The organism is Gordonia paraffinivorans (assembly GCF_900683595.1).
Taxonomy (GTDB): Bacteria; Actinomycetota; Actinomycetes; order Mycobacteriales; family Mycobacteriaceae; genus Gordonia; species Gordonia paraffinivorans.
In genome coordinates this window covers 1-57,671 of record NZ_CAACYD010000005.1, presented here as the reverse complement: position 1 = coordinate 57,671, position 57,671 = coordinate 1, and the positions used below count along the sequence as shown (strand labels likewise).

49 protein-coding genes, 1 tRNA gene, 2 rRNA genes, 5 pseudogenes and 1 other annotated feature (1 of these 58 running past the window's edge) are annotated in these 57,671 nt (G+C 66.8%); of the genes and pseudogenes, 17 read left to right on the top strand and 40 right to left on the bottom strand.

The window, feature by feature from the left end:
- Together E1P53_RS02495 and E1P53_RS02490 are read left to right on the top strand one after the other, a co-directional pair.
- A protein-coding gene (locus E1P53_RS02495; RefSeq protein WP_131733367.1) for an oxygenase MpaB family protein crosses the window boundary here: on the top strand, positions 1-426 show its end. 864 nt of this gene lie to the left of the window's left edge; the window shows 426 of its 1,290 coding nt (coding positions 865-1,290); its start codon lies off the left edge, out of view; the stop codon is at positions 424-426.
- A gap of 80 nt (positions 427-506) precedes the next feature.
- A complete protein-coding gene (locus E1P53_RS02490; RefSeq protein WP_131733366.1) occupies positions 507-1,559 on the top strand; it encodes a fused (3R)-hydroxyacyl-ACP dehydratase subunits HadA/HadB in 1,053 nt (350 codons plus the stop codon).
- Between the two features lie 72 nt (positions 1,560-1,631).
- On the opposite strand, the gene E1P53_RS02485 is transcribed toward E1P53_RS02490, so the two are convergent.
- From E1P53_RS02485 to E1P53_RS02475, 3 genes are all read right to left on the bottom strand, one after another.
- Entirely contained in the window at positions 1,632-2,054 is a 423-nt protein-coding gene (locus tag E1P53_RS02485) for a nitroreductase family deazaflavin-dependent oxidoreductase (protein ID WP_131733365.1), read from the bottom strand.
- Between the two features lie 84 nt (positions 2,055-2,138).
- Complete coding sequence (locus E1P53_RS02480) at positions 2,139-3,761, bottom strand: HNH endonuclease signature motif containing protein (protein WP_131733364.1); 1,623 nt, start codon at positions 3,759-3,761, stop codon at positions 2,139-2,141.
- Positions 3,762-4,006: 245 nt separating this feature from the next.
- Positions 4,007-4,369: an Rv2640c family ArsR-like transcriptional regulator gene (locus E1P53_RS02475; protein WP_131733363.1), complete on the bottom strand. Its 363-nt coding sequence runs from the start codon at positions 4,367-4,369 to the stop codon at positions 4,007-4,009.
- Positions 4,370-4,466: 97 nt separating this feature from the next.
- Here E1P53_RS02475 and E1P53_RS02470 point away from each other — a divergent pair, with 97 nt between their 5' ends.
- The gene (locus E1P53_RS02470) at positions 4,467-4,952 is read left to right on the top strand and encodes an ArsI/CadI family heavy metal resistance metalloenzyme (RefSeq protein WP_010844638.1); all 486 of its coding nucleotides are present in this window, start codon (positions 4,467-4,469) and stop codon (positions 4,950-4,952) included.
- A 23-nt stretch (positions 4,953-4,975) separates the two neighbouring features.
- Here the strand turns inward: E1P53_RS02470 and E1P53_RS02465 are convergent, their stop codons facing one another.
- The 5 genes from E1P53_RS02465 to E1P53_RS02445 are packed head-to-tail and all read right to left on the bottom strand — an operon-like array spanning position 4,976 to position 7,988.
- Positions 4,976-5,386 (bottom strand): arsenate-mycothiol transferase ArsC, encoded by a 411-nt coding sequence (locus E1P53_RS02465; protein ID WP_131733362.1) that lies wholly within the window; start codon positions 5,384-5,386, stop codon positions 4,976-4,978.
- Entirely contained in the window at positions 5,383-5,808 is a 426-nt protein-coding gene (locus E1P53_RS02460) for an arsenate reductase ArsC (RefSeq protein ID WP_006902068.1), read from the bottom strand. The genes E1P53_RS02465 and E1P53_RS02460 overlap by 4 nt, the downstream gene beginning before the upstream one ends.
- Positions 5,809-5,849: 41 nt before the next feature.
- On the bottom strand, positions 5,850-6,533 hold the full coding sequence (locus E1P53_RS02455; protein WP_131733361.1) for an arsenate reductase/protein-tyrosine-phosphatase family protein: 684 nt from the start codon (positions 6,531-6,533) through the stop codon (positions 5,850-5,852).
- Entirely contained in the window at positions 6,526-7,629 is a 1,104-nt protein-coding gene (arsB, locus tag E1P53_RS02450; RefSeq protein ID WP_006902066.1) for an ACR3 family arsenite efflux transporter, read from the bottom strand. Before arsB ends, E1P53_RS02455 begins: the two co-directional genes overlap by 8 nt.
- A complete protein-coding gene (locus tag E1P53_RS02445; RefSeq protein ID WP_109239101.1) occupies positions 7,626-7,988 on the bottom strand; it encodes an ArsR/SmtB family transcription factor in 363 nt (120 codons plus the stop codon). The genes arsB and E1P53_RS02445 overlap by 4 nt, the downstream gene beginning before the upstream one ends.
- Positions 7,989-8,123: 135 nt before the next feature.
- On the opposite strand from E1P53_RS02445, the pseudogene E1P53_RS02440 reads away from it, so the two are divergent.
- The 3 genes and pseudogenes from E1P53_RS02440 (at position 8,124) to E1P53_RS02430 (ending at position 10,808) form a co-directional block, all read left to right on the top strand.
- A pseudogene (locus E1P53_RS02440) lies at positions 8,124-9,396 on the top strand (integrase core domain-containing protein).
- A gap of 534 nt (positions 9,397-9,930) precedes the next feature.
- Positions 9,931-10,509 (top strand): recombinase family protein, encoded by a 579-nt coding sequence (locus E1P53_RS02435; protein ID WP_006902063.1) that lies wholly within the window; start codon positions 9,931-9,933, stop codon positions 10,507-10,509.
- Positions 10,506-10,808, top strand: coding sequence for a hypothetical protein (locus tag E1P53_RS02430; RefSeq protein WP_006902062.1), 303 nt, complete (start codon positions 10,506-10,508; stop codon positions 10,806-10,808). The genes E1P53_RS02435 and E1P53_RS02430 overlap by 4 nt, the downstream gene beginning before the upstream one ends.
- A 10-nt stretch (positions 10,809-10,818) precedes the next feature.
- Here the strand turns inward: E1P53_RS02430 and cydC are convergent, their stop codons facing one another.
- Together cydC and E1P53_RS02420 are read right to left on the bottom strand one after the other, a co-directional pair.
- A complete protein-coding gene (gene cydC / locus E1P53_RS02425) occupies positions 10,819-12,519 on the bottom strand; it encodes a thiol reductant ABC exporter subunit CydC (protein WP_131733360.1) in 1,701 nt (566 codons plus the stop codon).
- Positions 12,516-14,189, bottom strand: a complete 1,674-nt coding sequence (locus E1P53_RS02420; RefSeq protein WP_131733359.1) for an ATP-binding cassette domain-containing protein — start codon at positions 14,187-14,189, stop codon at positions 12,516-12,518. The genes cydC and E1P53_RS02420 overlap by 4 nt, the downstream gene beginning before the upstream one ends.
- A gap of 68 nt (positions 14,190-14,257) precedes the next feature.
- Here E1P53_RS02420 and E1P53_RS02415 point away from each other — a divergent pair, with 68 nt between their 5' ends.
- From E1P53_RS02415 to E1P53_RS02400, 4 genes are all read left to right on the top strand, one after another.
- Complete coding sequence (locus tag E1P53_RS02415) at positions 14,258-15,331, top strand: FecCD family ABC transporter permease (protein ID WP_230823675.1); 1,074 nt, start codon at positions 14,258-14,260, stop codon at positions 15,329-15,331.
- Positions 15,328-16,212: an ABC transporter ATP-binding protein gene (locus tag E1P53_RS02410; RefSeq protein WP_131733358.1), complete on the top strand. Its 885-nt coding sequence runs from the start codon at positions 15,328-15,330 to the stop codon at positions 16,210-16,212. Before E1P53_RS02415 ends, E1P53_RS02410 begins: the two co-directional genes overlap by 4 nt.
- Complete coding sequence (locus E1P53_RS02405; protein WP_131733357.1) at positions 16,209-17,141, top strand: ABC transporter substrate-binding protein; 933 nt, start codon at positions 16,209-16,211, stop codon at positions 17,139-17,141. Before E1P53_RS02410 ends, E1P53_RS02405 begins: the two co-directional genes overlap by 4 nt.
- Positions 17,142-17,225: 84 nt before the next feature.
- Positions 17,226-17,510: a cupin domain-containing protein gene (locus tag E1P53_RS02400; protein WP_006902056.1), complete on the top strand. Its 285-nt coding sequence runs from the start codon at positions 17,226-17,228 to the stop codon at positions 17,508-17,510.
- A gap of 343 nt (positions 17,511-17,853) precedes the next feature.
- Here E1P53_RS02400 and E1P53_RS21095 read toward each other — a convergent pair whose 3' ends face one another.
- Positions 17,854-17,976, bottom strand: a complete 123-nt coding sequence (locus E1P53_RS21095; protein WP_371830991.1) for a hypothetical protein — start codon at positions 17,974-17,976, stop codon at positions 17,854-17,856.
- 216 nt (positions 17,977-18,192) lie between these two features.
- Here E1P53_RS21095 and E1P53_RS02390 point away from each other — a divergent pair.
- Positions 18,193-20,066: pseudogene (locus tag E1P53_RS02390) on the top strand (chorismate-binding protein); the annotation flags it as partial.
- Positions 20,067-20,301: 235 nt separating this feature from the next.
- Here the strand turns inward: E1P53_RS02390 and E1P53_RS02385 are convergent.
- The 7 genes from E1P53_RS02385 to E1P53_RS02355 form a co-directional block, all read right to left on the bottom strand.
- Entirely contained in the window at positions 20,302-20,829 is a 528-nt protein-coding gene (locus tag E1P53_RS02385; RefSeq protein WP_131733356.1) for a nuclear transport factor 2 family protein, read from the bottom strand.
- Positions 20,826-21,923, bottom strand: coding sequence for an alpha/beta fold hydrolase (locus E1P53_RS02380; protein ID WP_131733355.1), 1,098 nt, complete (start codon positions 21,921-21,923; stop codon positions 20,826-20,828). The genes E1P53_RS02385 and E1P53_RS02380 overlap by 4 nt, the downstream gene beginning before the upstream one ends.
- A 40-nt stretch (positions 21,924-21,963) precedes the next feature.
- A complete protein-coding gene (locus E1P53_RS02375; RefSeq protein ID WP_131733354.1) occupies positions 21,964-22,650 on the bottom strand; it encodes an LLM class flavin-dependent oxidoreductase in 687 nt (228 codons plus the stop codon).
- An 11-nt stretch (positions 22,651-22,661) separates the two neighbouring features.
- A protein-coding gene (locus tag E1P53_RS02370; RefSeq protein ID WP_131733353.1) for an IS3 family transposase occupies positions 22,662-23,914 on the bottom strand; the annotation gives its coding sequence in 2 pieces (ribosomal slippage) (positions 22,662-23,620 and positions 23,620-23,914; 1,254 coding nt in all).
- Positions 23,499-23,630, bottom strand: a sequence feature (AL1L pseudoknot). Its footprint overlaps the gene before it by 132 nt.
- Positions 23,915-23,935: 21 nt before the next feature.
- Positions 23,936-24,388 (bottom strand): LLM class flavin-dependent oxidoreductase, encoded by a 453-nt coding sequence (locus E1P53_RS02365; RefSeq protein WP_131733352.1) that lies wholly within the window; start codon positions 24,386-24,388, stop codon positions 23,936-23,938.
- Between the two features lie 80 nt (positions 24,389-24,468).
- The gene (ribB, locus tag E1P53_RS02360; RefSeq protein ID WP_131733351.1) at positions 24,469-25,755 is read right to left on the bottom strand and encodes a 3,4-dihydroxy-2-butanone-4-phosphate synthase; all 1,287 of its coding nucleotides are present in this window, start codon (positions 25,753-25,755) and stop codon (positions 24,469-24,471) included.
- Positions 25,752-26,192, bottom strand: a complete 441-nt coding sequence (locus E1P53_RS02355) for a nuclear transport factor 2 family protein (RefSeq protein ID WP_131733350.1) — start codon at positions 26,190-26,192, stop codon at positions 25,752-25,754. The genes ribB and E1P53_RS02355 overlap by 4 nt, the downstream gene beginning before the upstream one ends.
- A gap of 306 nt (positions 26,193-26,498) precedes the next feature.
- Between E1P53_RS02355 and E1P53_RS02350 the strand changes: the two genes are divergently transcribed.
- From E1P53_RS02350 to E1P53_RS02335, 4 genes are all read left to right on the top strand, one after another.
- Positions 26,499-27,368 carry a nuclear transport factor 2 family protein gene (locus E1P53_RS02350; RefSeq protein WP_131733349.1) on the top strand — a complete coding sequence of 290 codons (870 nt, stop codon included), beginning with the start codon at positions 26,499-26,501 and terminating at the stop codon, positions 27,366-27,368.
- Between the two features lie 150 nt (positions 27,369-27,518).
- The gene (locus E1P53_RS02345; RefSeq protein WP_131733348.1) at positions 27,519-28,058 is read left to right on the top strand and encodes a flavin reductase family protein; all 540 of its coding nucleotides are present in this window, start codon (positions 27,519-27,521) and stop codon (positions 28,056-28,058) included.
- A 319-nt stretch (positions 28,059-28,377) separates the two neighbouring features.
- Entirely contained in the window at positions 28,378-29,499 is a 1,122-nt protein-coding gene (locus E1P53_RS02340; protein ID WP_165484388.1) for a PucR family transcriptional regulator, read from the top strand.
- Between the two features lie 247 nt (positions 29,500-29,746).
- A complete protein-coding gene (locus tag E1P53_RS02335) occupies positions 29,747-30,946 on the top strand; it encodes an LLM class flavin-dependent oxidoreductase (protein WP_131733346.1) in 1,200 nt (399 codons plus the stop codon).
- A gap of 385 nt (positions 30,947-31,331) precedes the next feature.
- Here E1P53_RS02335 and E1P53_RS02330 read toward each other — a convergent pair.
- From E1P53_RS02330 to E1P53_RS02320, 3 genes and pseudogenes are all read right to left on the bottom strand, one after another.
- Positions 31,332-31,769, bottom strand: a pseudogene (locus E1P53_RS02330) (transposase); the annotation flags it as partial.
- A 33-nt stretch (positions 31,770-31,802) separates the two neighbouring features.
- Positions 31,803-33,194: an IS256 family transposase gene (locus tag E1P53_RS02325; RefSeq protein ID WP_131733345.1), complete on the bottom strand. Its 1,392-nt coding sequence runs from the start codon at positions 33,192-33,194 to the stop codon at positions 31,803-31,805.
- Positions 33,195-33,249: 55 nt separating this feature from the next.
- Positions 33,250-34,125 (bottom strand): annotated as a pseudogene (locus tag E1P53_RS02320) (IS256 family transposase); the annotation flags it as partial.
- Between the two features lie 148 nt (positions 34,126-34,273).
- Between E1P53_RS02320 and E1P53_RS21030 the strand changes: the two are divergent.
- Both E1P53_RS21030 and E1P53_RS20650 read left to right on the top strand, forming a co-directional pair.
- Positions 34,274-34,459, top strand: a pseudogene (locus E1P53_RS21030) (tyrosine-type recombinase/integrase); the annotation flags it as partial.
- A 58-nt stretch (positions 34,460-34,517) separates the two neighbouring features.
- Entirely contained in the window at positions 34,518-35,039 is a 522-nt protein-coding gene (locus tag E1P53_RS20650) for a hypothetical protein (RefSeq protein ID WP_244941098.1), read from the top strand.
- On the opposite strand, the gene E1P53_RS02305 is transcribed toward E1P53_RS20650, so the two are convergent.
- The 19 genes from E1P53_RS02305 to E1P53_RS02215 form a co-directional block, all read right to left on the bottom strand.
- Positions 35,002-35,078: transfer RNA gene (locus E1P53_RS02305), tRNA-Pro, on the bottom strand. The genes E1P53_RS20650 and E1P53_RS02305 overlap by 38 nt on opposite strands.
- A 204-nt stretch (positions 35,079-35,282) precedes the next feature.
- Entirely contained in the window at positions 35,283-36,722 is a 1,440-nt protein-coding gene (gene der / locus E1P53_RS02300) for a ribosome biogenesis GTPase Der (RefSeq protein ID WP_131733342.1), read from the bottom strand.
- Positions 36,719-37,414 carry a (d)CMP kinase gene (gene cmk / locus E1P53_RS02295; protein ID WP_109239073.1) on the bottom strand — a complete coding sequence of 232 codons (696 nt, stop codon included), beginning with the start codon at positions 37,412-37,414 and terminating at the stop codon, positions 36,719-36,721. Before cmk ends, der begins: the two co-directional genes overlap by 4 nt.
- Positions 37,411-38,346: a pseudouridine synthase gene (locus E1P53_RS02290; RefSeq protein WP_131733341.1), complete on the bottom strand. Its 936-nt coding sequence runs from the start codon at positions 38,344-38,346 to the stop codon at positions 37,411-37,413. Before E1P53_RS02290 ends, cmk begins: the two co-directional genes overlap by 4 nt.
- 36 nt (positions 38,347-38,382) lie before the next feature.
- Positions 38,383-39,045: an SMC-Scp complex subunit ScpB gene (scpB, locus tag E1P53_RS02285; protein ID WP_051997269.1), complete on the bottom strand. Its 663-nt coding sequence runs from the start codon at positions 39,043-39,045 to the stop codon at positions 38,383-38,385.
- A 296-nt stretch (positions 39,046-39,341) separates the two neighbouring features.
- Positions 39,342-40,199, bottom strand: a complete 858-nt coding sequence (locus E1P53_RS02280) for a segregation and condensation protein A (RefSeq protein WP_244941097.1) — start codon at positions 40,197-40,199, stop codon at positions 39,342-39,344.
- 191 nt (positions 40,200-40,390) lie between these two features.
- Entirely contained in the window at positions 40,391-41,311 is a 921-nt protein-coding gene (locus E1P53_RS02275; RefSeq protein WP_131733340.1) for a ParA family protein, read from the bottom strand.
- 189 nt (positions 41,312-41,500) lie between these two features.
- Entirely contained in the window at positions 41,501-42,418 is a 918-nt protein-coding gene (xerD, locus tag E1P53_RS02270) for a site-specific tyrosine recombinase XerD (RefSeq protein ID WP_131733339.1), read from the bottom strand.
- 37 nt (positions 42,419-42,455) lie between these two features.
- Complete coding sequence (locus E1P53_RS02265; RefSeq protein ID WP_131733338.1) at positions 42,456-43,088, bottom strand: NUDIX domain-containing protein; 633 nt, start codon at positions 43,086-43,088, stop codon at positions 42,456-42,458.
- Positions 43,089-43,092: 4 nt separating this feature from the next.
- The gene (gene pyrG / locus E1P53_RS02260) at positions 43,093-44,886 is read right to left on the bottom strand and encodes a CTP synthase (protein WP_006902036.1); all 1,794 of its coding nucleotides are present in this window, start codon (positions 44,884-44,886) and stop codon (positions 43,093-43,095) included.
- 127 nt (positions 44,887-45,013) lie between these two features.
- Positions 45,014-45,949, bottom strand: a complete 936-nt coding sequence (locus tag E1P53_RS02255) for a copper transporter (protein ID WP_006902035.1) — start codon at positions 45,947-45,949, stop codon at positions 45,014-45,016.
- A gap of 3 nt (positions 45,950-45,952) precedes the next feature.
- Positions 45,953-47,140 (bottom strand): putative cytokinetic ring protein SteA, encoded by a 1,188-nt coding sequence (gene steA / locus E1P53_RS02250; RefSeq protein ID WP_006902034.1) that lies wholly within the window; start codon positions 47,138-47,140, stop codon positions 45,953-45,955.
- An 86-nt stretch (positions 47,141-47,226) separates the two neighbouring features.
- A complete protein-coding gene (recN, locus tag E1P53_RS02245) occupies positions 47,227-48,987 on the bottom strand; it encodes a DNA repair protein RecN (protein WP_131733337.1) in 1,761 nt (586 codons plus the stop codon).
- Positions 48,988-48,989: 2 nt separating this feature from the next.
- Positions 48,990-50,018 (bottom strand): NAD kinase, encoded by a 1,029-nt coding sequence (locus tag E1P53_RS02240; RefSeq protein ID WP_006902032.1) that lies wholly within the window; start codon positions 50,016-50,018, stop codon positions 48,990-48,992.
- A 75-nt stretch (positions 50,019-50,093) separates the two neighbouring features.
- Entirely contained in the window at positions 50,094-50,957 is an 864-nt protein-coding gene (locus tag E1P53_RS02235; protein ID WP_131733336.1) for a TlyA family RNA methyltransferase, read from the bottom strand.
- Positions 50,958-50,994: 37 nt separating this feature from the next.
- Positions 50,995-51,273, bottom strand: coding sequence for a hypothetical protein (locus E1P53_RS02230; RefSeq protein ID WP_040527407.1), 279 nt, complete (start codon positions 51,271-51,273; stop codon positions 50,995-50,997).
- An 11-nt stretch (positions 51,274-51,284) separates the two neighbouring features.
- Positions 51,285-53,705, bottom strand: coding sequence for an HAD-IIA family hydrolase (locus E1P53_RS02225; protein WP_181954793.1), 2,421 nt, complete (start codon positions 53,703-53,705; stop codon positions 51,285-51,287).
- A 129-nt stretch (positions 53,706-53,834) separates the two neighbouring features.
- Positions 53,835-53,951: ribosomal RNA gene (rrf, locus tag E1P53_RS02220) — 5S ribosomal RNA — on the bottom strand.
- Positions 53,952-54,063: 112 nt separating this feature from the next.
- Positions 54,064-57,192, bottom strand: a 23S ribosomal RNA gene (locus E1P53_RS02215).
- Positions 57,193-57,671: the final 479 nt, after the last annotated feature.

The window sequence follows — 57,671 nt, the reverse complement described above, 5'->3', positions numbered from 1 at the left end:
TATCCGGAGACCATCGGCGACTCGCTGCGCCTGCTCACCTTCGTCATGTCGACCCGCAGCCAGGACGCGGGCGACGACGGCAAGGAGTTGATCGAGTCCTTCCCCGCCGCCTTCGCCAGCGCGGACGCGAGGGGCCTCGAACGCCTCCGCGGCCGGTACAACGCGATGATGTACGCCGCGTACTCGACGATCTACATGGTGCCCACCACGCGCTTCCGCTATCGCATGCCCAATCCGCTGCCGGGCATCGCGCTGATCGTCCTCCGGTGGCCGCTGATGATGGCCGTCGAAACCCTGCGTCGGGTGTCTCCCGGTTTCCGGCGCTTCCACGAGAGGCTGATGTGTCGGCACCGGGAGAACTGGCACCGATGGCAGTCGTCGGGGCGGCCCGCCGAGTTCGCCCACGGCAAGGGCCTCCGGCGCTGACCGTCGATCCGGGTCAGGTGTGTGACGAGAACCCGACCTCGGGTTTTGCCGGCAGACGGCACCCGATTAGCGTGGACGGAATGACGGAACCCCCGACCATCGCAGAAGCGCCGACCGCCGAGGCACCCGATCTCGAGACCCGCGTCGGCCATTACTACGTTCTCGACGGCGCCTACCAGGTGGGCCGCGAGAAGGTACGTGAGTACGCCCGCGCGGTCCAGGACTACCATCCTGCGCACTGGGAGCCGGAAGCAGCAGCAGCGCTTGGTTATCCGGGAGTGGTCGCACCGCTGACCTTCACGTCGATCCCGGCGATGGTCGCCAACCGTGAATTGTTCGAGTCCGTGATCGTCGGCTACGACACCTACGTTCAGACCGAGCAGGTGTTCGAGCAGCATCGGCCCATCGTCGCCGGGGACGAGCTGGTGACCGACGTCGAACTGTCAAGCGTGCGCAAGGTCGCCGGTCGCGAACTGATCACCGTCACCAACACCCTGACCGACGCGCGGGGTGAGAAAGTGCACACGATGCACACCACCGTCGTCGGCGTGACGGCCGAAGAGGTCGACCCCGAACTCGGCGCGGCGGTGCGCAAGGTGATGATGCACGACGTCAACATCTTCAGCCACGACCCCAACCCGGAACTGTACGAGAAGACGGTCCGCCCGGAGGGTGAGGTCCGCGTCGCCGACGGCGCGGCCCGCGCATCGGGCGCCCGTTCCTTCGACGAGCTGTCGGTGGGCGACGAGCTTCCCGTCCACACCGCGCGGATCTCCCGCGGCGACCTGGTCAACTACGGCGGCGTCGCCGGCGACGCCAACCCCATCCACTGGGATGAGGCCGTCGCCAAGCTCGCGGGCCTTCCCGACGTCATCGCACACGGCATGCTGACGATGGGTCTCGGGGCGGCGTTCGTGTCGTCGTGGACCGGGGATCCGGGTGCGGTGACCCGCTACGCGGTGCGCCTGTCGCAGACCGTGCCGGTGTCTGCCGACGCCGGCGGCGAGATCGAGTTCAGCGGACGCATCAAGTCGCTGGATCCGGAGACCCGCACCGGTGTCGTCATCATCACGGCCAAGTCCGGCGGTCGTAAGGTCTTCGGACTGGCGACGATGAACATTCGGTTCGCCTGAGAATCCCGCCTTCGACATCAGAGCCCCCGACGTTCACGTCGGGGGCTCTGATGCCTGCGGGCTGCAGAAGAATCATTCGAGAACGAACACCGGGATCTCTCGATCGGTCTTGGTCTGGTACTCGGCATACGGCGGGAACGCCTCGACGGCGAGCTTCCACCAGTGGGCCCGCTCCTCACCGCTCACCTCACGTGCGGTCAGCTCTTTGGCCTCCGTGCCGTCCTGGACGGTGACCTGAGGGTTCGCCTTCACGTTGTAGTACCACGCCGGATGCTCGGGGGCGCCGCCCTTGGAGGCGACCATGGCGTACTTGCCGTTCTCCTCCACGCGCATCAGCGGGACATAGCGCTTCTTGCCGGACTTGGCACCCGTGGTGGTGAACAGGACGATGGGGCGTCCCATCACTTCGACACCTTCGGTGGTGCCCTGTTCCAGGATCTTCTCGGTCTGTTCGCGGACCCAGCCCTCGGGGCTCAACTCAGCTTTGGCGGTCATGGTCGGCTCAACAACCCTCAGCCTGCGCCTATTCCCTGCGCCCTCCGTCGAGCTCCCCTCGTCGGCGATACCGCCGACGGCGCCTCAGTTCGGGTAGGCGTGGTCGAGTAGCGCTGCGTAGAGCGCGAGTTCGGCCGGTGTGGCGTTGTGCAGGTCGGTGTAGTGGAACCGTGGTGGGTGTGGCGGATCGTCGGGCGGCCCGGGTTCGGGTTGTCCGTGTTGGTCGGGTGCCCTGCGCTGGTCGGGCTTGTCAGGTGTGGGGTGGATGTTGTTGCGGGTCTCGGTGAGGATGTGTCGGAATCGGTGGCCGATGTCGGGTTTTCGGTTGATCCGTGGGCGTCGGGGTGGTGTGCCGGGTGCGGTGTTGAGTTGCCAGGTGCAGCGCCCGGCGTCGGGTCCGCTGCCGATCATGCGGGTGGTGTAGTCGCCGGGGCGGTTGCCGATCATGTGGTGATGGCGGGTGCAGGCTGGGGCGAGGTTGTCGATGTCGGTGCCACCACCGTCACCCCAGTCGGTATGGGCGTGGTGCATCTCCACACGCGTTGCGGGCACATCGCAACCGGGCGCGGAGCAGGTGTCGCCGCCGGGACGGGCGAAGGACGCCAGGCGTTGTTCCATCGACGCCAGACGCTTGCCGCGTCCGAGATACAGCGGTGCGGCGGTGGCATCGACGAAAATCGCCAGCCACGGCTCCACCCGGCCGGCCATGGAGATCAGGCCCTCGATGTCGATGAGGGTGCCATCGGCGGTGGCCGCCAGCCCGGCCGCACGCTGCAGATCTGCCAGGTCGGCTTTGACGATCAACTGGATGGGCAACCCCCGATGAGTTTTGCCGAGCAACCCGTCGTCGAACACCGCTTGCAGCAGTGCATTGAGGGCGTCGTGCTGTATCTGTGCCGGGGTACGCAGATCCCGTTGCGCAGCGGCTTCCAGCCGCTCGGGGTCGGCGTCCTGGATCGCCCCGGTCGGTGAGTCGGGGTCGTTGGGGTTGTTCATCCCGGGGCGCGCCCACACATCCAAGAACGTCGCCAGGCGTGCGCGCAGTTCTGGGGTGAGGGTGGCGGTGAGTTTCGATGTGCCATCAGCGCGTTGCCGGTTGATCCAGAGCTTGCGGCGTCGTCTGCGGTCCTCGAGGTCGGTCAAGACCCCGTCGGGGTCGAGGTGTGCCAGCAGGCGGGCGCCGGCACGCTCGATCTCCGGTGGTGTCATCCAGGTCGCGTACTCGGCCATCGTCCGTTCGGCAGCAGCCGTCACGTCATGGGCTATTGCGGTGGGGATCTGATCGAGCACGTCCATCACCGCGTGGACGTGATCGGGGCCGACGCGTCCGTCGGCGAATGCTGCAGCCAGTGTCGGGTTTTCGGGTTCGAGGGGTTGGCCGGTGAGGTCGATGAACGTCGCGATGGCCTGCACGCGGGTCCGACGCCGGCCCGGCCGGGTCATCCGCAGCACATCGTGCATGTAGGCCAGGATGTTGCGCCGGCCGGTCTTACGCGGCAGATCGCGGGCGGCGACCTCCACCACCTGCTGATCACCGGCGAACGCCAAACGGTTTCTCGCGCGCTCGGTTTCGGCGGCCACATACTCCACCTGCGCATCGGTCAACGTCGAAAGCTCAGCCCGCTGCAGCGCGGCGCAGAGCCGGTGGATCTCGTCGACGATCGCCACAGCATCACAAGGAGCGTCGACCGATGTTGTCTCGGTCATGACGATCACCCCCACAGTCCGCTGATCGAATGTATGTTCGATTCTACCCCACCCCCGACTTCGCACATGTCATCTCGCAGGACATCGGTGACACTTTCGCATCAAGACATCGGTGACAGTTTGAGGGGTCTAGGTGGTGACACTTTCATTGGTGTCCGCCACGCAACGCTATGTGCGTTGCGTGGCGCGGTTGCCGACGAGGGGGAGCCTGACGCAGGTGCTCAACTGACCGCGCCTGCGACGGTTCAGCAGCACCCTGTGGTGGCGCTGAGAACGCTGCGTAGCGCTTCCAACGACTCTGGCCGTGCGCGGTAGTAGACGTTCACCCCTCGTCGGTCAGGTGCGACCATGCCGGCCTTGCGGAGCTGCCCCAGGTGGTGGCTCGTGGTGGCCTCGGTGAGGCCGACCGCGGTCGCGAGGTCGCAGGTGCAGATTCCGTTCCCGTTGTCGGCGAGCAGGATTGAGACGAGTTTGATCCGGACCGGATCGGCCAGGGCCTTGAGTCGCAGAGCGATTTCTAGGGCGGTGTCGTCATCGAGCGGAGCCGCGGATACCGGTGCGCAGCAGATCGGGGCGCTGATGTCGACCATCGGCAAGGGCTTCGGCATGACCAGATCGTACGCCCCTACTTGACATATGTCGAAAAGGTGGCACCCTGCATGTGTCAGTAGTTCGATATATGTCTCACAGGTGAAGGTGATGGTCATGTCCCGTATGCAGCTCGCGCTCAACGTCGATGATCTCGATACCGCGATCGAGTTCTACTCCAAGCTGTTCAACACCACCCCGGCCAAACGCAAGCCGGGATACGCCAACTTCGCGATCGTCGAGCCGCCCCTGAAACTGGTGCTGCTAGAGAACCCCGGCCAGGGCGGCACGATCAACCACCTCGGCGTCGAGGTCGAATCGAGCGAGAAGGTGCACGCCGAGATCGCCAGGCTGTCCGGGGAGGGCCTATTCACCCAGGAGGAGATCAACTCCACCTGCTGTTTCGCAACGCAGGACAAGGTCTGGGTGACCGGACCGGCGAACGAGAAGTGGGAGGTCTACACCGTGCTCGCCGACTCCGACACGTTCGGGACCAGCCCGAAACTGTTGGAGCAGAACGCCAACGATGACGTCGAGCAGGGTTCGGTGTGCTGCGGTGGCAGCGCCGCCGAACCGGCTGAGGTGCGCACTGCTTGCTGCTGAGGGGTCGTGGCTTGCGCTCTCGCCTACCGCGCGATGCGGTCGGCGAGGGCGCGGATCCGGTTGGTGATGTCGTCGCGGATTAGTCGCATCCGTTCGATACCGTCGATGCCCCGTTCGGAGGGTTCGTCGGTGTTCCACACTTCGAGGGCGACGCCGTCGGGTGGGGTGACGTCGGCGGTGCCGACCACCACGACGAGATCTGCAGTTTGCATCAGTCCGTCGGTGAGTTGCCGCGGCTGATGCCCGTCCACGGTGGCGCCGACTTCGGCGAGCGCCTGGGCGGACAGCTCGTTGACCTGGCCGCCGATTTTCGCGCTGGTGCCGGCCGAGGACGGGGTGATCCGGTCGGTGACTGTCGGTGTGAGGTGTTCGGCCATCACCGATTTGCCGCGGTTGGACACGCACACGAACAGCACCTGCGGTGGTGTGCTCACTGGCCGACCTGCTGGTTAGCGGGGAGCAGTTCGTCGAGGAGGTCCGCGACCAGTGCGCGGATCTGATCGCGGATCGGGCGGACCGCGTCGATGCCTTGGCCGGCGGGGTCGTCGAGGGCCCAGTCGCGGTAGCTGACGCCGGGGAATACTGGGCATGCATCGCCACAGCCCATGGTGATCACCACATCGGAGGATTCGACGGTGTCGGGGGTGAGGACCTTGGGTGACTGTGCCGAGATGTCGATACCGACTTCAGCCATCGCCTCGACCGCGGCTGGATTGATCGAGTCGGCGGGCGCAGATCCGGCGGAGCGGACCTCGACACTGCCCTGGCTGAGCGCGGTGAGGAACCCCGCAGCCATCTGTGAGCGGCCGGCATTGTGGACGCACACGAACAGCACGCTAGGTCGAGAGGAAGACATGAGACACAGTCCCTTTCAGCTGTGGAGGAATGCTCGGAAAGTCACAGATGGTTGGCCGTGAGCTCGGCAAGGAGCTCACGAACCCGGGCGTCAAGGTCATCGCGGATCGCGCGAACCTCGCCAAGTGGACGGCCTTCAGGATCGGAGACCGTCCAATCGAGATACCGCTTGCCGGGATAGATCGGGCACGCGTCGCCGCAGCCCATCGACACCACCACGTCAGCGGCGGCGACCACATCGTCGGTGAGTGGTTTGGGGTACTCGGTACCCAGGTCGACGCCAATTTCTGACATCGCTTCGACGACGGTCGGGTTGATCGAATGAGCCGGCACCAATCCGGCCGAGCGCACATGTACCCGACCTGTGGCGTGGTGGGTCATCAATCCGGCAGCCATCTGCGAGCGGCCGGCGTTCTGCACGCAGATGAACAGGACTTCGGGCACATCCTTGGGTACCGCCCCCTCAGCCTGCGCTAGGGCGCGTAACCGATCGGCAGCGAACCGGCCCGCCAAGGTCGTCAGATGCGCATGCACCCGGGAGGTGCGCCGTAACGCGGTGCAGGACTCGAAAACACAGCGTTCCACCGTCTGTCGAGACACCACCCCCTCGTACTTGGCGGCCAAGTCAGCTGCGGTACGGGCGAGCACGGTATGCGGCATCAGCAGCTCGGGTTGGGCGCGGTGTTCGCCGCGACTCAGCTGTTCGTCCAACACATTCTCAGACATCGCGAACAGGCTCCTTCGACACATCTGGGCTGGAGGCGGTCGTCGGACTGGTGAAGCGTTTCCGCAACGCCAGAGACACATAGACCAGCGCGACGAGGACGGGCACCTCGATGAGTGGGCCGATGACTCCGGCAAGAGCCTGACCGGAGGTCGCACCATAGGTCGCGATCGCAACGGCGATGGCGAGCTCGAAGTTGTTGCCGGCAGCGGTGAACGCCAGCGTGGTGGTCCGTGCGTAACCCAGCCCCATCACGGCGCCGAGGACGAATCCGCCACCCCACATCACCGCGAAGTAGATCAGCAGCGGCAGCGCGATCCGCACGACGTCCCACGGGTGAGAGGTGATCTGCTCCCCCTGCAAGGCGAACAGGATGACGATGGTGAACAGCAGACCGTAGAGGGCCCACGGCCCCAATCGCGGGAGGAACGAGGACTCGTACCATTCGCGGCCTCTGGCCCGTTCACCGATGCGGCGGGTGAGATAGCCGGCAACCAGCGGGATTCCGAGGAAGATCAGCACCGACTTCGCGATCTGCCACGGCGAGGTGTCGATGGTCGTCTGTTCCAGGCCGAGCCATCCGGGTAGCACCGAGAGGTAGAACCAGCCCAGCACGGCGAACATGATCACCTGGAACACCGAGTTCAGTGCGACGAGGACGGCAGCGGCTTCACGGTCGCCGCACGCCAGGTCGTTCCAGATGATGACCATCGCGATACAGCGCGCCAGACCGACGATGATCAGCCCGGTCCGGTACTCCGGTAGGTCGGGGAGCAGAAGCCAGGCCAGCGCGAACATCAACGCGGGTCCGACGATCCAGTTCAGCAGCAGCGATCCCAGCAGCAGGCGACGATCGCCGGTGACCGAGTCGAGTCGGTCGTAGCGCACCTTCGCCAGCACCGGATACATCATGATCAGCAGTCCGAGAGCGATCGGCAGCGAGATGCCGTCGATCTCCACGGCCGCCAGGGCGTCTCCCAGGCCGGGAACGTTGCGGCCCAGCAGCAGGCCGGCGACCATCGCGGCGCCGATCCACACCGGCAGGAATCGGTCCAGCATCGACAGCTTGCCCGCGACCGCGGTGTCGGGGGCGGTCACTGGCCCACCTCACACGAGCGTGTTTCCCCCACGACCGTGGCGAGATCGTCCAGCAGGTCCGACAGTTGCTGCAGCGCTTCAGCGTTCACCCGGTAGTACACCCACGTCGCGCGGCGCTCACTGGTCACCAAGCCCGCTTCGCGCAGCACCTTCAGGTGATGTGAGATCGTCGGCTGCGACAGCTCGAAGGGTCCGGAAATGTCGCACACGCAGGCTTCGCCTCCCGGATGCGCGGCAACCTCCGACAACAACCGCAACCGAACCGGGTCCGCAAGCGCCTTCAACAGTGGGGTGACAGCCCCGGTCTGGTCACCACTGAGGCCGCGGCCCGGTGGCAGCAGAAGATTCTTATTTGACACTCGTCAATATTGACCTACGTCGATGCACGCGACAAGGCGTCGCTTCCGTTTAGCGGGCACGACACGCCCGATGGGCTCCAGCCAAGCCGGCACCCTGGCCTTCGGTTCACACTGCAAGCACTCGACGCTCAGGCGGTGGTAGTTAACGAACCTATCGATCCTGTCGTGCGGCTGGCGATCTCGCAGTGGCCTGATGATGCACCCCGCGGAGCGGTCTCGACATTCTGCGCGAACACGGGATTTCGCGGAAGTCGTTCTACGAGTTGCGTAAACGAGCACGAGCGGATGGGCCGTCGGCGGACCTGGAACCCCGCACCCGCCGCCCGAAGTCGAGCCCGTCAGCGCTCAATGACGAGGTCAAAGCGCAGGCGGTGGCCGTGCGCGCCGCTCTGGAAGCCTCAGGTCTGGATCACGGGCCGATCAGCGTGCACGACAAGATGCAGTCGATGGGGTTGACTCAGGTGCCCTCAACGGCCTCGCTGGCCCGGATCTTCCGCGAAGCCGGTGTCGCTCGCTGTGAGCCAAAGAAGAAGCCCCGCTCGGCGTGGCGGAGGTTCGTCTACCCGGCGCCGAATGCGTGCTGGCAACTCGATGGCACCGAGTACGTCCTGACCGGTGGACGCAGGTGCGTCATCCTGCAGCTCATCGACGATCACTCTCGCTACGCCGTGGGCTCACATGTGGCCGCGGGCGAAACGGCTGAGGCTGCGATCGTCGTGTTCGACAAGGCAGTGACCGCCCACGGAGTACCTCAACGACTCCTCACCGACAATGGGCCCGCGCTCAACCCCTCGCGGCGCGGCCGTCTCGGTCAGCCCATCGAGCACGTCCGCGTGCTCGGGGTGGAAACGATCACCGGCAAGCCCTACAAGCCGACCACGCAGGGAAAGAACGAGCGATTCCATCAGACGTTGTTCCGGTATCTGGACAAGCAGCCATTGGCTGACACCCTGGCCGAGCTGCAGGCCCAGGTTGATGCGTTCGATCACATCTACAACACCCAACGGCCTCACCAGGGCCTGCCAGGGCGCGTCACGCCACTGGCCGCGTGGCAAGCCACACCGAAAGCCCATGCGCCACACCCGATAGCCGGTGGATCACTGTTCAATCGGCCTACATCGCGCCCGCCCGCGCCGCGCCCAACCGCCGATCTACCCGAGGGCGTCCTGGTCAGGACTGTCAGCACTTCCGGCACCATCAGCGTGGACTCAGTCACCTACATGGTCGATGTGGACCACGCCTTCGACCAGGTCCTCGTCGTCGCCGACGACAGCGCGATCTCATCGCGAACACCGATGGAGAGGTCGTAGTCGAACACCCTCGACCCGCTTCCGGAGTTCGCTACGTCGGCAACCGACAACCCCGCGGCCCACGCCCCACGAAGACCAGACCGTCACCGAAGTCCTGACACAGAACTGTCACCGAAGACCCGATACATCACACTCCGACTTCGCACAACTTTCCCACAAGGCGCGTGAGCTCGAAAGCCATTGCGGCACCTGGAGATCCCATCCACACCGGAAAGACTTCGCTCGACAACACCATGCTCATGACGCCCGGAGCGCACCCCGCCGCCGAGCAACCACCACAGCAAGGCCGGGCGGTGACACACACCCAGACGCATACCGGTCCGACGAACCCCGCCACAGTCGGCCCAAGCCGATCGCCCCCCGCCCGGCAGACGACCCGAGCCAGCGCATAGACCCCATCACCCACGCAACCGGGACACACGGCCCCGAGCTGCCGCAGAGTCTCGAAATTCACCGCGCGTCGCAAAACATAACGAGACCCTATTTTGAGACACCAGACGTGATTCGCCTTGCCACCAAACACGACAAACCAACCGAGTCTCGAAACCTATCGGCGCGTCTCGGAACCATTACGAGAGTTTTGAGATAGTGTTCCGATCGTGACAGCAGACGCGACAGGTGGCGCACCGAAGATGGCCCTCGGATACGCGCGGGAGACACCGGGGGCTCATCCCCTCGGACCACAGATCGATGCCCTCACCGAGGCCGGGGTCGATCCCGGACGGATCTACACCGATGCGGCCGACCGGGCACGCACGGCGGACCGCCGTCCGGGGATGACCGCACTCCTCGACTACGCTCGTCCGGGCGACACCACGGTGGTCGTCGGGATGGACAGGCTCGGCCGGAATGTACGGGAGGTCATGGCGGTTGCACGCGAACTCGCGTCTCGCCGTATCGGCCTGCGCTCGTTGCGGGAGGGCATCGACACCGACGATCCGGCAGGCGCCATGATCGTCGGGGTCCTCGCATCGCTGGCCGAACTCGACGACGACACCACCGCCCGCCCGACGCACACACGGTCGCGGACAGGTACGCACTCGCGGCCCGCGTCGAACATCGGCCGCCCGCGAGTGCTCGACGACGACCAGGTTCTGCGGGCCGAGCAGATGCGCGCGGCCGGCGAGTCGGTCTCGCGCATCGCCGAGGCCCTGGGGGTCAGTCGCGCCACGCTCTACCGGACCCTCGCCGAAAGGCGGTCCGTGCGGTGAAGGACCACGGCGAAGACCTCCCCGATCTCGACATCGTGACGCCCTACGGCGTCGTCACCCGACTGCCCACGTCGTTCCCCATCTACGACGCGGAACTCGACGCACATCTCGACGCCGACCTGTTCCAGAAGGGTTTCGAGGACGCCGAGGCCGAACTCTGCGCGCTTCCGCTCCCCTGGCGCATGCGGCTGGCGACCAAGGTCCTCGACAGTCCTCCGGACCCGGACGACGACGAGCCCAGCTACACGCGCGGCTACCGCGCCGCGATGTACGGGTACGTGCGGCACGGCCGCAGATGAGCTGCGCCGCTCAGCACGCGCTCGCGGTGGACTCCTCCACGATCACCTGCCCGTCCCGCACGCGACAGACCATGTCACACCGGTCGAGTGTCGACTCGCGGTGGGTGATCCACAGGACCGTGCGCCCTGCCCATTCGCGGCGTAACCGAGCGACCACCCGGGCCTCGGTGGCGGCGTCGAGCTGACCGGTCCCCTCGTCGACGACGATGACGGCGCCGTCATGGAGGATCGCCCGGGCCAGGGCCAGGCGTTGCCGTTGACCGCCCGACAGGGTCCGGTCGGAGATCGCCGTGTCCAGGCCGTCCGGCATCGCGCGGACGAAGGTGTCGAGATCGACGGCGTGCAGGGCTTCCCACAGGCGCTCGTCGGTCGCCTCCGGGGCGCCGAGTCGGAGGTTGGCGGCGATCGACGTCGGCAGCAGGTAGGGGTCCTGGTCGACGACGGTGACGCGGTCACGGAGAACGTCGACCGGGATGTGTCGCAGATCGTGCCCGTCCCAGAGCACCCGGCCCACAACGGGATCCCAGATCCGGGCGGCGAGCGCGCCGAGCGTGGACTTCCCGCTGCCCGTGGGACCGACGACGCCGACGAACCCGCCCGCGGGCAGCGTCAGGTCCACGCGGTCGAGAACGCGGCGACCGGGTCGACCCGGATGCGCGAATGCCACACCGTCGAAACGGATCTCGGGGGCAGATTCCGGCGGGTGCCAGGCATCGGCCGTCGACGGGCCCGGAGTGTCCGATGTCCCATCGGCGATCTCTCGTATCCGACGCAGTGACGACGTCGTACTGCCGAGGAGCGCGGCGAACGCGTCCACTGCCTCGAGAGCGGGGAAGGTCGCGAACATGACGGCCACCATCGCCGCGATCGTCGCCGCATCGGCGCCACCGGCGTGCGCGGTCACCACCACGGCGGCGAGAGCACCCACCTGACACGCCCTGGTCAGCGCGACCCGGGCCGCCGACCACCTCGCGACCACCCGACGACGGACGGCCAGGTCGCGCTCGACGCGGTCGAGTGTCCGCATCCGTTCCGGGGCAGCGCCGAAGGCACTGATCTCGCGGAGACCCGCGATCGAATCCGCCAGGTGCGCCGACACCGTTCCGAGGTGCGCGACGATCGCCGCCTCGTTGCGTCCCACCCGCCTTCGCCCGACGAACGGAACACCGGCCCCGAGCACCACGACGGACACACCGACAGCAAGCGCGACGCCGGGGTAGCCGATCACGATGAGCCACAGCAGGACTCCCGACGGCATCACCACAGCGGCGATCGCCGGAACCACCGTGTGCGCGAAGAACACCTCGAGTCGGTCGATGTCCCGGGTCACCCGACCCAACAGATCGCCGGTGCGGTGCCGGTAGGTGATCGCGGGCGCGAGCGCCGCCAGCCGGCGGTAGAAGAACACCCGCATCATCGCGAGGACCCGGAAAGCGACCCAGTGCCCGGTGTAATGCTCGAGGTAGTGGAACACTCCCCTGATCGCGGCGAGGGTGAGAACGACCAGCAGGACCGAGACCGCCGACCCCGAACCCGTGGTCACCGCCGACACCGCCGCGTGGGCGGCGTATCCCAGCAATGCCGCCCCGGCAGCCAGTTCCGCGACCCGGCATGCGATGGAGATCAGCAAGGGCCACAGCACAGGTCGGCCGAAGGACAGCAGCCAGCGGGTCTGCGATGCCCGCCCGTCCGGAAGTGGGTGCTCGGTCATCGCCGTACTCTCCTGATCGTCTCGGTTTCACGGTTCATCTCGACGTCGTCCATCACGGACTCGGTCGGGTGTCGGCTCGTACTGCCGATGTCGACGGCGCGGTGGGCAAGTGCGGCCAGGCGCGGCGAGTGCGTCGCGAGAACGACGGTCTTCCGCCCCGCCAGCGAGGCGATCGTCTCCGCGATGAGTTCCTCCGAGCGTGGGTCGACGTGGCTGGTCGCCTCGTCGAGGATCAGCACCGGCGCATCGCGCAGCAGCGCACGGGCCAGCGACAGTCGTTGGGCCTGACCGCCGGACAGGGCCGTTCCGAACTCCCCCACCTCGGTGTCGAGACGTCGGGGCAGTGCGGCGATCTCGTCGGCGAGCCGCGCCCCGCGCAACGCCGTCCACAACTCGGCCTCGGATGCGTCCGGACGGGCCAGCCGGAGGTTGTCGGCAATGGTGCCGGCGAACAGGTGTGTCTGCTGGTGAACGATCGCCACGTGTGCGCGGCCATGAGCCGGCGCACCGCCGAACTCGACGCGTCCCCGATCGGGCACGAGGTCCCCGGCGAGCATGGCGAGCACCGTCGATTTGCCCGAACCCGACGGCCCGGTCAGCGCCACGATCTCGCCGGCACCGACCTGCAGGGTGAAGCCGATCAGCGTCGGTTCACGGTCGGGATAGGCGAAGTCGACGTCGATGACACCGCACGACACCGCGTCCGACCGCGCGGACGCACCCTCGGGCGCCGACTTCTGCGCGGGCTCGGCCGGCAATAATCCCGCGACCTCCATCTCGGCGGCGACGCCGGTCATGCCGATGTAGAAGAACTGGCCGATGTGGTCGAGGGGCTTGGTCAGCAGGACCGCGAGCAGGACGAGTGCGACTGCGCGGGGCGCGTCGAGCTGCCCTGTGGAACCCAGGTGGACCGCCGTGGCCGTTGCGGCTCCGACCAGCCCTCCGTAGACGACGACATCGGTGACGAAGAGGATCGCCTGATTGCCCAGCAGCAGACGCATCACGCTGCGACGCTGGGACTCGCTCGCTGCGGCGAGATGTGCCGCGTGGTCGTCGACCCGCCCGTACAGCGACACCGTGCGCAGACCGCGCAACGCGTCGAGGAACTCTGCGGCGAGCCGCCGCGATCGTTCGCGGTGACGATCCGATGACCGCTGGAACAGGCGCTGGAGGCCGCCGACGACCGGCGGTGCGAGCAGCAGGAGAACGAACAACAATCCGGCGACCCGCCAGCCGATCGTCAATCCGATCACCACGAGAACGACGAGCGGGGTGGTGACCGCGCCGATGATCGTCGCCACGAAACCCCCACGCAGAGCGGCGATCTTGTCGGCTCCGTCGGTCGCGGCGGACACCAGGCGCCCGGCGGCCGGCAACTCCGAACGCGCGACGAGGGTGTCGGCGCCGTAGATGCGCCGCAAGAGTGCGCGGCGGACCGCGACTTCGACGAGGCGAGCCGCCCGGTCGTCGACGAGCGGGATCGATGCGACCGCGACGACGAGCGCGCTGCTCGCCGCTGCCAGGACTCCCCACCGGTTCCCCGACCCCGGGTCGACGACCAGTTCGCCGAGCGCGAGGTAGATGACGCAGGTCATGACGACGCTCCACCAGGCGAGTCCGACGCTCACCACGGTGAGACGTCGAACCCGCCGGTCGATCGGGAAACCCATCGCGACTTCCTTATTGAAAATGATTACTGTTATCGTTTGGACGGATTCGGAGTATACGCACGAAAGGCATGACCGCTGTGGCACCCCCAGAACCCCTCGTCGAGACCCGGGTCTCGACCTCGTCGTCGGTGCGCCCCAGGCGATTTGCGTGGTGGCCGATGGCCGCGGCGGGCGTGTTGCTCGTCGCCGTGATGATCGCCGGCGTCTCCATCGGCCCCGTCACGCTCGGTTGGTGGGAGGTCCTGCACGCACTCGTCGACGCCGACTCGCCGGACTCGCCGCTCGTGCGGGACGTCCGCGCCCCCAGGGTCGTGGTGGCCGGGGTCGTCGGCGCCGCACTCGCGGGTGTGGGTGCGGTGATGCAGGCCGTCTTCCGGAATCCGCTCGCCGACCCCGGCATCACCGGTGTCGCGTCGGGGGCCGCCGTCGGCGCGGTGGCCGTGCTGGTCTCGGGCACAACGGTTCTCGGCAGCGCGTCGGTGCCCCTCGGCGCGTTCGCCGGCGCCGCCGTCGCAGCTCTGTCCCTGTTGCTCGTGGCCCGGATGCGCGCCGACGCGTCCCCCGTGACCTTCGTGCTCGTCGGCATCACCGTCGGCTCGTTCTGCTCGGCGGTGACGGCGGCGCTGGTCGCCAACGCCCCGACCGACTCCGCGGTGCGGTCGGTGATGTTCTGGGTGAACGGCGATCTCACCTCGCGGACGTGGACCGACGTGTGGCTGAGCCTGCCGCCGATCTTGCTCGGCGCCGCGGTCCTCGTCTCCCGGCACCGGGTGCTCGACGCCCTCCTGCTCGGCGAGCCGACCGCGACCAGCATGGGGGTCGACGTGCATCGCGAACAGCTGGTACTCCTGCTCGCCGGAGCGCTGGTGACCGGCGCCGCCGTAGCCGTGACCGGCGTGATCGCGTTCGTCGGACTCGTGGTGCCCCACGCGGTGCGTCTGGTGCTCGGCACCCGACACCGCATCCTGTTGCCCGCGTCGATGCTCAGCGGGGCGATCTTCCTGATCCTCACCGACCTCGCCGCGCGGATGTTGTTCGATCCCGTGGTTCTGCAGACCGGCACGGTCGCGGCACTCGTGGGCTCCCCGGTGTTCGCATGGCTGGTGCTCCGCTCCGGCAGTCACCAGGCAGGCGCCGCATGAGCGCCGTCCTGTCGGTCCGGGACCTCTGCGTCGTCCGCCGATCGCGGGGACGCACTCCGCGCCGCGTCCTCGACGCGATCTGTTTCGACGTCGAGCCCGGCAGTGTCGTCGGCATCGTCGGCCCCAACGGCTCCGGGAAGTCGACGCTGTTGTCGGCGATCGCCGCCGGGCGCACGGTCACGCGCGGTTCGATCCGGTGTCGGGACGTCGAACTGGCGGGAGCACGCCCCCATGTGCGCGCCCGGCACGTCGCCTTCGTGCCCCAGCAGGCCCGACTCGCCTTCGGTCTCACCGTCCGGGAGATCGTCGGGCTCGGAGCTCGCGTGAACGAGACTTCGGAGCGTGCCGACCGGATCGTCGACTCCGCGCTGCGCCAGGCCGGCTGCGCCCACCTGGCCGAGCGGCCCGGCACCGCCCTGTCGGGTGGCGAATGCCAACTCGTCCACATCGCACGCGCCCTGGCCCAATCCGCGCCCGTCCTGGTGATGGACGAGCCGGTGTCCGCTCTCGACCTGGCACACCAGACCGAGGTTCTCGCCCTGGCCCGATCCCACGCCGCGGCCGGCCCGGCCACGGCGACGATCCTCAGCATCCACGACCTCGGTCTGGCAGCCCGCTTCTGCGATCGGCTGATCCTCATGGAGACCGGCCGGATCGCCGCAGTCGGAACCCCGGTGCAGGTCCTCACCCCGGAGCGCATCGAGCAGGTCTACGGCGTCCGGGTCCGGACCGACCACGACCCGGTGACGGGCAGCCTGCGTGTGACCGCCTTCCCGCACGCCGCCACAGTCCTCGATCGCCGGGCCGGCGACAAACCTCTCCTTCCCGCAACGCTTGTGACCCGGGCGACACCGGGCACCCTTCAGAAAGGTCGACGATGAAGACAGCCAATCCCGTTCGGTTCCTCGCCGCCGCGGTCGCGGTCGCCGCGACGCTCACCGCGTGCGGCGGCGAGACCTCGGGAACCCACACCGCAGGAACAGCGAGCGATCAGGCGGCGCCGCAACGGATCGCCGCACTCAGTCCCGACGTGGCCGAGACCGTCGCTGCGCTCGGCGCCGGCGATCGCCTCGTGCTCATCCCCGACACCCAGACGCACCCCTCGCTGACCAATCACCCCGAGGTGATGCGCGCAGTCGGGTCGACCATCGCCGCGCACGGACCCGCCGACCCCGAGCGAATCCTCGCCGCGGACCCCGATATCGCCATCGTCACACCGCGACACGAGGGCGAGACCGACACGTCGGCGCTGCTCGCCGACTCCGCTGTCCGGATGGTCACCCTGCCGAACACCTGGCAGGGCGTCGAGGAGATGCTCACCGACATCACCACGATCGGCGAGGCCATCGGATCGTCGCAACAGGCCACCGAGCTCGCGTCGTCGATCCGCGACGGCATGACGGCGATCCGGCCGGTCCCCACGCCTTCCAGGTCAGTTCTCATCCTGAGCAATCAGGCCGGGCGACCGATGGTCAACGCGGGCAAGGGGTTCACCCAGGACCTCGTCGCGCGGGCCGGTGGACGCAACGCCGCCGACGACGCCGGACTGTCACGCACCGGCTTCGCCGACCCGGAGCAGGTCGTCCGCGCACGGCCCGACGCGATCCTGCTCGTGGACATGCTCGGACTCGGCCGGGAGTCGTTCGCCCCGATACTGGCCAACCCCGCCGTCCGGCAACTCCCCGCGGTGCGGGACGACCGCATCCTGGTTCTCGACGCCAAGCACAGCCAAGCGCTCGGCCTGCAGAGCACCGTCGACGGCCTGCGCCAAATCCGTGCCTGGCTCGCCGACACGGGCGATCGGCGCTAGCCTGCCGTCCCTCCCGTCGCCGTAATGTCGCAGTGAGGCGACCGGCTTCGGATCGGTCGCCTCACTGCGACGATGGAGGGCGAGATGACCGCGGGTTCGCACGGCGAGGTGCAACAGGACGACGGGCGTTTCCGGGTGACCCGGTGGACCGTCGAACCGGGCGGAACCATCCCGATGCACCGTCATGAACACGACTACGTCGTCGTGCCGCTCGTCGACGACACGATGTATGCCGTCGGACCCGACGGCACGGAGATCGCCGCGCACCTGCGTATCGGCGAGAGTTACACGCGCAACGCGGGAGTCGAACACCGCATCGAGAACCGCGGCACCGAGACCATCGTCTTCGTCGAGGTCGAGAGGCTCTGAAGTCGATCGCTCCGCCCAGACCCCTCGTTCGGGTTGCGGAGTTCACGCGTCTCGCGGCCTTCGTCGGAAATGACCGCAATCTCCTTGTCCCGCACGGGGAATGATCCGCACAGTGTCACGGTCGTTGACGAATCGTGATCTGCCGGTGACGTCAATGCCCCCGCGCACGCCGTCTCGGTGCGACCATGGACCGAGTCGGGGAACGGTCCGCATGCGCGGACCGCGGCGCAGTGCCAGTCGGGGCCGGGCGCCGAACCTCGGCGGTTCAAGTTGGCCGACCGTTTTCTCGGTTGATACGAGAGGTCGTGCCGTGAACGGATCAATGCACAACCATGGGCCCGGATCAGGTGAGATCGACCTCGCCGAACGGGATCTCGACGCTCTGCGTGCGCAGTTGGACAGGATCGATGACCGGCTGCTCGAGGACGTGCGCGCCCGGATCGAGGTGTGCATGAGCATCGCCCACCTCAAACGGAGGTACTCGATCCCCGTCATGCAGCCGCACGCGTCGGTGTGGTCCACGAGCACGCGCACCGGTTCGCCCTCGACCACGATCTCTCACCCGATTTTCTCCATGAGCTCTACGATCTGTTGATCGCGGAGACCTGCCGGGTGGAAGACCGGATCGTCGACTCCGCACAGATGACGCCGGACGGTGACACCGACTCGACGGTGGGCTGAGGTGGTCGCCGTGCGCACGTTGCTCATCGACAACTTCGACTCGTTCACCTACAACCTCTTCGCGTTCTTGAGCGAGGTCAACGGCGAGGAGCCGGTCGTCATCACCAACGACACCCCCGTGGGCGTCAGTGGACCCGGATGCTTTCGACAATGTCGTGATCTCCCCCGGCCCCGGGCGACCCGACTACGCCCGCGACTTCGGGATCAGCGCCCGGGCACTGACCGACGGCGGGCTCCCCGTGCTCGGGGTGTGTTCTGGGGCATCAGGGCCTGTGTCACCTCTTCGGGAGTCCGGTGACGCGCGCCCCGGAGCCGCGACACGGTCGGATCAGCACCGTGCACCATGACGGCCGCGGCCTCTTCGCCGGACTGCCGTCGCCGTTCCACGCGGTCAGGTATCACTCGCTCGCGATCGACGAGGTACCCCCGATGCTGGAGCCGCAGGCGTGGTCCGACGACGGGGTGCTGATGGCGGTGCGGCATCGGGAGTTGCCGCTCTGGGGCGTGCAGTTCCACCCCGAGTCGATCTGCACCGAGTACGGCCGGGAACTGCTGGCGAACTTCGCCTCCCTGACCGCGGTGCGGGGCCCGGGGCGACGGCGTCCGCGGGCCCCGACGCCGTCACCGACGGCCAATCCCGCAGCGACCGCGGCGAACCCCGCACCCGCCGCGTCGGAGCCCCGCCCCCGTTACCGGGTCCGATGGCGGCGGGAAGACCATGTCCCGAATCCGCAGGACGTGTACGCCCGTCTGTTCGCCGACGGCCCCAACAGCTTCTGGCTGGACCGGTCGGCCGCCGGCGAACCCGAGAGTCGCTTCTCCGTGATGGGCGACTGCTCCGGTCCGCGCGCCGAGTACGTGACCTACCGCGTCCCGGAGATGACGGTGCGGGTGGAGCACTCGGACGGGTTCGTGGACGCGGTCCGCAGCACGCTGTTCGACTACCTCGACACCCAGCTGCGAGCTAGATCGGTGGCCGCGCCCGACCTGCCGTTCGAGTTCTGTCTCGGCTATGTCGGTTACCTCGGCTACGAGCTCAAGGCGGACACAGGGGGCCAACTCGCGCACGCGTCCGAACAGCCCGATGCGGCAATGGTGTTCGCGGACCGTGCCGTGGTGATCGACCACGAATGCACATGCGGGTACATCATCGCCCTCGACCCGATCGATGCCGACGATCCCGACAACACCCGATGGTTGCAGGAGACGGCCTCGACGATCCGGGAGATGGCCGGACATCACCCCGTGCCCGCGTCGGTGGCTCCCCCGCTGGTCTCGACGCCGGACGAGACGCCGGTCGTGTTCCGGCACGATCGGCAGGCCTATCTCGGGCTCATCGAGAGCTGCCTGGCGGAGACCCGGAGCGAGGAGTCCTGCGAAGTCTGCCTGACGAACGCGGCGACGGTGCGCGGCCGGCTCGACCCAGTCGCCGGGTACTCGTGCCTGCGCCGGATCAGCCCGATGCCGTACAACGCCCTGTTGCAGTTCTCCGGGATGTCGGTGCTCAGCGCGTCACCGGAGCGGTTCCTGAAGGTGCGCGCCGACCGGACGGTGGAGTCCAAACCCATCAAGGGCACCCGCCCGCGGTCGGCGGACCCGGACCAGGACCGGCGGTTGCGCCGCGAACTGCAGGCCAGCGAGAAGGACCGGGCCGAGAACCTGATGATCGTCGACCTGGTCCGCAACGACCTCTCGCGGGTCTGCGAACCCGACTCGGTCCACGTCCCGTCGCTGTTCGACGTGGAGACCTATGCGCCGGTGCACCAACTGGTCTCGACGGTCCGCGGCCGGCTCCGCGAGGGACGCTCGACGATCGACTGTGTCCGCGCGGCCTTCACGGGCGGGTCGATGACGGGTGCGCCGAAGATCCGCACCACATCGCACCGCGGCCGGCTGGCGGATCGCGCGTCGGACGCAGCGTGTCACCTGGTCGAGTGGCGACGTCTCGGTGCTCGGCGGCTGAGCCGTCAGTGAGCCGAGATGACTTGGGATCCTGTGCGTCGTAGGCGTAGCGGGGACAACCGATGCGCGGCCCGCACAACTCAGGATCGCTGAAACAGTCGACGGCTCCGGAGGGTCGATGCGAATCCTCCGGAGCCGTCGGGCCCGGTCAGGCGGGGAACAGTGCGTAGCGGACGTCGCTGCGGTCGCGTCGGCTCAGCGTCGATGGATCAAGCGGAAACGGCTCGCCGGTGGTCTCGTTACGGCCCCACTCGAAGGCGCCGCGACGCCGCGAGATCCGCCACGTTCCGTCGCGCTCGGTGAGCTCGTCGAGGAAGCGCATGAAGATGACGACGAAACCCTGGCACCAGGCATGATCTAGGGGACCCTGGTGGTAGCAGGTCGCGTAGGTCTCGGCGACCGCCGATGCGCCGCCGCGCACCTCGACGACCGATGTCGACAACGAGTGGAACGTCGACTCCAGTGACGGCAGCCCCTCGGGGCTGCTGTTGCCGGCGATGTACTCGCTGATCGACCCCTGGAAGAAGCCACCGAGATCGATCTCGGCATCCGGCTCATAGCAGCTGCGCAGGAGCTCCCAGTCCATCCGGTCTGTGGCGACAGCTGCGGTGGCCAGGGTGTGACGCACCGCCTCGACCGCCGCGGTGTCCACTGTGGTCTGGATGCCGGCGCTCATCGATTCAGTCCTTCTAAGAAGGCGAGCATCGCCGCGCTGGTCTCTTCGGGCTGCTCCCGGGTGAACCAGTGGCCGCAGTTGCGTAGGATCACCGACGGTCGGTGCTGCGGTACCGTCTGGTCGAAGGCCGCGACCGCTTCGGCGCCCCAGGCCGTGGCCACGTCGAGGTCGGCGCCGATGAACTGGGCCGGCACCGTGATCGGCTTGCCCGCGAAGGGTGCAAGCTCCTCCCAGCTGAGATCCATGGCGCGGTACCAGTGCAGCGGGGCACGCAGCCCGGTTCGCTCGAATTCGGCGACGTAGTCGTCGAGATCGGCGGCGAGCCAGGCCGGGTCGCGCTCGGGGATGACATGTCCGTCGCTGAACTTCGCGCCCGGGGTCATGCATACTCCGCCGTTGCGGATCTGCTCGGCGATCTGCTCGGGCGTCGTGGCAAGCGGATCGGGGGCCTGGTGGTCGGCCGGGTAGGGCCCGCCGGAGAACGAGAAGTACTGGCCGCGCAGGAAGCCGCGGGGATCGGCTTCCAGCTCGGCCTCCAGCGCGCCGTCCTGCGACCAGTATTCCTGGTAGAACAGTTTGTCCGGGCCGGCGATCTCCCGCTGCACCGCCGACGGCTTGCGGGTGCCGAAGGAGTCGACGCCGCCGATGGGGATCAGTCCTCGCCCGCCGAAGGGCACGCTCATGCCGACGACGGCGGTGAACACCTCCGGTCGAGTCCAGGCGGCTGTCCACGCGACCATCGAGCCCCAGTCATGGCCCATGATGGTAGCGGTCTCGTAGCCGAGGGCACCGACGATCGCCTCGCAGTCGGAGACGAGCTTGGTAACGGTGTAGTCCGCCACGGCCGGCGGCTTCGACGAGCGGCCGTAGCCACGCATATCCGGGGCGGCAACCCGATAGCCCGCAGCGGCCAGGGCGTCGATCTGGTGGCGCCAGCAGAACCACGCCTCCGGGAATCCGTGGACGAGCAGTACAAGCGGGCCCTCGCCGCGGGCGACGACATGCAGCCGCTGGTCGCCGTTGTAGACGGTCGCGTGGTCGTAACCGTCGGCCTCGCGGACGATATCGGTGCGGGCTGGGGTGGTGATGGTCATGATTCCTCCGGAAAGTCGCAAGATGGGGTGGTCGGGGAGGTCATCGGGCAGTACCGGCCGCGGCGGCGACCTTCGCGCCGTGTGAGTTCAGCAGCGGCATGACCTTCTCGGCGAACAGCTCAGTGCCGCGCAGCACCTCGTCGAAGGCGATGAAGACACCCGCGAGATTGGGGATCTCGGCGAGCTGGTTGAAGTAGGCTGCCACGGTCTCCGGCGAGCCGACGACCTTCTCCAGGTTCTGGAAGGTGGCGTTGCCGACGTTCTGTAGTAGCTCTGCCGCTGAGCCGCCACCGGAGTCGAGGCTGGCCTCGCCCTGCATGTTGGCGATCGCCTCGACGTCGGCTTCGGCGACGTAGCGATCGACCCGGGCCTGCGCGGCCTCATCGGTCTCATCGAGGACGACGAGGACTACCAGGAGCGCCTCGAGGGTGCGGTCGGCGCGCGCGCTGGCGGCGTCCACCCTTGACATCACCTGGGCTACCCCCTCCGGTCCGGTACCTAGGCCGAGGATGTAGCTGGTGTCGCCGTATTCGGCGGTGAAGTCAAGGCCGCGATCGGACTGGCCGGCACAGACCAGGCCCACCGGGCGGTTCGGCACCATGCCGACCTGGCAGTCCTCGAGTTGGTAGTACTTGCCCTTGAAGCTGCTGCGGCCGGTCGTCCACAGCTCCTTGAGGATGGTTGCGTACTCCTCCGCGTAGTCGTAGTGAACCGTCCTGGGTCGGATGGAGACCTGGTTTAGGCCACCTCCGCTTCGGAGGCGACGGTCTCACGGTAGCGCGTCTCGTACTCGACCGGCGGGCAGTAGCCGATTGCCGAGTGCAACCGTTCGGTGTTGTACCAATGCACCCATGCGGCGGTTTCGCGTTCGACCTCGGCTCGTCCGGTCCAGGAGCGCTGGCGGTCGATGAGTTCGCTCTTGTACAACCCGATCGTCGATTCCATCAACGCATTGTCCAGGGCATCGCCAACTGAGCCGATCGAGCCGGCCAGGCCGGAGTCGCGTAGCGCCTCGGTGAAGGCGAACGAGGTGTATTGACTTCCCGCATCGCTGTGATGAATCAAACCTGTTGCAGTAAAGGAGAAGTCGGTCCTTCTTCGGGTGAACAGGGCCTGCTCGAGAGCGCTGGTCACCAGCGGTGTCGTCTTGCTCGTCATCACCCGCCAACCCAGGATCCGTCGCGAGTACACATCGACCAGAAACGCTGTGTAGACGAATCCCGACAGCGTCCAGCAGTAGGTGAAATCCGCCACCCACCACTGGTCCGGACGCGACGGCAGCGACCACTGCCGATCCACTAAATCAGGATGGCGCGGCGCGCGATCATCACGCTGGGTTGTGCTTGTGCGGTGCTTGCCGCGCACGACTCCGGTGATGCCGCAGATCTCCATCAGCCGGCCTACCTGATCGCGGCCCATCACCCGGCCCTCACGGCGCATCGTGTGCCACAGTTTACGAACGCCGTACACGCCGCGATTACGCTGAAACGCCTGGTAGACGGTATGAGCGTCGTACGCCTCGGCCATTTGTGTTGCCGAGACCGGACCCGCGTGTTTGCGGGCGTAGTAGGTGGATGGGGCGATCTGCACGCCGTGCTCGGTCAGCACTCGGCAGATCGGGGCGACCCCAAACCGGCCCTTGTGAGCGTCGATGTAGTCGACGATCACCGCAGTCGGCGGTCGACCTCCGCCGCTGCGAAAAACGCCGACGCGGTCTTCAAAATCTCGTTTGCCCTGCGTAATTCGGCGTTCTCCTTGCGAAGCGCAGCCAGTTCGGCGTCCTGTTCGCTCACCGTCGTCGTTCCCCGTGTGGTGACAATCGGCTTATCCTTCTCGATCCAGTTGCGCAACGTTGCCTGGTTGATGTCGAGCAGCGCGCCTACATGCTCGCGGGCGGCGAGTTTCGCGCCGCTGTGCTCGGCGAGGTGGTCGTGATACATCCTCACAGCCCGCTCGCGGGTCTCTGGATCGAACTTCCTTGGTGCAGCCATACCGGCATTCTCCTGGTGAGATCACGGTCTCCACCAGACCCAGGACGGTTCATAGCGGTTGCTGAAGTAGTCGTCACCGGGCCACAGGCCCATCTGGTCGTACTGCGGCTTGTTCCAGCCGGTAACCAGGTTGAGGTCGAAGCGGTCGCCGGAGATCTGACCGATGCTCGAGCACATCCGGGCCGCCATGGCCGGGTGCATGGTGGGGATCGCCACCGATCCGACGAGGCCGATGTTCTCGGTCTCGGCGGCCAGCGCGGCCATGAGGGTCAGCGAATCCGCTTGGTAGTCCCAGTGCTCGGTGGCTCCACCCCAACCGCGCAGGGTGACTTGGGAAAAGATGTAGTCATAGCCGAGCCGCTCGGCGGTCAACGCGACCTCACGCTCGAACTCCCAGGTAGGGTGCGGATGCTCGGAGGCCTTGGACAGAATGTGACCGCCGTTGGCGACGGGCAGTACGACACCTAGTTTCATGATGATTCCTCTCAGGGTTGGTGTAACGAAGGGTTGGTGTATCGAAGGAGAAGCGGGGAAGGGGGATGACCGAACCGGCCTCAGCCGAGTCCGCGGGCAAGCGTCGGCCGCAACGGGGCGGCGAGCCGGGTGGCGATGGTGTGGCCGAGCCGGTCGCGCTTGGTGGCGAGGTAGTCGATGTTCTCCGGGGTCACCCGGGGCGGCAGAGCCAAGACTTCGGTGACCTCGATGCCGTGGGCGGCCATCGCCGTGGCCTTGGCCGGATTATTGGACAGCAACCGGATGGCGGGGATGCCGAGGTCGGTGAGGATCTCCGCGGCCGGGGAGAAGTCGCGGCCGTCGACCGGAAATCCGAGGGCGGTGTTGGCATCGATGGTGTCGAGGCCGGCCTCCTGCAGTGCGTAGGCTGCGACCTTGCCTCCTAGACCGATGCCACGTCCTTCATGTCCGCGTAGGTAGAGCAGAACACCCGCGCGTTCGTCGGTGATACGGCTCAGTGCCGCTTCGAGCTGGCCGCCGCAATCGCAACGCAGCGACCCGAGGACATCTCCGGTGAGGCATTCGCTGTGGATGCGGGTGAGCGGTGGCGCCGAGGCATCGGCGAGCGCGTCGAGACCGGGGGAGACCAGCGCCAAATGCTCGGCCCCGGTCGAATCCGAGCGGTAGGCGATCATGGAGAAATCGCCGTGGGCGGTGGGTAACCGAGCCTCCCCGGTTCGCCGGACAGCAGGCGGTCGCGGAGTGTCCGAGGTGGTGCGCGCCAGGTAGGTCAGCAGGTCGCCGACGGTGATCAGTGGCAGGTCGTAGCGGTGGGCGAACTCGGTGATCCGGTGCCCCGACAGCGGCAGGCCGGCGTCGTCGACGAGCTCGGTGATCGCCGCCACCGGACCGCAACCGGCCAGCCGGGTGAGCTCGACCGAAGCCTCGGTGTGGCCGTGGCGTTCGGCGAGTCCGCCGTCGCGGCTGACGAGTGGGAACATGTGGCCGGGCCGCCGGAAGTCGGCCGGCGAGATGTCAGGGTCGGCGAGCGCCCGCACAGTCAGCGCCCGGTCCGCCGCCGAGATTCCCGTGCCGGCGTCGCGATGATCGACGCTTACGGTGAACGCGGTCTGGTGGTTGTCGGTGTTGTCCTCGACCATGAGCGGCAGATCCAGGCGCTCAGCGTGCTCCCGCGGCATCGGGGTGCATACGATGCCGCTGCCGTGCCGCAGAAAAAATGCCATGTGCTCGGTGGTCATGTGTTCGGCCGCGAGGACCAGGTCGCCCTCGTTCTCCCGGCCGGGATCGTCGGCGACCAGCACCGGCCGGCCGGCACGCAGCGTGTTGATCGCCGCGTCGACGCGGCGGGTCGTGGCATCCATGGTCATCCGATCTGGGGTTCGGTCACGGTGCCGCCGAAGCTGGTGACCAGTCGGCAGCCGTCGAAGTACTCCTGGAAGTGGGTGATCTTCCCGTCGCGCACGGTGAACCGGCAGATGTAGTCGTTGGTATAGGACATGTTCGGATCCGACAGCTGCATATCGCTGCGGTAGGTCGCGATGACAACCCCGGGATCCGAAGCGAGAGTGTCGAGCTCGAGGTCGTGGAGGTTCTCGGTGATGATGAGACCGGTAAGACTGCGCTGGAAGTCCAGTAGGGCGTCGCGGCCCTCATAGCGCTTCTGCATGCCGGGCGGCGCGAACATCTGCTCGAAGACGAAGTCAGGAGCCATGATCTCGCGCATCCCGTCGAAGTCCCAGGCGTTGATGCCGTCGACATAGCGCCGGACGATCTGCATGTTGGTCGCTCGCAATTGGTCGGACAAGACAACTCCTCGCGGTCGAGATACGGGCGGGCGACGAGTGGGGCGCAGGGCGCCCAGGACACCGTCGCGGAAGGGAGCCGGGGAACGGGGCCGCCGGCGGTGTGGCGAAGGCCACTGACGTCAGTATGTGTGAGGTCGGGCACGATCTCTTGGGCTCGGCGCCTAAGCTTCCGGTGACAACTAAGCGGCGGGACCAACACTGCAGTCGGATGGTTGGAACCAATTGCCACACATGGCTTTCAGTGCCTAGCGTGAGCGCGTCGATGAGGTTTCGACAGCAATTCTCTTCACCGAAAGGGCCCCACAATGTCCGACGCTGCCCACTCGATCGCCGCTTCTAATGTCGCGCTCATCCAGCGCTTCGAAGACTCCTTCGTCGCCGGCGACATCGACGACGTGCTGACGATCCTGTCCGAAGACATCATCGTGAGGGAGGCCGCCAACACCCCCTATCCCGGCGACCATGCCGGCCATGATGGCTTCTTCGCGCTTGCGCAGGCGTTCAACAGCACCTGGGAGATGGTTGCCCCCATCGACCTCGACATCGCTCCGCTCGGCGGGGATCGCGTGCTCGTCTCGGTCAGCCTCGACGTCGTGGGTCGCCGCACCGGGGTGCCGATCACGTTGCGGATCGCGGAGAACTACCTCATCCGGAATGGCAAGATCGCCTCGATCGATGTCTTCTACTGGGACAACGTCGAGCTCATGCGGGCTGCTGGGCCGGAGGTTGTCGAGGTCGGCGCAGCCGGGGGCGACATTGCCGTGTCGGCGCTGGATGTGGTGACGAAGTTCGAGAGTGCGGTACTCGACGACGGTGACTTCGACCAGGCGATGCGCTACGCCCAGCCGGACTTCACCATTCGGGAAGCGCCCGGCATGCCCTATCGCGAGGTCTACACCGGTCGCACCGGCCTCGACGCGCTCATGGCAGACGTGGGCGCGGTATGGGAATTCATCGACGGGCCGCGGATCTCCTTCGAGCCGGCCCTCTACGACCGGAACTGTGTCTATACCCGGGTCGAGGGTCGGGCGGTGCTGCGCGCGACCGGAGTCGAGTACGACTTCCTTGTCACTGAGCGGGTTACCGTCCGGGACGGGAAGGTTTCCGATATCGAGGTCTTCTACTTCGATCAGGCGCCCGCTGTTCTCGCTGCCGCCGCCGCGCAGTCGCGCTGATTGCGCGGCGGCACCAAACTGCCGCCGTTTTTCGCGCTCATCGCCCGAGCGGAAGTGAGGCAGATCACCTTAGGGTTTGGGTGTGAGCGGCTCTGGTTCGCCGGTTCTGCTCGCTCCACCGCCCCACCCCACTCAGGAGGTCTAGGTCGTATGAGTCAATCCGATGTGCAGGTCCTTGACGAACCGGCGGCGTCGCCGTTCCTCGACAGTGTCGAGCTCACCGAATCCGTGCTGCGAAATGCTTACGGACACTTCCCGTCTGGTGTCATCGCGCTGTGCGGAGTCGTCGACGGAGGGCCCGTGGGCATCGCCGCGAGCTCGTTCACCTCGGTGTCGATCACTCCGGCACTGGTCTCGGTGTGCGTCGCGGATAGCTCGACCACTTGGCCACTGCTGCGGTCCGCCGGGCGGCTCGGGGTCAGTGTGTTGGCCGAGCACCACGGTGAGACGGCGCGAGCCCTGGCGGCCAAGAAGGATGACCGGTTTGCCGGGATCGAATGGATCGCCGACCGCTCTGACGCGGTCTTCATCGGTGGTGCCTCCCTGTGGCTTGACTGCGTGCTCGACGCGGAGATTCCCGCCGGTGACCACCGCATTGTCCTGCTGCGGATCGAGCGCATGCTTGCCCGGCCGGGGGTTTCCCCCATTGTCTTTCATGGCAGCCGGTTCCGTGCGCTCGCCGAAGAATGAGCTCGATCCAGTCATGAACTGAAGTAGGGTTGATTCAATGGTGGCGGACTATTACGCTTCGCAGCCACGGGTCGGTCGAAACCGCCGTCGGAGGTCAAGCGTGGATTTGGTGGTACCTGACGGTGTACCGGCTGAGGGCCGAGCAGGCGACCGGAGGGTGAACTCCCGCTGGCTGCTGCGGCTTGATCATGACGGGGAGCCCTCCAGTCAGCTCTCCGGCTCCACGTTGATGACCACCGCACTCGCCGAGCTCGGTGACGGTCCGGTGCGGTGGGCCATCGCCGGCGCCCACCGCAACGCCGATCAGATCCTCGAGCAGGTGCCCGACCTCGGGACCGGACCGCGGCAGATCGCGATGGTCCGCCAGGGCACCGAGATCGTCGCGCTCCTCACCATGCTCGAACTGCGCGGTGTGCGGATCAGCGGTGGTGAGCCGACGATGGAGCGCGAGATCATCGCCGACTTCGTGCGGCGTCGCATCCCCATCGAGGATGTCTGGCAGGGCAATCGGGCAAGCCACCAATGGTGGCAGCGTGAGATGTTCGAGGCCTGCGACCGGCTCTGCGAGCCGGCCTTGCGCGGCGGTGAGTCTCAACTCATCGCGCAGACCGTCCTGGCGATCTTCAACGCCCTGTCGATCCGGATCAGCGAGGACTATGCCGAAGAGGCCAAGCGCTGGGTGTCGACCCAGGCTGCGCTGGAGGACGAGGCGGTCCGGCAGGTGCTCGCCGAGGAGTTCGTGGGTGACGAGGCGCGGATCACCGCGGTGCTGCGGTACGGGCTCGCCGGCTGGTCGCATCTGGCCGCGGTGGCCTGGATCGCCGACGAACGTGGCACCGATGCAGATCTGCACCGGGTCGCCGAGGGGTGCCTACGGCAACTCGGCGCCACCCAACGGGTGGCGATCCGGCAGGGCGGGGCGATGGTCTGGGCCTGGGGAGGTTTCCGCTCCGGATCCGATGTCTGTCACTTCGAAGATCTGCCCGTGCCACCGGTCGGGGTGCGGATCGCCTTCGGTGCGGCCCGCGATGGTGTGGCCGGCTTCCGCCAGTCGCACCTAGAGGCGCACCGGGTCTACTCCCTGGCGGTAGAGAACTCCGGCATCGACGGCTGCCTGCTGACCTACCGGAGTCTCGGCTCATTGACCCTGCTGCTGGAAAACCGTACGGCCGCAGAGCAGTTCGCCCGTGACGAGCTCGGTGGCCTCTTCGGTGCCGAAATCCGGCTTCGGGAGCTGCGGGAGACCCTGCGCGCCTATATCGAGACCCGCAGCCCGCAGGCGGTGGCGCGGCGCATCCATGTCGCCCGCAACACTGTCGGCTACCGGATCCGGCAGGCTGAAGGGATCCTGGGGCACGCTGTCCTCGAGCGGCCCTCGGAACTTTGGTGTGCACTCGTCATCGCCGATGTGCTGGAAGGCTCGCACTCCGTCGACGGCTGACGCTGTGTGAGGGCCGCGCTCGAACTGGCAAGGCGCCGACCGAAAACTGGGCTCAACGCCATAAAGAATCCATTGTGACCAACGGCATGCGCCGATAAAGTTGTGATCAACGTAATTCCTACCGGTCTTCGAAATCATCGGCACCACCCGCGAGGACCGAAGTTTTCAGGTGCCGGAATCAACGCAGACAGACCGTTTTCGCGGTCGGTGACATCACCGTTCCGCCAAGAGATCAAGTGAGGAAATAATGAGTGACAACGCACTTCTCCGCCCCAACCGGTTCGGTATCTTCCTCCCGCCGTACAACATCGCGGGAATCAGCCCCAACGTACTGCTCAAGCAGGCGATGGATCTGGTGGTCCACGCCGACGAGTTCGGGCTCGATGAGGCATGGATCGGAGAGCACCACTCCGGCGGTGCCGAGATCATCGGCTCGCCCGAGGTGATGCTCGCGGCGCTGTCGCAGGTGACCAGTAACATCCGGCTGGGGACCGGCGTGAACTCGCTGTCCTACCATCACCCGTTCAACCTCGCCGAGCGCCTCATGCTCGTCGATCAGCTTTCCAAAGGGCGGGCCATGATGGGCTTCGGTCCAGGTCAGCTAGTTTCCGACGCCTACATGATGGGCGTCGACACCAACCGGCAGCGCGAGATGATGGCGGAGTCGGCAGAGGCGATCGTGCGCCTGATCAACGGCGAGATCGTCACCATGGAGACCGACTGGTTCAAGCTCGACGAGGCCCGGCTGCAGGTGCTGCCCTACAACCGCCGCAAGCCGTTCGACATGGTCGTGGCCTCGGTGGCCTCGCCGTCCGGGCCGCGCACCGCCGGCCGGCTGGGTACCGGCATGCTCACCATGTCGGTGGCCGGTGCCGGCGATTCGCTGCGCAGCGCCTGGTCGGTCGCCGAGACCGAAGCGGAATACGCCGGCACTACTATTTCCCGTGAGAACTGGCGGTTGTCCAACTTCATGCATCTGGCCGATACTGAAGAACAGGCCCGTAAGGACTTCGAATACGGTTTCGCCGAGATGTGGGATTACCTCGGTCAGATCTCGGTAATTCCCAAGGCCGATACCGATGATCTCAACGAGAAGATCGATGCCGCGCTGGAGACCGGAATTATTTTCCTCGGCACGCCGGATTCGGCCATCGAATACATCGAAAGTCTCGTAGAGGAGACGGGCGGCTTTGGTTGCTTCCTCATGAACACCAATGATTTCGCCTCTCCGGCCGCTCAGCTGCGCTCCATCGAGCTCATGGCCGAGCGGGTCGCGCCTCACTTCCGGGGGCAATTCGACGGAGTCGACGCGTCGCGGGACTGGACGCTGGCCAAGCGCAACGAGACCGGCGAGACCATCTGGAAGGACCAGGCGGTCAACGCCATCGAATTGGCCACCAAGCAGTACGAGGAGGAGGTTGCCCGCCGGGAGCAGGCAGCCAGCTGATCGGCGGACTTACACCGACGGAGTCCCATTGCGCGGTGCAGTGGGACTCCGTCGGTCTTGATCGGTCCGGCCTACACGGGAGTAGAGCCGGCGGAGACCCGTCCTCGCTACTGCTGTCAATGCCGGGCGGCCCGAGGGGCCCTGGCCCCGGTAGACGACATTCCGCCGGCGACCGGATGAGCCGGCTGACACATCGCCCTCCTGCATCTCCGGGCGGTGGAAGCTGAAAACCGCGCCCCGCTCGATGAGCGGGGCGCGGCATTCGGGGCGATCGGTCCGGTCCTCAGAGATCGAGGATCAGCTTCTTGCCTTTGCATCGGGAAACACAGATCATCATCTGTCTCGCTGGCCTGAGATATTGTCAAGACCTGTGGATGAGGTTGTTTCAGGCAGCCTCCTGCTGGTCGGGTGAGGCGGTGCCGGGTTCGACGAGTTCGCCGTTTTTGAAGGTGGCGCCGGCCCGGACGAGAGCGACGAGGTGGGGTGCGTTGACGGCCCGCCATTTCGTCTGTGCGGCTTCGATGAGTTTGTAGGCCATCGCCAGTCCCGCGGCCCGTGAGCCGGGGCCCTTGGTCACCTTGGTGCGCAACCGGACCGTGGCGAAGGTCGACTCGATCGGGTTGGTCGTGCGCAGATGAATCCAGTGCTCGGCCGGGTAACGGTAGAACTCCAGCAGCACATCAGCGTCGTCGACGACCTTGGCGACCGCTTTGGGGTACTTGGCGCCGTAGGTCTTGGCGAAAGCCGTGATCGCGGTGCGGGCGTGGTCGATGTCTTCGGCGTTGTAGATCTCCTGCGAGCTTGTCAAGATGTTTGTGTAAGAACGTGACTCCTGATTTTCTTGTGGTCGGTGGGTTTAGCCGAGGTGCGGTTCGATCCGGTCGGGGTAGGCCAGAGCGAGCTGTCCGAGGGCCTGCTTCCAGTTGGTGACGACCTGTCCCTCGACCAGTCGTCCGAGGGCCTTACGGGGCTGTGACCGCCTGGTCCCGCGTTCTTTGAGGCGTTGAGCGGCTCGTTTGTCTTCGATGTCGCAGATGGCCAGCCACAGCAGTTTGCGGACCGCGATGTCGTTGGGGAAATGTCCGCGGTTCTTGATGACCTTGCGGAGCTGGTAGTTCAGCGACTCGATCGAGTTGGTGGTGTAGATGACTTTGCGCAGCTCGGGCGGGAATGCCAGGAAGGGGATGAACCGATCCCAGGCTCGGTCGAAAGCCAGTGCCGCACTCGGATATTTGGCGCCTAGTTCCGAGTCGCGGAAGGCTTCCCACTCGCGGCGGGCGGTCTCGGCATCGAGGGCGGTGTAGATCGGTTTAATCGCCCGAGCGACGTCTTTGCGGTCTTTGTAGTTCACGAACCGCATCGAGTTGCGGATCAGATGCACCACACAGGTTTGCACCGTGGCCAGCGGCCAGGTCGCCTCGATCGCTTCGGGGAATCCGGTGAGCCCGTCACAGCACACGATCAGCACGTCCTTGACGCCGCGGTTGGCCAGATTCGCACACACCCCGGCCCAGAACTTGGCGCCTTCCTCGGCCTGTATCCAGATTCCCAGCACATGCTTGACGCCGGCCATATCGACACCAATAGCAATGTGGGCGTGCTTATTTCGGACATGGGCGCCGTCTTTGACCTTCACTACCAGGGCGTCAAGGTAGATGACGGGATACAACGGCTCCAGCGGCCGGTTCTGCCATTCATCGACCGCGTCGAGGACCTCGTCGCAGATCTTCGAGATCGTCTCGTGCGAGAGATCGGTGCCGATCGTGGAGGCCAAATGGTGTTGAATGTCGCGCAACGTCATGCCGCCGGCATACAGCGAGATGATGATGTCGTCGAGGCCGCCGAGGCGGCGCGAGCCCTTCGGGACCAGCCGCGGGGTGAACGTGCCGTCACGGTCACGAGGAATGTTCAGCTCGACCGGCCCGGCCTCCGAGGCCACCGTTTTCGGACTCGACCCGTTACGGGCGTTGGGCAACTCCCGCCCGGCCGGATCGCCCTTGGCATAGCCGAGGTGATCGGTCAGCTCGGCCTTCAGACCGCGTTCGAGGGCCAGTTTGATCAGACCTGGGATCAACCCGCCTTCGCCGGTGATCTGGACCTGGCCGGTATCGATCTGGGCGAGCAGCTCATCGACCATGCCCGAGGCCTGTAATGCCTCGGCGACTTCCGCGGTCGAGCGCGGCTCGGCCAGTTCAGGCAACTGCTCGTCGTCGTGGCCCTGCTGCTTGTCGTCTAACGCCATGCTCATAGATCTTCCTCTCACTGATGAGCACCGGACTTACACAGACCATCTGACACCCCCTCTCCTGCATCGCTTTGATCGCATTCCGATGGGCCGACTTCGGCAGTGCGGCAAGCACATTGCCTTGTTTATGAAACCAGCACCGCTGCTCTCGGGTATCAGGGAACACCTCGCGCAACGCAGCCCAGAACCCCAGGGCACCGTCCCCGACGGCCAGGTTCGGGGCCGCCATGCCGCGGCGCCGGCACGACCGCAACAGATCGGCCCACGATTCGGTCGATTCGCGGTAGCCATCGGCCAGGGCGACGAGCTCTTTACGGCCGTCGGCCCGCACACCGATCATCACCAACAGGCACAGTTTCTCCTGATCAAGCCGGACTTTGAGGTCGATTCCGTCGACCCAGAGGTAGACATAATCGCTGGTGATGTCGCGGTCTTCGAAGGCCGCGGCTTCCTTCTGCCACTGGCTGGTCAACCGGGTGATCCAGGCCGCCGACAACCCTGCACCCGAGCCGAGAAACTGCTCGAGTGCCGGCCCGAAATCCCCCGACGACAACCCGTGCAGGTACAGCAGCGGCAACACCGCGCTGACCTCCGGACTCTTGCGTGCCCACGCCGGGATGATCTTCGACGAGAACCGTTGACGTTCACCAGTTTCAGGGTCGACCCGCTTGTCGTTGACCCGCGGTGCCCGCACCGGCACCGCACCAGCAGCGGTCATCACCTCCCGCTCGTTGTGGTAGCCGTTACGCACCACCAGCCGGCGACCGTGCTCATCGACCTGATCGGTGAACTGATCGACATAGGCAGCGACCTCGGCCTGCAGGGATGCGGCGAGCATCTGCCGGGCCCCGTCGCGCACGATCTCATCGAGGATCGACCGGTGATCGTCGTTGGACTGGTTGGAACCATCAGGGGCGTTGACTACCATGAGCACGAGGCGTGCCTTTCCGCCAGCGCTGCAACGCTGACTTGATCAAGTGACTACCGGGATCATTCTGCGGGAAGGCACGCCCTCCCAGATCCACAGGTCTTATCATTCCTCGATCAGAAACGAGTTGCACCACTACCTGGGACTTGACCAGATGCAGGCGCCCGGAGCCGACGATCTCGTCCTACTCAGCTCGACGGGCACACCAGTCGATCCGAAGAACTTCGTGCGCACCTTCCACGAGATCCGCGACCGGGCAGGCCTGCCACGCATCACCGTGCACCACACGCGCCATACCGCCGCGACGCTCCTGAAGAACCTCGGCGTCCCTGTAAGCGACGTCCAGCTCATCCTCGGGCACTCGAACATCACGACAACGCAGGAGATCTACCAGCACGGTGACGTCACCGGCCAACGCGAAGCGCTCGAACGAGTCGCCGCAGCTCTCACGGCACCGCGCCAGACGAGTGCAGCATCGGGCAGCCTGGAGCACGCCGCTCAAGGACGCCGTCGAGTTCATCGAAGCGAACCTGCGCCTGCTCGAAGACCCCTACGAGCTGTACATGAACGCCAGCGACGAGGTCCGCCGACGCCTCAACCAGGCCATCTTCAAGCACATCTTCATCGACCACGACGAGATCATCGACCACGACCTTGAAGACCCGCTCGGAGACCTGTTCACCGTCCAGACGATCTACCACGCCAGCGCCATCGGAGCACCGCCTGGCCGCCTGCACGACCTCGCCCAGGCCTCCTGGGCCAAGCACTACCAAACGAAGAAGAAGAAGGGAGCCGCCCACATGGGCGACTCCCTTACTTCGTTGTCCCTGGAAGCTCCTGCAAACCCGGCCCATAGGGTCGGTGTTTGCAGTAAGCCTCACCTGGTCGGGCTGACAGGATTTGAACCTGCGACCACTTGACCCCCAGTCAAGTGCGCTACCAAACTGCGCCACAGCCCGTTGCCTTCAGGTCTCGCGACCTTCGGACGTGCCCACCGGAGCGGGCGGAGTAAAGATTAGCCGACGAGTGCTGCCCTGTACCAATCGGCAGGTCAGAAGGGGTGTCGTGGCCTCCGTCCGCACCGCAGACCCACCCCGGATGGACAGATCCACCACCACGCGAGGGGGAGAATCTGTCCAAGAAGGGTGGGTTTGCGGCGACGGTCAGCGCTTGCGACGTTGCTCGCGCTTGTCGCGGACGCGGACGTTGATCCGAACCGGCGAGCCGTCGAAGTTGAACTCCTCGCGCAGACGACGCTCCAGGAAGCGGCGATAGCCGGCCTCCAGGAAGCCCGTGGTGAACAACACGAAGGTCGGCGGCCGCACCGACGCCTGCGTCGCGAACATCACGCGCGGCTGGCGGCCACCGCGCAGCGGCGGCGGGTTGGCCGCGATGACGTCCTTGAGCCAGCTGTTGAGCGGACCGGTGGAGATGCGCTTGTCCCACGACTCGAGCGCCGCCTCCATGGCGGGCACGAGCTTCTGGACCGCGCGGCCGGTCATCGCCGAGATGTTCACGCGACGCGCCCACGGCACGCGGGCGAGCTCGCGGTCGATCTCCTTGTCGAGCTGGTACCGGCGATCCTCGTCGACCAGGTCCCACTTGTTGAACGCGATGACCAGTGCCCGGCCGCTCTCGATGATCATCGACAGCACGCGCAGGTCCTGTTCGGTGATCGGCTGCGAGGCGTCGATCAGCAGGATCGCAACCTCCGCGGCGTCGAGCGCCGAACGCGTCCGCAGGGACGCGTAGTACTCGTGACCGGTGGCGGTGCGGACCTTGCGGCGCAGACCGGCGGTGTCGACGAAATACCATGACCTGCCGCCGAGTTCGACCAGTTCGTCGACGGGGTCGACGGTGGTGCCGGCGACGTTGTCGACCACCGACCGTTCGGTGCCGGCCAGCTTGTTCAGCAGCGAGCTCTTGCCGACGTTCGGCTTGCCGACGAGCGCCACGCGACGCGGTCCGCCCAGGGTCGGGACCTCGCGCGGGGTGGCCGGCAGCTTCTCCAGGATGACGTCGAGCAGGTCGCCGGCGCCACGGCCGTGTGCCGCCGACACCGGATGCGGCTCACCGAGACCGAGCGACCACAGCGCGGCCACCTCCGGCTCCATCCGCTCGCTGTCGACCTTGTTGGCGCACAGGATCACCGGGGTCTTGGACCGGCGCAGCACCCGCGCGACGGCCTCGTCGGTGGCGGTGGCGCCGACCGTCGCGTCGACCACGACGACGATCGCGTCGGCGGTCCGCATCGCGAGCTCGGCCTGTGCCGCCACCGCCTGCTGCAGCCCCTTGGCGTCGGGCTCCCAGCCGCCGGTGTCGACGACGGTGAAGCGGCGTCCGGACCAGCTCGCGGAGTACGAAACCCGGTCGCGGGTGACGCCCGGGATGTCCTCGACGACGGCCTCGCGGCGGCCCAGGATGCGGTTGACGAGCGTGGACTTGCCGACGTTCGGCCGTCCGACGATCGCCACCACCGGCATGTGCTCGACCTCGGCGACGCCGTCGGCGCCCTCCACGTCGGCCAGCTGCCAGTCGGATTCGTCCGACCACGTCCCGTCGCCGGGCAACGCGGCCAGATCGGTCTCGAAGTTGTCGCTCACCGTTCTGCTGCTCCGATCCGGGCCTCGACGAGCGCACTCAGCTCGTCGAGCACCTCCATCAGGGTCTTGTCACTGGTGTCCACCACCACGGCGTCCTCGGCCGCGCGCAGCGGCGAGACCGCGCGGGTCGAGTCGAGATGGTCGCGCCGGTTCACGCTCGCCAGCACCGCGTCGTAGTCGCTCTCGCGGCCGGCGTCCAGGTTCTGCTTGTGGCGTCGTTCGGCACGTGCCTCCGGGGTCGCGGTCAGGAAGATCTTGACGTCCGCGGACGGGAACACCACGGTGCCGATGTCCCGGCCCTCCACCACGACGAACCGACCCTCGGCGTTCTCCCGCTGCAGCGCAACCAGTTTGGTCCGCACCTCGGGAACCGCCGACACCGCCGACACCGCACTGGTGACGTGCTCGGTGCGGATCGGCCCGGACACGTCGCGTCCGTCGAGCAACACCGTCGACGAGCCGTCCGCATTCGGGATGAGCTTGATGTCGGCCGCCTGCGCGACCTTGGCGATGCCGGCCGGATCATCGAGCGCCACACCGGCATCGAGAACGGCCAGGGTGACCGCCCGGTACATGGCGCCGGTGTCGAGGTAGCTCGCGCCCACCTTCTCTGCGAGCAGCTTGGACACCGACGACTTGCCCGTGCCGGCCGGTCCGTCGATCGCGACAACCCGTGTCGCAGAAGAGGTCACAGCCCGACTGCCTTGTACAGGGCACCGACCTCGTCGTTGCCGAGCACGCGGAGGCTGCCGGGACGCTGCTCCCCTAGCGCGACCGTGCCCACATGGGTGCGGACGAGCTTCGTCACCGGGAACCCGACGGCGTCCATCATGCGGCGCACGATGCGGTTGCGGCCCTCGTGGAGGACGATCCGCACCAGCGACTGTCCTTCGTGGACCTCGAGGACGGAGAACCTGTCGACCTTGACCGGGCCGTCGTCGAGCTCGATGCCCTCGCGCAGCTGACGCCCGAGTCCACGCGGGACCTCGCCCTTCAGCGTGGCCAGGTAGGTCTTGGGCACCTCGTAGGACGGGTGCATCAGTCGGTGCGCCAGCTCGCCGTCGTTGGTGAGCAGCAGCAGGCCCTCGGTGTCGGCGTCGAGGCGACCGACGTGGAACAGACGCTGACCGGCCATCACGCGTTCGGCGACCACGTCGCCGACGCACGGACGCCCCTGGTCGTCGGCCATCGTCGACTGCCAGCCCTTGGGCTTGTTGAAGGCGAGGTACTGCTTGTCCTCGTCGACGATGACGCGGGCGTCGTCGACGTGGATGATCGCGGTGTTCGGGTCGATGCGCAGTCCCTGCTCGGTGACCACGACGCCGTCGACCTTGACCCGCCCGGCGGCGATCATCTCCTCGGCGCCGCGGCGCGAGGCCACACCGGCCTGCGCGAGCACCTTCTGGAGCCTCACGCCGTCCTCGACGAACGTCGGGCCCTTGCCGCTCACCTTCTCCGGCGGCACCTGGTGCCGGGCGGGGCGGGCGTTGTTGAGGCGGATCCTGCCCGCCTCGACATTGGGCTTGGACGTTCCCTTACGATGCGTCTTCTTCGTTCGCGATTGCTGTGCGGGCGCGCCCTTGCGGCGTTTCCCCGGTGAGCCATCTCGGCCAGCGGATGCCATCTTCCTCAGTCCTGTTGTCGATCGATCTGTGCGGTTCTAGTCATCTTTCAGGTCACCGTCGGTGACCAGCTCCTTCGAGTCTGACGCCTGAGACGACAGTTTGGCGAATCGGGGATCCGACAGCAGCTCATCGTCGAGGTCGTCGATGACGTCGACGTCGGGGAGCAGCGGAGCCAGATCCGGCAGCTCCGACAGCGACGCCAGGCCGAGTCGTTCCAGGAACAACTCGGTGGTGCCGTACGTGGTCGCGTTGGTCTGCGGGTCGTTGCCGACCTCGGAGATCAGGCCGCGAGCGACCAGGGTGCGGATCACACCGTCGACGTTGACGCCGCGGATCGCGCTGACCCGTGCACGGGTGACCGGTTGCCGATAGGCGATCACCGCGAGGGTCTCCAGCGCCGCGCGCGTCAGCTTCGACCGGGCACCGTCGAGCAACAACCGCTCGACGTACGGTGCGTATTCCGCGCGGGTGTAGAACCGCCAGCCGTCGCCGGCGTAGCGCAGGTCGATGCCGCTGCCGGACTCGGTGAGTTCGGCCGACATCGCGTTCAGCATCTCGCGGACCCGCGTGCGGTCCTGGTCGACGGCGTTGGCCAACTCGTCGGTGCCCACCGGGGTGTCGACGACGAGCAGGATCGCCTCGAGTGCCGAACGCAAGGTCGCGTCGTCGAGGATCTGTCCCTCGTCCTCCCCCGCCAGTGCGGTCTGCTCGGGATCGGCCGGACCGGGGTCGACGGCATCAAGAGTCCGATCGTCCGACTCTGCGGCTTCTTCCCCAACGGCGGCTTCTTCCCCAACGGCGGCTTCTTCCCCAACGGCGGCTTCTTCCCCAGGGGCGGCCTCTCCATCCGGGGCGGCGACTTCGCCGGCGGCGGTCGCGTCGGGCGCGGCCTGTGCCGGCGTGGGGTCGGACGCGTCCGGAGAACCCCCGGCGTCGACGCCCTCGTCCAGTGCCTCGTCGTTCACGTCGTCAACGTCCTCGATCGGTCCGTCGGTCATCCGTAGTCCTCTGCCTTGTCGATGCGCAGGTCGTCGATGTCGCGTTCCCCGGTCCACATGACCGAGAGGTCTCCGAGTGCCTCGGGCTGCTCGAAGGCGATGGCCTGCTCGCGGTAGAGCTCGAGAAGCCCCAGGAAGCTGCCGACGATCTCGAGTCCTTTCTCGCAGTCGGCGATGAGGTCGCGGAACGTCAACCACTGCCCCGTCGCCTCGCTGAGCAGCTTCGCCATGCGGCGCGCCTGCCCTGGGACCGAGACCTTCTGCACGTCGTGCAGGTGGTCGAGCGTGACGGTGGGAACCGGTCGCGGTGTCAGCGCCGTGGCGGCGACCTGGGCGAATCCCTCGGCGTCGACCCCCAGCGTCACCTCCGGCAGCAGGTCCTCGAACCTCTGCTCCAGCGAGACCGCGCGCGGATACCGTCGCAGCGCCGCGGCTTCGAGCTCGCCGAACAGCTGCGCCACCTGCTTGTACGCGCGGTACTGCAACAGTCGCGCGAACAAGAGGTCGCGGGCCTCGAGCAGCGCGAGGTCCTCCGGGTCCTCGACCTCGCCGGACGGCAGCAGCCGCGCCGCCTTCAGGTCGAGCAGCGTCGCCGCGACGACGAGGAACTCGGTGGTCTGATCCAGCCCGACCTCGGGACCCAGCTCGCGGGTGTAGGCGATGAACTCGTCGGTGACCACGTGCAGCGCCACCTCGGTAACGTCGAGACGATGCTGCGAGATGAGGTTCAGCAGGAGGTCGAACGGTCCCTCGAAGTTGCGGAGCTTGACCCGGAAGCCGGACTCCTCGTCCTCCCCGGATGCTTCTCCGTCGGCGGTCCGGGATGCCTCATCACCGGCCGACGGTCCCGACATGTCCGCTCCCGGGGCCTCGGACACCTCGGCGCCGGCCCCTGATCCGGTCGCCGGCGCGCCCGCCACGACGGCGCCGGATTCCCCGGTGCCCGATTCTCCAGTGCCTGATTCTCCAGTGCCTGATTCTCGAGTGCCGGGTTCTTCGGTGCCGGCCTCCTCCGCGCCGGTCGCGGCCCGATCGGCGCCGACCGTCATGTCTGCTTGACGTTGCGGGCGATCACCTCGCGCGCCAGCGCACGGTATGCCTTCGCTCCGGCCGACTTCGGCGCCCAGGAGGTGATCGGCTCCCCGGCGACGCTCGTCTCCGGGAAGCGGACGGTACGGGTGATCACCGTGTCGTACACCGCGTCGCCGAACACCTCGACCACCCGCGACATGACCTCGCGCGAGTGCAGGGTGCGGGCGTCGAACATGGTCACCAGGATGCCGCCGAGTTCCAGCCGCGGGTTGAGGCGATCGCGCACCTTGTCGATGGTGTCGGTGAGCAGCGCCAGGCCGCGCAGCGAGAAGTACTCGCATTCCATCGGGATGAGCACGGTGTCGGCGCAGGCCAGCGCGTTGACGGTGAGCAGTCCGAGCGACGGCTGGCAGTCGATGAGGACGACGTCGTAGCGGTCGAGCACCGGGTGCAGCGCCCGTGCGAGCGCCTGCTCGCGGCCGACCTCGCTGACGAGCTGGATCTCGGCGGCCGACAGGTCGATGTTGCTGGGCAGCAGATCCAGGCCGTCGACGCGCGTGCGCATCAACACCTCGTCGGTCGCGATCTGCGGCGGCACGAGGAGGTTGTAGACGGTCTGTTCGAGTTCGTGGTGCGGCACGCCGAGACCCGCCGACAGCGCGCCCTGCGGGTCGAGGTCGACGAGGAGCACGCGACGCCCGTACTCGGCGAGCGCGGCGCCGAGGTTGATCGTCGACGTGGTCTTGCCGACGCCGCCCTTCTGGTTGCACACCGCGATGACGGTCGCGGGACCGTGCCGGTCGAGCGGCTTCGGTTCGGGGACCTCGCGATAGGGACGACCGGTCGGACCGATCTCGCCGGACTCGTGGTGTTCGACCTCGTCGGGGTCGGGTCCGGCGGACACCTGCAGGCTGTACTGGTCACCTGCGGACATCACGACAGCGTCTCCACACACTCGAGTCGGGTGCCAGACCGCGGTGCGCTCGGAGTGGTCACGAGTCCGCAGCTCCCTTCACTCTTCGCCTGCCCTGTCCTCCTCGTCCCGACGGGCTTGTGGCCGGGCGGGACGACAACTCGTATCAGCCTAGGACATCCACGCCTGCCGACGGCGGTCGGCGCGCGGTCAACGGGCCCGCGGATGTGCGACGGCATAGACCTCGCGCATCGTGTTGACGGTCACGAGCGTGTAGACCTGCGTGGTCGTCACCGACGCGTGGCCGAGCAGCTCCTGCACGACGCGCACGTCGGCCCCTCCGTCGAGCAGGTGCGTGGCGAAACTGTGGCGCAGGGTGTGCGGCGACACCGCCTTGTCCAGACCGGCCCTCTCGGCCGCGGTGACCAGCACCTGCCACGCCGACTGCCGGGACAGACGGCCGCCGCGCGCATTGAGGAAGAGTGCGGGCGTCGCCCGCGACACCAGCGCCGGACGCCCGCGCACGAGATAGGCCTCGATCGCCTCCACGGCCGGCCCGCCGAGCGGGACGAGTCGTTCCTTGCCGCCCTTGCCGCGCAGCAGCACCTCGCGGGCGTCGAGATCGAGGTCGTCGAGGTCGAGCGAGGTGGCCTCGGAGATGCGCGCCCCGCAGCTGTAGAGGAACTCCAGCAACGCCCGGTCGCGGAGCGCGCGCGGATGGTCCTCGGTACCGGCGGCCTCGAGGATGGCGAGGACCTCGTCCACCGGCAGCGACTTCGGCAGCCGACGCGCCGGGCGAGGCGGCTTCACCGCGTGGGCGACGTCGGTCGCGACGATCCCCTCCTCGACCGCGAACTTGTGAAACCTCCTGGTGGCCACCAGGGTTCGCGCGATCGAGCTGTCGGCGAGCGGCGCCTGGCCCGTCTCGGGGTCACCGCGCCGGAGTTCGACGAGGAACTCCCGCACGTCCTCCTCGGTCACCTCGTCGAGCGACGAGATGTCACGCGACTCGAGATGTCGCCGGTACCGTTCGAGATCACGTCGATACGACGAGACGGTGTTCGCCGCCGCACCCCGCTCCACCGTCAGGTGGTCGAGGTAGCGCGAGATGTCGGCGGCGATGCTCACGATCGGAAACCAGCGATCCCTCTGTCGGTCCGCGGGGTCACGACCGGTTCTCCCGCGCACGCCGACGATCCCGCAACGCGGTCGGTTCGTCCGGCCACGGCGCGTCGACGCCCCGCAGCTCGACACCGGCCCGTTGGGCCGCCGCGGCCGCGAGGATTCCGGCGACGCTCGTGGCGTTCACGATCTCTCCGCCCAGGACCATGCGGACCGCGTCGTCCAACGCGATCCACTCGACCTCGAGCTCGGCCTCCTCGTCGACCCGCTCGGCCGCCTCGAGGTGGTGGAGGTCCTCGGCGAGGTACAGCCGCAGGGCCTCGTCGGTGAACCCCGGCGACAGCGCCAGGTCGACGAGGACGTGCCAGGTCTCGGCGGCGAGATCGGCCTCCTCGGCGAGTTCGCGTCGCGCGGCCTCCAGCGGCTCCTCGCCGTCCTGGTCTAGCAGCCCGGCTGGCAGTTCGAGCAGCCGCCGGCCGACCGGGTGCCGGTACTGGCGCACCATCGCGATCCGGCCGTCCTCGTCGCGCGCGAGGATCGCCACGGCACCGAAGTGCTCCACGACCTCCCGCTCGGCGACCCGTCCACCGGGCATGACGACATCGTCGACGCGCAGCGTCAGGATCGCCCCGTCGTAGACGGCGCGGGAGCCCGTGACCTCGAAGTCGTGACCCAACCGGTCAGCCCCTGTCGGCGCCGGACGCGGCCTCGTCGATGCCGGCAACCGGCTCGACCTTGACCTCGTTGATCGCGGCGACGGCCTCGGCCGGGGCGTCGTTGGACTCGTAGTCCTCACCGAGATCGACCGGAAGACGTTCTGCCGCCTTGTATTTCAGCGCCGCCTCGATGAACGCGCGGAACAGCGGATGCGGACGCGTCGGCCGGCTCTTGAGCTCCGGGTGCGCCTGGGTGGCGACGAAGAACGGATGCACCGACTTCGGGTACTCGACGAACTCGACGAGGTGCCCGTCCGGCGAGGTGCCGGAGAAGACGAGCCCGGACTCGGAGATCTTGTCGCGATAGGCGTTGTTCACCTCGAAGCGGTGACGGTGACGCTCGGACACCTCGCGGGTGCCGTAGGCCTCCGCCACCACCGAACCGGGCTGGAGGACCGCGTCGTAGGCGCCCAAGCGCATGGTGCCGCCCAGGTCGGCCTCGCCGGCGACCACATCCTCCTGATCGGCCATCGTCGAGATGACCGGGTACGGGGTGTCGGGATCGAACTCGGTCGAGCTCGCACCCTCGAGACCCACCGACCGGGCCGCCTCGATGACCACGCACTGCAGGCCCAGGCACAGTCCGAGCAGCGGGATGCCGCGGCGTCGTGCGTAGGAGATGGCGCCGAGCTTGCCCTCGATGCCGCGGATGCCGAAGCCGCCCGGGACGAGGATCGCGTCGACGTCGCCCAGCGCCGCCTGCGCGCCCGCCTCGGTGGCGCAGTCGTCGGACGGCACCCACTTGATCTCGGTGCGCGCCTTCCAGGCGAAACCGCCGGCGCGGATCGCCTCGGTGACCGACAGGTAGGCGTCGGGCAGGTCGACGTACTTGCCGACGAGCGCGACGCGCACGGTCTCGCGGGGCTCGTGGACGCGGCGCAGGAGCTCGCCCCACACCGTCCAGTCGACGTCGCGGAACGGCAGGCCGAGCTTGCGGACCACGTAGGCGTCGAGATGCTCGTTGTGCAGCACCTTCGGGATGTCGTAGATCGACGGGGCGTCGGGGGTGGAGATGACGCCGTCGAGCTCGACGTCGCACATGAGCGCGATCTTCTTCTTGAGTCCCTCGGGGACGTCGCGGTCGCAGCGCAGGATGAGTGCGTCGGGCTGGATGCCCACGTTGCGCAGCGCAGCCACCGAGTGCTGGGTCGGCTTGGTCTTCAGCTCGCCCGACGGCGCCAGGTACGGAACCAGCGAGACGTGGAGGAAGAAGACGTTGTCGCGACCCACGTCGTGGCGGACCTGGCGGGCCGCCTCGATGAAGGGCAACGACTCGATGTCGCCGACGGTGCCGCCGATCTCGGTGATCACCACGTCGGGCACCTCGCCGTCGGCGTCCGGCTCGGCCATCGCCAGCACGCGCGCCTTGAGCTCGTCGGTGATGTGCGGGATCACCTGCACGGTCTCACCGAGGTACTCGCCGCGCCGCTCCTTGGCGATGACGGTCGAATACACCTGTCCCGTGGTCACATTCGCGGTCTTCGACAGGTTGCGGTCGAGGAATCGCTCATAGTGCCCGACGTCGAGGTCGGTTTCCGCGCCGTCCTCGGTGACGAAGACCTCTCCATGCTGGAAGGGGTTCATCGTGCCCGGATCGACGTTCAGATACGGATCGAGCTTCTGCATCGTGACCCGGAGGCCTCGAGAGGTGAGAAGTTGACCCAGGCTCGAGGCCGTGAGGCCCTTGCCCAGAGAAGAAGCCACGCCACCAGTGACGAAGATGTGCTTGGTGTCGTGAACGTGTCGCAAAGGTCGCAAAAGCGTGTCTCCCGTCGGCCGAATCGGGGCCGATGCCCTGATTACCTACGGGACTCCAGGGTAACACCACCCGGCCCCTGCACCGTACCGCCACACCGCGGCGCGGCGTGGCGGTACTCACGAATCGTCAGGCGGTGGGCTTCCCGTCGACCCCGACCGTGACCGAGCTGGCCCCCGGTCCGGTGCCATATGCCCCGGTGGAGCCCTTCTTCTCGGCGGCGAGCGCCAGGATCGTGGTGATCAGTCCGGTCGGCTGGTCGACGTTGTCGACGGTCGAGACCGCATTGGAGAGCGAGGGGTCCGAGCGCACGATGGCGATCGGCGAACTCCCGCTCGCCGAACCGGTGCGACCGACGAGCACGCCGCCGGAACCGCGCGCGGAGGCGGTGGCCGCCAGCTTGGCGACCAGGGCGCCCTGCGCACCGGAGTCCGGACCGAACTCGTCGCCGGTCACCACGACCACCAGGTCCGCCGGCGTGACGGCGTTGTCGACGTAGTCGATGAACCCGCCGTCGCGCAGCGTCGACAGTGCGGTCTTCCGGTCGTTCGCCGACGCGGGGCGACTGCCCTTGTTATAGAGCAGCACGGTGCCCAGGAGATCGCCCAACCGGCCGCCCGAGTCGGTCAACTCGGCACGCAGCATCGCCCCCGGCGGGATGGTCTGGTCGACGATCGTCCGCAGCTGCTCGGCGTTCTCGTCGCTCAGCAACTCGTCGGTGAGCGCGATCTGGCCGGCGAACCGCGCCCCCGCGTCGTTGAGGTTCTCCTTCACCGCGGTGACGTCGGCCTCGGCCGCGTTCGGCGCGGTGACCACCAGGACCGATTTGTCGCGCAGCGTGTTGGCGACCAGGCGGGGTGCGATGGCGCGGTCGAAGCTGTTGGCCGCGTTGAGTTTCGCGTTCAGATCGTCGCGCTGGTCCTCGAGGTCGCCGATCCGGTCACGGCTCGTGCCGGTCAGCGAGTTGACCCGGTCGCCGACGAAGCCGGAACCGAGGAACAATCCGAGCGCCAGCGCGAGGAAGACGGCGACCAGTGAGACCGCGTGTTGTCGTAGCGAGATCATCGCCTATCGATTCCAGACCTCTCGTGCCCAGTCGAGCAGGGCGTTCCACTGGGTGACGATCCAATCGGTGATGTCGGTGCCGGCGCTCGAGAGCAACAGCGCCGCGATCACCGCGATCAGTGCCGCCAGGACGACACAGGCGATCGCCGCCCCCGACACGCGACTGCGGTACAGCGTCGCGATGGCCTTGGCGTCGACGAGCTTCTGCCCGACCTTGAGTCGCGTGAGCAGCATCGACGGATTGCTCTCCCGACGCGAGCGGTCGAAGAAGTCGTCGAGGGTGCCCGGGTATCCGACGGTGACGATCAGGTCGGCTCCGTGGTAGTCGGTCAGCAGCAGCGCCAGGTCGCCGGCCGAACCGGCGGCCGGGAAGGTGGTGGCGCCGATCCCGAGGTCCTGGATGCGCTCCAGCCCCGGGGCATGACCGTCCGTATCCGCCGGAAGCACAAGCTGCGCACCGGATTTGAGAGTCGGGGTCTTGATGTGGTCGGGATCGCCGACGATGATCGCCGGCTTGTACCCGGCCTTCATCAGGGTGTCGGCACCGGTACCCACGCCGATCATCACCGGCTGGTACTCCTTGATGAACGGCTTGAGCGCGCGCAGATCGGCCGCCCGATCGGGTCCCTCGCCCACGATCACCACGTGCCGGCCGGTGAGGTCGACATCGATGTCGGGCACGCCGACGCCGTCGATCAGCAACGGCGACTCGCTCCGGATGAACTCGATGGTGTTGCCGGAGAAGGCTTCGAGGTGATCGACGAGGCCTGCTTTCGCGCCGATCATGATGTCTGCGATGTCGCGCTCGTCGAGTTCGGTGCCGAGCGCGATGCGACGCTCGCCGATGAAGAGCCGGTCGTCGTGGACGCGCACCTTGGCTCCGTCCTTGACGCGCTTGAAGACCTCGGGGCCCACGTCGTCGAGCAGGATGATGCCCGAGGCGACGAGGACCTCCGGACCCAGGTTCGGGTACCGCCCGGTGATCGAGCGTGATGCGTTGACGACGGCGACGACGTTGGCCTCGACGAGGGCGTCGGCGGTGACACGGTCGAGGTCGACCTCGTCGATGATGGCGATGTCGCCGGGACCGACGCGGCTGAGCAGCCGCTTCGTGTTCTTGTCGACCCTGGCGATACCGATCACGCCGGGCAGTTCTTCGGTGTTACGCGCGAGCAGGGCAGGCATCTTCATGCCCGCAATGATTGACCGAACTCACCTCCGAGCCACGGAGGCGCGCCGTAACACGAGAAACTTTTGTCACACAGGCAACACGAGTCTCAACCCTTCGACGGCCGATTCGCCGCCCGTTCCTCCTCCGCCAGAGCCAGCAGTTCCTCGGCGTGCGCACGCCCGGTGTCGGACTCGCCGAGACCGGCGAGCATGCGTGCGAGCTCGGCGACACGCTCGTCGCGATCGAGTGTGCGCACGCTGCTGGTGACCAGCGCGCCCTTCTTCGACTTGCCGATGACCAGGTGGTTGTCGGCGAACGCGGCCACCTGCGGCAGGTGCGTGACGACGATGACCTGATGCGCCCGGGCCAGTCGCGACAACCGCTTGCCGATCTCCACCGCGGCGCGACCGCCGACGCCCGCGTCGACCTCGTCGAAGACCATCACCGAACCCGAGGTCGGGGCGGCCAGCACGACCTCGAGCGCCAGCATCACACGCGAGAGTTCGCCGCCCGACGCCGATTTCGCGATCGGCAGCGGTGTGGCCCCCGGATGGGCCACGAGTGCGAACTCGACCTTGTCGGCGCCGTCGGCCCCGGCGTGCGCCCGGGTGCCGTCGACGGTGACGGCGAGCCGATCGTCCTCCGACGCGGGTTCGGGCGTGACCGACACGGCAAGTGCCGAATCCCCCATGGCCAGGCCCTTGAGCTCCTTGGAGACCTTGTCGGCCATCGACGACGCGGCCTTGGCGCGCAGGGTGTGCAGCTTCGCGGCCGCGGCCTCCACTTTCTCCCGGGCGGCCTCCGCGGCGGCCTCGAGTTCCTCGATCGACGCCCGCGGGTCCTCGATCTCGGCGAGCCGCGCCTCGGCCTGCCGACGCCACTCGATCACGCCGTCGACGTCGGGGGCGTACTTGCGGACGAGGGTCTTCAGTTCCGCCTGACGGGCGAGCAGTTTGTCGAGTTCCTCCGCGTCGGCCGGCAGGCCCGAGGTGAACGCGGTCAGCTCCGCGCCGACGTCGGTGATCACGGTCAGCGCCTCGGAGATCCGCGGCACGAGTCCGCGCAGGGTGTCGTCGGCAGCACCCTCGAGCAGGGTGCGCACCGTCCCCAGACCCTCGACGACCGACGACCCCGAGTCTCCGGCGACGATGTGGTGGGCCTGATCGGCGGCGGCACGGATCGACTCGAGATCCGACAGCCGCCGGATCGTCGCGGTCAGTTCCTCGTCCTCCCCCGGCATCGGGTCCACGGCCGCGATCTCGTCGATGCCGAACCGCAGCCGGTCGGCCTCCTGCGCGAGCTCGCGCGAGTTGGCCCGGCGCGTCTCGAGTTCGTCCAGCAACTCGACCCACGCCGCGCGGGCCTTGCGGTACGCCTCGAGCGCGGACGCCGTCTTCGGGCCGCCGTAGGTGTCGAGCGCGGCCCGCTGGTGCTCGGGGCGCAGCAGCCGCAACTGGTCGTTCTGACCGTGGATCGCCAGCACCGACGTAGTGAGCTGCCCCATGACGCCCACCGGGACCGAGCGGCCGCCGAGATGGGCGCGCGACCGGCCGTCGGCGCTCACCGACCGGACCGCGATCACGGTGTCGTCGTCGTCGAGCTCGGCACCGGTGGAGTCGAGGATCTCGGTGATCGCCGGGTCCCGCCGCTCCGGATCGAGCCGGAAGCGTCCCTCGACGATCGCCTTGCTCGCGCCGGTCCGCACCCGGGTGGCATCGGCACGTGCCCCCGACAGCAGGTGCAGGCTCGTCACGATCATCGTCTTGCCCGCACCGGTCTCGCCGGTGAGCACCGTGAACCCGGGATGGAACCGAGCCTGCGCCTCCTCGATGACGCCGAGTCCGGTGATGGACAGTTCTTCGAGCACGCCTAAGCCTGCCTCCCTCGCCATCCCGTGACCGGGAGGGCGAACTTGGTGACCAGTCGGTCGGCGAACGGGTCCGAGTCGATCCGGATCCAGCGCACCGACCGTTCGCTACGTCTGACCTCGACGCGGGAACCCGCCGGCACGTCGAGGGCACGGCGGCCGTCACACAGTGCGACCGCCGGTCGTCCGTTCTTGTCGACCTCCACCGCGACGCTGGACCGCGGACTCGTCACCATCGGCCGGGTGAAGAGCGCGTGGGCGTTGTTCGGGACCACGAGGATCGCCTCGAGGTCGGGCCACATGACCGGGCCGCCCGCGGAGAACGCGTAGGCCGTCGACCCGGTGGGGGTGGCGATCAGCACGCCGTCCGCGCCGAACGCCGACACCGGGCGTCCGTCGACCTCGGTGACCAGCTCGAGCACGCCGTGCTTGGTGGTGTTGAGGACCGCGATCTCGTTGAGTGCCCAACTGCGGGCCGCGGGCGGCTCCGGATGGGCCGGGTCGACGATCGCCACGTCCAGCGTCATCCGCTCCTCGACGCGGTAGTCGCCGGCGATGAGCTGGGCCATCACCTCGTCGACTCGGTTGGCCTCGGCCTCCGCCAGGAACCCGATGTGGCCGAGGTTGATGCCCAGGACCGGCACCTCGGCGGGATACGCCAGTTCGGCGGCACGCAGGAAGGTGCCGTCGCCGCCGAGGACGATGACGAGTTCGCAGCCGTCGGCCGATGCGGTCTCCACCGGCGGGACCTCGACGACCGCGCCGAACGAGCGCAGGTGGTCGGGGTCGACGGGGATGTTCTCCGGCGGCAACGACGCGGGCCGGTCGACGTGCGCGGGCGAGTAGAGGATGTCGTGGTCCTGCGCCCCGCGGTCCAGGGAGTCATGGTCGACGATCCGCAGCGCGACGCCGGCGGCGGCACAGTGCCGCGCGATCGCCTCGATGGTGCCCAGGACGTTCTCGCGTCCGGTGTGGGCGACCACGAGGAACTCACGGGCACCGGCGACGTCGGCCACCGAATCGTCGGTCACGGGTGTTCCTCCCAGAAGGTGCGGTCGTTCAGGTGCGGTCGGCAGCGACGAGCCGATCGCCGGTCACGTGCGGACTCAGCGGGGTCCTTCTGCCACGGCTCGCTCGATCATCGAGCGCAGCTCGTCGGTGTCGGCCGACTGCTCGACCCTATCGCCCTCCCCCGACGCCGTGCCTGTCTGGTCGCTCCCCTGCTCTTTGCGCAACCACAGGAAGTACTCGACGTTCCCCGACGGACCGGGCAGCGGGCTGGCGACCACGCCGAGGGTCGTGAGTCCCAGTGCCGCGGCCTGCGTCGCCACGTCGAGGACGGCTTCGGCGCGCAGCGCCGGATCCCGCACCACCCCACCGGAACCGACGCGGTCCTTACCGACCTCGAACTGGGGTTTCACCATCGGCAGCAGGTCGGCACCGGGGTTGCAGCATCGTGCGAGAGCGGGCAACACCAGGCCCAGGGATATGAACGACAGATCGGCCACGACCACGTCGACCGGACCGCCGATGGACTCGGCTTCGAGGTGGCGGACGTTCGTGCGGTCGTGCACGTGCACCCGGTCGTCGTTCTGCAGCCGCCAGATCAGCTGTCCGTAGCCGACGTCGACGGCGACGACCTCACGGACGTCCCGCCGCAGCAGCACGTCGGTGAAACCGCCGGTCGACGCGCCGGCGTCGAGGCAACGACGCCCGGCCACGGACAGTCCTCGCGGCTCGAACGCCTCGAGCGCCCCGAGGAGTTTGTGCGCGCCGCGTGACGCCCAGTCGTCCTTGGGACCCTCCACCACGACGATCGGGGTGTCTCGCGTGACACCGGTCGCGGCCTTGCTCGCGACCGTGCCGTTCACCTTGACGACGCCGGCTTCGATCAGTTCGCGTGCCTGCTCCCGGGACCGCGCGAGCCCGCGGCGGACGAGCTCGGCGTCGAGTCGTGCTCGCGTCGCCATCGTCAGCGCCGGCCCGGTCGCGTGCGGATCGGGGACATCATCGGCGATCCACCGCATCGAGGGCCGCGGTCAGCACGTCGTGCGCCTGCTCGAGCAACACCGCCTGACGTTCGAGTGCGGCGAGCGAGAACTCGTCCCCTGTCGACTCGCGGATCCGGTCGACCTGGGCGAGGAGTTCGGACACGGTGGCCTCCACGTCGGGAACGTCGAGGTCGGCATCCGTCGAGTCGTTCAGGGCCGACATCGGGTCGTACTGACGCCGAGGCATCGCACCCGGGTTCGGCCGGGGCGCGCTCTGATCACCTGGGTAACTCATCGCTCACAACGCTAGTCGACGACTGCGACACCCAGCGAGGCGAGCTTGGCGCGGGCCTCGCCCTCGGCACGGATCCGGAGCTCCTCGGGATCGGCGGTTCCGTTGTCGATCGCCTTCCACGTGGCCGACGCCAGCGCCGGGACCAGCCCGATCTCGTCGCCGTCGCCTGCCACCGTGATGGTGGACCCGTCGACGGTGACGCTCCATCCCGGCTGGGGCGCAACACGCACCGCGTCGACGTCCTCGAACAGACCGGCCAGGTCGTCGACGACGTAGGTGGGTCGCTGTTCGGGCGGCGCCGCCAGCAGATCGGTCACCGTGCTCACGCCGGTGAGGACCAGCACGCTCTCGATGCCCACCGAGTGGCCGCCCTCGATGTCGGTGTCGAGGCGGTCGCCGACGACGAGCGGCGCCGATCCCCCGGCCCGGGCGATCGCGTCCGCCATCAGCGGTGCGGCGGGTTTGCCGGCGACGAGCGGCTCCTTGCCGGTGGCGTTCCGCAGCGCGGCGACCATCGACCCGTTGCCGACGAGCAGTCCGCGCTCCGAGGGCAACGTCGCGTCGACGTTGGTGGCCACCCACAGGGCTCCGGCGCGGATGGCGAGTGCCGCCTCCGACAGCTGGGCCCAGCCGGTGTCGGGCGAATGGCCCTGGATCACGGCCGCCGGACCGTCGTCGGCGGACCGGGTGACGGCGATACCCGCCTCGCGCACCTCCTGCGCGAGTCCGTCGGTCCCGACGACGAGCGCGCGCGAACCGGCCGGCAGGTGTTCGGCCAGCAGCCGTGCTCCCGTCTGCGCACTCGTGACCACCATCTCCGCACTCGCCTCGAAGCCGAGATCGCGAAGGTGGGCGGCGACCTCCGACGGGCGACGGCTCGCGTTGTTCGTCACGAAGAACCGCGCGGTGTCGAGACCCTCGAGCGTCTCCTTGGCGTTCGGGATGGCCTGATGGCCCGCGAAGACGGTCCCGTCGAGGTCGAGCAGCAAGGCGTCATAACGGTCGGCGAAGGTGTTCCGCCGCGCCGGTGCCGCAGGTACGGTCGCCGACTTCTCGGGCTCGGCATCCGCCGGCGGTGCGACGAGGTCGTCGGCCGACTCGATGAGGTCGGTGGCGTCCTGCTCCACGTAACTCGACGTCGCGGACAGGTCTGCGGTGCCCTCGAGCGGGGCGATCGATTCGTCGGCAGCCTCGGGTTCAGCGGCCTCGGGCTCAGCGGCCTCCGGTTCGGCGGGCTCGGGATCGCTTGCCTGCGACCGCTCATCGTCCTGTTCCGGCGCAACGCTTCTAGTCTCGGCGGTATCCGCTGCGCCGGCATCTGCAGCCTTCGTCTCAGGCGCGCTCGACTCGGGAACTCTCGGCTCGGGGGCATTCGGTTCGGGGGCGCCGGCGTCCGGAACCACCGGCGCAGGTGCCGGCACGTCACTCGTCTTCGACTGCACCGGAACGGTTTCCGACTCAGCACGGGGAGAGGTGGTCGTCGCCGGGTCCTCGGGAGCCGGGATGCCGGTCGCGGCGGCCTCGTCGACGCCGCCCCGGACGCTGTCGGCGCTCGATTCCTCCTCGGATTGTTCGTCGTCGTGCGCCAGCTCCGTCAACCGGAACTCGGCGTCGGTCACGTCGTCCACGTCCGCCGCGGCGGCGTTCATGTACCAGGTGATCGCGTCTTCACGACGACCCGCGGCCTGGAGTGCAGATGCATAGGCGTAGAAGAGACGAGCGGGTCCGGTGCCGACCTGTCCCGGCTTCAGGTTCTCCATCTGCAGGGTGACGATGGCCTTCTCCGGCTCGCCGAGATCGATGCGGGCACCCGCCTCGACGATGCGCATCTCGGTGGCGTCTTCGCCCTTCAGGGCACGTCCCTCGTCGCCTCGGGCGATCTCGACGGCCCGTTCGGGTCGTCCCAGGCCGCGCTCGCAGTCGGCGATCAGCGGCAGCAGCGAGGGATTGCCGGTGATGCGACGGGCAGCACGGAGCTCGGTGGCGGCCTCCTGCCACTCACCCGCGTTGTAGGCGGCGATGCCCGCGGTCTCGCGGACGACGCCCACCCGGGACGCCCGAGCCCGGGCGGCACGAGCGTGTTCGAGGGCCAGGGCAGGATCGTCGAGCAGCACCTGCGAGACCATCACCAGGTGACGGGCGACGATCTCTGCGTTGGCCTTGTCGAGCGTCAGGAGATCGCGACGAACCTCGGGATCGAGGTCCGAGGCAGAGATCTCGTCGGGGATCGGCGGACCGGGCTGCCGGCTACCGCGGTCGGCACGCTCACGACCGGGACGATCGGGCCGGCGGCCCCTGCTGCCACCACCCTGGCGGTCTCCCTGACCGCCGCGGCGTTGGCCCCGCGGGCCTCCCTGGCCCCGAGAATCCCGTTGATCCCGCGTATCCCGCTCACCGCGCCCGTCGCGACGCGGTCGATCACGATCATTCATAGCTGCCAATCTATGCCCTCGAACCTTGTTGGGAAGCACCGACCACTGACGATCGGGTGTGGTGGGGATATGAGAAAGGCCCCGTATTCGACGATTGGTTCATCGAATACGGGGCCTTTCTGAAGTTGTGTTCGGCGGTGTCCTACTCTCCCACACTGGTTAAGGTGCAGTACCATCGGCGCTGGAGGGCTTAGCTTCCGGGTTCGGAATGGGGCCGGGCGTTTCCCCTCCGCTATGGCCGCCGTAACTCTGTGAAACAACCACAACAGTTGTTTGTTTGTGTTGTGTGTTGTCTCAGAAGATGCATAGTGGATGCGAACACTGTTCAGACTTTTGTGTCTGGTGGTGTTGTGGTGTTGTTGGTAAGTCCTCGGCCGATTAGTACCAGTCACCTGAACACATTGCTGTGCTTACAGTTCTGGCCTATCAACCCCATGATCTGTGGGGGGCCTTAACCCCGCTGAGGGGGTGAGAAACCTCATCTTGGAACAGGCTTCCCGCTTAGATGCTTTCAGCGGTTATCCCTTCCGAACGTAGCTAACCAGCGGTGCCCCTGGCGGGACAACTGGCACACCAGAGGTTCGTCCGTCCCGGTCCTCTCGTACTAGGGACAGGTTTCCTCAAGTTTCTTACGCGCGCGGCGGATAGAGACCGAACTGTCTCACGACGTTCTAAACCCAGCTCGCGTGCCGCTTTAATGGGCGAACAGCCCAACCCTTGGGACCTACTCCAGCCCCAGGATGCGACGAGCCGACATCGAGGTGCCAAACCATCCCGTCGATATGGACTCTTGGGGAAGATCAGCCTGTTATCCCCGGGGTACCTTTTATCCGTTGAGCGACACCGCTTCCACTTGCCGGTGCCGGATCACTAGTCCCGACTTTCGTCCCTGCTCGACATGTACGTCTCACAGTCAAGCTCCCTTGTGCACTTACACTCAACACCTGATTGCCAACCAGGCTGAGGGAACCTTTGGGCGCCTCCGTTACCTTTTAGGAGGCAACCGCCCCAGTTAAACTACCCACCAGGCACTGTCCCTGAACCCGATCAGGGTCCGAGGTTAGAAGTCCAATACGATCAGAGTGGTATTTCAACAACGACTCCACCAACACTGGCGTGCCGGCTTCACAGTCTCCCACCTATCCTACACAAACCGTACCGAACACCAATACCAAGCTATAGTGAAGGTCCCGGGGTCTTTTCGTCCTGCCGCGCGTAACGAGCATCTTTACTCGTACTGCAATTTCGCCGAGTCTGTGGTTGAGACAGCAGAGAAGTCGTTACGCCATTCGTGCAGGTCGGAACTTACCCGACAAGGAATTTCGCTACCTTAGGATGGTTATAGTTACCACCGCCGTTTACTGGGGCTTAAATTCTCAGCTTCGCGGACGAATCCACTAACCGGTCCTCTTAACCTTCCAGCACCGGGCAGGCGTCAGTCCGTATACATCGTCTTACGACTTCGCACGGACCTGTGTTTTTAGTAAACAGTCGCTTCTCTCTGGTCTCTGCGACCCACACCAGCTCCCACCGCAAGGGTGTTCACCAGCCTGGGTCCCCCTTCTCCCGAAGTTACGGGGGCATTTTGCCGAGTTCCTTAACCACAGTTATCTCGATCGCCTTAGTATTCTCTACCTGACCACCTGTGTCGGTTTGGGGTACGGGCCGTGTACCAACTCGCTAGAGGCTTTTCTCGGCAGCATAGGATCATGGAATTCGCCTCAACGGCTACGCATCACCTCTCAGGCATCACGAGACACGGATTTGCCTATGCCTCGCCCTACAGGCTTACACCAGTACAACCACTAACTGGCCCCACTACCTTCCTGCGTCACCCCATCGCTTGCCTACTACCAGCCGAGGTCCACGCATCACCCCACCGGGCACCCGAAGGCGCCTCGGAAAGGATCTGGATGGTTAGTACAACTGATTCAGCATGGGCGCGGATACACGGGTACGGGAATATCAACCCGTTGTCCATCGACTACGCCTGTCGGCCTCGCCTTAGGTCCCGACTCACCCTGGGCGGATTAGCCTGGCCCAGGAACCCTTGGTCATCCGGCGGCAGAGTTTCTCACTCTGCTTTCGCTACTCATGCCTGCATTCTCACTCCCACACCCTCCACCACTAGATCACTCTGTGGCTTCCACGGATGCAGGACGCTCCCCTACCCACCCACACACCTGGCCGGCCCTCCGTAGAGAACCGACAAGCTAACGTGTGAGTGCCGCGGCTTCGGCGGTGTACTTGAGCCCCGCTACATTGTCGGCGCAGGACCACTTGACCAGTGAGCTATTACGCACTCTTTCAAGGGTGGCTGCTTCTAAGCCAACTCCTGGTTGTCTTCGCGACCCCACATCCTTTTCCACTTAGTACACGCTTAGGGGCCTTAGCCGGCGATCTGGGTTGTTTCCCTCTCGACTACGAACCTTATCGCCCGCAGTCTCACTGCCACACTCTCACTTACCGGCATTCGGAGTTTGGCTGACGTCAGTAACCCTGTGGGGCCCATCGGCCATCCAGTAGCTCTACCTCCGGTAAGAAACATGTGACGCTGCACCTAAATGCATTTCGGGGAGAACCAGCTATCACGGAGTTTGATTGGCCTTTCACCCCTACCCACAGCTCATCCCCTCCATTTTCAACTGAAGTGGGTTCGGGCCTCCACGACGTCTTACCGTCGCTTCACCCTGGCCATGGGTAGATCACTCCGCTTCGGGTCTAGACCCGGCGACTCAAACGCCCTATTCAGACTCGCTTTCGCTACGGCTACCCCACACGGGTTAACCTCGCCACCGAGCACTAACTCGCAGGCTCATTCTTCAAAAGGCACGCCATCACCACCCTCCAAAGGAGGCACAGGCTCTGACGGATTGTAAGCGTCCGGTTTCAGGTACTATTTCACTCCCCTCCCGGGTACTTTTCACCTTTCCCTCACGGTACTAGTCCGCTATCGGTCACCAGGAAGTATTCAGGCTTACCGGGTGGTCCCGGCAGATTCACAGCAGATTCCACGAGCCCGCTGCTACTTGGGAGAACATCACGCAAGACCATGTGCTTTCAGCTACCGGACTCTCACCGTCTACGGCAGACCATTCCAGGCCACTTCACCTAACACACAGTTTTCTGACTCACGCTTCCACAGGTAGATGGAAGAAGATGAACCCCACAACCCCACACGCACAACCCCTACCCGGTATCACATGCGCATGGTTTAGCCTCCTCCGCTTTCGCTCGCCACTACTCACGGAATCACTATTGTTTTCTCTTCCTATGGGTACTGAGATGTTTCACTTCCCCACGTTCCCCCACACAGCCTATACATTCAGCTGGTGGTAACACGACATCACTCGTGCTGGGTTTCCCCATTCGGACACCCTCGGATCACAGCTCGTTTGACAACTCCCCGAGGACTATCGCGGCCTACCACGTCCTTCATCGGCTCCTGGTACCAAGGCATCCACCGAACGCCCTTACACACTTACAACAACACCTACAAACAACCCCCACACACAGAACCACAAAGGGCCCTGCACACGAGGATCGAATGTAGACATCACCAAAAACTCAAAAGTTTTCTGCTCAATCACACACCAACAACACCAGCCACCCCCACAAGGGGCCGCCAGCCTTGCCGGCGCGAAATAAAGATGCTCGCATCCACTATGCACTTCTCAAACAACACACACCGCACCCAGCTGCATGCCTCCGCGCCCCACCACAGGACACCTCACCGACACACACCCGATCTGCAGCTCAGAGGAAAACGTGTGTTCCCTCAGAACCCCGATAGTGTGACGATCAACCCGCCGGCCTCACGACCTCAGCGGCAACCCAGATGTTTCGTCAGGCGACGAAACCCACAGGCTGTGTCTGATGTTTCACCCTCGAACACACACACGCCGCACAGACATACGCCGGCAGAAACGTGTGATGTTGTGTGCTCCTTAGAAAGGAGGTGATCCA

Bases quoted from the DNA above. Each gene is read 5' to 3' on its own strand.
- E1P53_RS02490 (WP_131733366.1), top strand. From the start codon at position 507: ATGACGGAACCCCCGACCATCGCAGAAGCGCCGACCGCCGAGGCACCC.
- E1P53_RS02485 (WP_131733365.1), bottom strand. From the start codon at position 2,054: ATGACCGCCAAAGCTGAGTTGAGCCCCGAGGGCTGGGTCCGCGAACAG.
- E1P53_RS02480 (WP_131733364.1), bottom strand. From the start codon at position 3,761: ATGACCGAGACAACATCGGTCGACGCTCCTTGTGATGCTGTGGCGATC.
- E1P53_RS02475 (WP_131733363.1), bottom strand. From the start codon at position 4,369: ATGCCGAAGCCCTTGCCGATGGTCGACATCAGCGCCCCGATCTGCTGC.
- E1P53_RS02470 (WP_010844638.1), top strand. From the start codon at position 4,467: ATGTCCCGTATGCAGCTCGCGCTCAACGTCGATGATCTCGATACCGCG.
- E1P53_RS02460 (WP_006902068.1), bottom strand. From the start codon at position 5,808: ATGTCTTCCTCTCGACCTAGCGTGCTGTTCGTGTGCGTCCACAATGCC.
- E1P53_RS02455 (WP_131733361.1), bottom strand. From the start codon at position 6,533: ATGTCTGAGAATGTGTTGGACGAACAGCTGAGTCGCGGCGAACACCGC.
- E1P53_RS02435 (WP_006902063.1), top strand. From the start codon at position 9,931: ATGGCCCTCGGATACGCGCGGGAGACACCGGGGGCTCATCCCCTCGGA.
- cydC (WP_131733360.1), bottom strand. From the start codon at position 12,519: ATGACCGAGCACCCACTTCCGGACGGGCGGGCATCGCAGACCCGCTGG.
- E1P53_RS02420 (WP_131733359.1), bottom strand. From the start codon at position 14,189: ATGGGTTTCCCGATCGACCGGCGGGTTCGACGTCTCACCGTGGTGAGC.
- E1P53_RS02415 (WP_230823675.1), top strand. From the start codon at position 14,258: ATGACCGCTGTGGCACCCCCAGAACCCCTCGTCGAGACCCGGGTCTCG.
- E1P53_RS02410 (WP_131733358.1), top strand. From the start codon at position 15,328: ATGAGCGCCGTCCTGTCGGTCCGGGACCTCTGCGTCGTCCGCCGATCG.
- E1P53_RS02405 (WP_131733357.1), top strand. From the start codon at position 16,209: ATGAAGACAGCCAATCCCGTTCGGTTCCTCGCCGCCGCGGTCGCGGTC.
- E1P53_RS02400 (WP_006902056.1), top strand. From the start codon at position 17,226: ATGACCGCGGGTTCGCACGGCGAGGTGCAACAGGACGACGGGCGTTTC.
- E1P53_RS02385 (WP_131733356.1), bottom strand. From the start codon at position 20,829: ATGAGCGCCGGCATCCAGACCACAGTGGACACCGCGGCGGTCGAGGCG.
- E1P53_RS02380 (WP_131733355.1), bottom strand. From the start codon at position 21,923: ATGACCATCACCACCCCAGCCCGCACCGATATCGTCCGCGAGGCCGAC.
- E1P53_RS02365 (WP_131733352.1), bottom strand. From the start codon at position 24,388: ATGAAACTAGGTGTCGTACTGCCCGTCGCCAACGGCGGTCACATTCTG.
- ribB (WP_131733351.1), bottom strand. From the start codon at position 25,755: ATGACCATGGATGCCACGACCCGCCGCGTCGACGCGGCGATCAACACG.
- E1P53_RS02350 (WP_131733349.1), top strand. From the start codon at position 26,499: ATGTCCGACGCTGCCCACTCGATCGCCGCTTCTAATGTCGCGCTCATC.
- E1P53_RS02345 (WP_131733348.1), top strand. From the start codon at position 27,519: ATGAGTCAATCCGATGTGCAGGTCCTTGACGAACCGGCGGCGTCGCCG.
- E1P53_RS02335 (WP_131733346.1), top strand. From the start codon at position 29,747: ATGAGTGACAACGCACTTCTCCGCCCCAACCGGTTCGGTATCTTCCTC.
- E1P53_RS02325 (WP_131733345.1), bottom strand. From the start codon at position 33,194: ATGAGCATGGCGTTAGACGACAAGCAGCAGGGCCACGACGACGAGCAG.
- E1P53_RS02290 (WP_131733341.1), bottom strand. From the start codon at position 38,346: ATGGCATCCGCTGGCCGAGATGGCTCACCGGGGAAACGCCGCAAGGGC.
- E1P53_RS02280 (WP_244941097.1), bottom strand. From the start codon at position 40,199: ATGTCGGGACCGTCGGCCGGTGATGAGGCATCCCGGACCGCCGACGGA.
- E1P53_RS02275 (WP_131733340.1), bottom strand. From the start codon at position 41,311: ATGTCCGCAGGTGACCAGTACAGCCTGCAGGTGTCCGCCGGACCCGAC.
- E1P53_RS02255 (WP_006902035.1), bottom strand. From the start codon at position 45,949: ATGATCTCGCTACGACAACACGCGGTCTCACTGGTCGCCGTCTTCCTC.
- steA (WP_006902034.1), bottom strand. From the start codon at position 47,140: ATGAAGATGCCTGCCCTGCTCGCGCGTAACACCGAAGAACTGCCCGGC.
- E1P53_RS02235 (WP_131733336.1), bottom strand. From the start codon at position 50,957: ATGGCGACGCGAGCACGACTCGACGCCGAGCTCGTCCGCCGCGGGCTC.
- E1P53_RS02230 (WP_040527407.1), bottom strand. From the start codon at position 51,273: ATGAGTTACCCAGGTGATCAGAGCGCGCCCCGGCCGAACCCGGGTGCG.
- E1P53_RS02225 (WP_181954793.1), bottom strand. From the start codon at position 53,705: ATGAATGATCGTGATCGACCGCGTCGCGACGGGCGCGGTGAGCGGGAT.